General features: G+C 47.5%; 39 protein-coding genes (2 of these 39 cut by a window edge). 32 read left to right on the forward strand and 7 right to left on the reverse strand.

What is annotated here, in order from left to right:
- A protein-coding gene (locus AC50Y5_RS21320) for a hypothetical protein (protein ID WP_494863576.1) crosses the window boundary here: on the reverse strand, window positions 1-1,081 show its 5' portion. Its footprint begins 164 nt before the window's first position; 1,081 of the gene's 1,245 nt are visible here — the first part of the coding sequence; it begins with the start codon at window positions 1,079-1,081; its stop codon lies beyond the left edge, outside the window.
- Between the two features lie 195 nt (window positions 1,082-1,276).
- Here AC50Y5_RS21320 and AC50Y5_RS21325 point away from each other — a divergent pair, with 195 nt between their 5' ends.
- Entirely contained in the window at window positions 1,277-2,095 is an 819-nt protein-coding gene (locus AC50Y5_RS21325; protein ID WP_494863577.1) for a methyl-accepting chemotaxis protein, read from the forward strand.
- Between the two features lie 52 nt (window positions 2,096-2,147).
- Here AC50Y5_RS21325 and AC50Y5_RS21330 read toward each other — a convergent pair whose 3' ends face one another.
- Window positions 2,148-2,939 (reverse strand): nucleotidyltransferase domain-containing protein, encoded by a 792-nt coding sequence (locus AC50Y5_RS21330; RefSeq protein WP_494863579.1) that lies wholly within the window; start codon window positions 2,937-2,939, stop codon window positions 2,148-2,150.
- Between the two features lie 268 nt (window positions 2,940-3,207).
- Here AC50Y5_RS21330 and AC50Y5_RS21335 point away from each other — a divergent pair, with 268 nt between their 5' ends.
- Window positions 3,208-3,657 carry a hypothetical protein gene (locus AC50Y5_RS21335; protein ID WP_056032426.1) on the forward strand — a complete coding sequence of 150 codons (450 nt, stop codon included), beginning with the start codon at window positions 3,208-3,210 and terminating at the stop codon, window positions 3,655-3,657.
- A 310-nt stretch (window positions 3,658-3,967) separates the two neighbouring features.
- Window positions 3,968-5,212, forward strand: coding sequence for a macrolide family glycosyltransferase (locus tag AC50Y5_RS21340; protein ID WP_494863581.1), 1,245 nt, complete (start codon window positions 3,968-3,970; stop codon window positions 5,210-5,212).
- Window positions 5,213-5,568: 356 nt separating this feature from the next.
- Here AC50Y5_RS21340 and AC50Y5_RS21345 read toward each other — a convergent pair whose 3' ends face one another.
- Together AC50Y5_RS21345 and AC50Y5_RS21350 are read right to left on the reverse strand one after the other, a co-directional pair.
- Window positions 5,569-7,383: an ATP-dependent nuclease gene (locus tag AC50Y5_RS21345; RefSeq protein WP_494863583.1), complete on the reverse strand. Its 1,815-nt coding sequence runs from the start codon at window positions 7,381-7,383 to the stop codon at window positions 5,569-5,571.
- A 277-nt stretch (window positions 7,384-7,660) separates the two neighbouring features.
- On the reverse strand, window positions 7,661-8,761 hold the full coding sequence (locus AC50Y5_RS21350; RefSeq protein WP_494863585.1) for a DNA cytosine methyltransferase: 1,101 nt from the start codon (window positions 8,759-8,761) through the stop codon (window positions 7,661-7,663).
- Window positions 8,762-9,388: 627 nt separating this feature from the next.
- On the opposite strand from AC50Y5_RS21350, the gene AC50Y5_RS21355 reads away from it, so the two are divergent.
- The 13 genes from AC50Y5_RS21355 (at window position 9,389) to AC50Y5_RS21415 (ending at window position 27,986) form a co-directional block, all read left to right on the forward strand.
- Window positions 9,389-11,455, forward strand: coding sequence for a stalk domain-containing protein (locus tag AC50Y5_RS21355; RefSeq protein WP_494863587.1), 2,067 nt, complete (start codon window positions 9,389-9,391; stop codon window positions 11,453-11,455).
- Window positions 11,456-11,638: 183 nt separating this feature from the next.
- On the forward strand, window positions 11,639-12,550 hold the full coding sequence (locus AC50Y5_RS21360; RefSeq protein ID WP_494863589.1) for an Rpn family recombination-promoting nuclease/putative transposase: 912 nt from the start codon (window positions 11,639-11,641) through the stop codon (window positions 12,548-12,550).
- A 370-nt stretch (window positions 12,551-12,920) separates the two neighbouring features.
- Entirely contained in the window at window positions 12,921-13,679 is a 759-nt protein-coding gene (locus tag AC50Y5_RS21365) for a copper homeostasis protein CutC (RefSeq protein ID WP_494863591.1), read from the forward strand.
- 33 nt (window positions 13,680-13,712) lie between these two features.
- Window positions 13,713-14,747: an asparaginase gene (locus tag AC50Y5_RS21370; RefSeq protein WP_494863593.1), complete on the forward strand. Its 1,035-nt coding sequence runs from the start codon at window positions 13,713-13,715 to the stop codon at window positions 14,745-14,747.
- A complete protein-coding gene (locus AC50Y5_RS21375) occupies window positions 14,744-16,195 on the forward strand; it encodes an alpha-L-fucosidase (RefSeq protein ID WP_494863595.1) in 1,452 nt (483 codons plus the stop codon). Before AC50Y5_RS21370 ends, AC50Y5_RS21375 begins: the two co-directional genes overlap by 4 nt.
- On the forward strand, window positions 16,195-18,039 hold the full coding sequence (locus AC50Y5_RS21380) for a glycoside hydrolase family 35 protein (protein WP_494863597.1): 1,845 nt from the start codon (window positions 16,195-16,197) through the stop codon (window positions 18,037-18,039). Before AC50Y5_RS21375 ends, AC50Y5_RS21380 begins: the two co-directional genes overlap by 1 nt.
- Before the next feature lie 106 nt (window positions 18,040-18,145).
- Window positions 18,146-19,012 carry a sugar phosphate isomerase/epimerase family protein gene (locus AC50Y5_RS21385; protein ID WP_494863599.1) on the forward strand — a complete coding sequence of 289 codons (867 nt, stop codon included), beginning with the start codon at window positions 18,146-18,148 and terminating at the stop codon, window positions 19,010-19,012.
- A gap of 56 nt (window positions 19,013-19,068) precedes the next feature.
- Window positions 19,069-20,127, forward strand: coding sequence for a Gfo/Idh/MocA family protein (locus AC50Y5_RS21390; protein ID WP_494863601.1), 1,059 nt, complete (start codon window positions 19,069-19,071; stop codon window positions 20,125-20,127).
- 11 nt (window positions 20,128-20,138) lie between these two features.
- Complete coding sequence (locus AC50Y5_RS21395; RefSeq protein ID WP_494863603.1) at window positions 20,139-21,587, forward strand: alpha-L-fucosidase; 1,449 nt, start codon at window positions 20,139-20,141, stop codon at window positions 21,585-21,587.
- A gap of 397 nt (window positions 21,588-21,984) precedes the next feature.
- Window positions 21,985-22,914, forward strand: coding sequence for an ABC transporter permease (locus AC50Y5_RS21400; protein ID WP_494863881.1), 930 nt, complete (start codon window positions 21,985-21,987; stop codon window positions 22,912-22,914).
- A gap of 18 nt (window positions 22,915-22,932) precedes the next feature.
- Window positions 22,933-23,832: a carbohydrate ABC transporter permease gene (locus AC50Y5_RS21405; RefSeq protein WP_056032396.1), complete on the forward strand. Its 900-nt coding sequence runs from the start codon at window positions 22,933-22,935 to the stop codon at window positions 23,830-23,832.
- A gap of 147 nt (window positions 23,833-23,979) precedes the next feature.
- The gene (locus tag AC50Y5_RS21410) at window positions 23,980-25,617 is read left to right on the forward strand and encodes a type 2 periplasmic-binding domain-containing protein (RefSeq protein ID WP_494863606.1); all 1,638 of its coding nucleotides are present in this window, start codon (window positions 23,980-23,982) and stop codon (window positions 25,615-25,617) included.
- Between the two features lie 155 nt (window positions 25,618-25,772).
- Entirely contained in the window at window positions 25,773-27,986 is a 2,214-nt protein-coding gene (locus tag AC50Y5_RS21415; protein WP_494863608.1) for a helix-turn-helix domain-containing protein, read from the forward strand.
- Between the two features lie 138 nt (window positions 27,987-28,124).
- On the opposite strand, the gene AC50Y5_RS21420 is transcribed toward AC50Y5_RS21415, so the two are convergent.
- Window positions 28,125-29,165: a LacI family DNA-binding transcriptional regulator gene (locus tag AC50Y5_RS21420; protein WP_056032389.1), complete on the reverse strand. Its 1,041-nt coding sequence runs from the start codon at window positions 29,163-29,165 to the stop codon at window positions 28,125-28,127.
- Between the two features lie 155 nt (window positions 29,166-29,320).
- Between AC50Y5_RS21420 and AC50Y5_RS21425 the strand changes: the two genes are divergently transcribed.
- The 9 genes from AC50Y5_RS21425 to AC50Y5_RS21465 all read left to right on the forward strand — a co-directional run bounded on the left by AC50Y5_RS21425 (window position 29,321) and on the right by AC50Y5_RS21465 (window position 47,991).
- Window positions 29,321-32,533 (forward strand): glycoside hydrolase 5 family protein, encoded by a 3,213-nt coding sequence (locus AC50Y5_RS21425; protein ID WP_494863610.1) that lies wholly within the window; start codon window positions 29,321-29,323, stop codon window positions 32,531-32,533.
- 25 nt (window positions 32,534-32,558) lie between these two features.
- A complete protein-coding gene (locus AC50Y5_RS21430) occupies window positions 32,559-34,868 on the forward strand; it encodes a glycoside hydrolase family 3 N-terminal domain-containing protein (protein ID WP_494863612.1) in 2,310 nt (769 codons plus the stop codon).
- 2 nt (window positions 34,869-34,870) lie between these two features.
- Window positions 34,871-38,023 carry an alpha-mannosidase gene (locus tag AC50Y5_RS21435; RefSeq protein WP_494863614.1) on the forward strand — a complete coding sequence of 1,051 codons (3,153 nt, stop codon included), beginning with the start codon at window positions 34,871-34,873 and terminating at the stop codon, window positions 38,021-38,023.
- A gap of 20 nt (window positions 38,024-38,043) precedes the next feature.
- A complete protein-coding gene (locus AC50Y5_RS21440; RefSeq protein WP_494863616.1) occupies window positions 38,044-39,384 on the forward strand; it encodes a glycoside hydrolase family 125 protein in 1,341 nt (446 codons plus the stop codon).
- 3 nt (window positions 39,385-39,387) lie between these two features.
- On the forward strand, window positions 39,388-40,263 hold the full coding sequence (locus AC50Y5_RS21445) for a sugar phosphate isomerase/epimerase family protein (protein WP_494863618.1): 876 nt from the start codon (window positions 39,388-39,390) through the stop codon (window positions 40,261-40,263).
- 173 nt (window positions 40,264-40,436) lie between these two features.
- On the forward strand, window positions 40,437-43,235 hold the full coding sequence (locus AC50Y5_RS21450; RefSeq protein WP_494863619.1) for a glycoside hydrolase family 3 C-terminal domain-containing protein: 2,799 nt from the start codon (window positions 40,437-40,439) through the stop codon (window positions 43,233-43,235).
- A gap of 396 nt (window positions 43,236-43,631) precedes the next feature.
- Window positions 43,632-44,816, forward strand: coding sequence for a hypothetical protein (locus tag AC50Y5_RS21455; protein ID WP_494863621.1), 1,185 nt, complete (start codon window positions 43,632-43,634; stop codon window positions 44,814-44,816).
- A 231-nt stretch (window positions 44,817-45,047) separates the two neighbouring features.
- Window positions 45,048-46,859, forward strand: coding sequence for a sensor histidine kinase (locus tag AC50Y5_RS21460; RefSeq protein WP_056032306.1), 1,812 nt, complete (start codon window positions 45,048-45,050; stop codon window positions 46,857-46,859).
- A complete protein-coding gene (locus AC50Y5_RS21465; protein ID WP_494863628.1) occupies window positions 46,840-47,991 on the forward strand; it encodes a response regulator in 1,152 nt (383 codons plus the stop codon). The genes AC50Y5_RS21460 and AC50Y5_RS21465 overlap by 20 nt, the downstream gene beginning before the upstream one ends.
- A 53-nt stretch (window positions 47,992-48,044) precedes the next feature.
- Here the strand turns inward: AC50Y5_RS21465 and AC50Y5_RS21470 are convergent, their stop codons facing one another.
- Window positions 48,045-48,947 carry a class I SAM-dependent methyltransferase gene (locus tag AC50Y5_RS21470; RefSeq protein WP_056032300.1) on the reverse strand — a complete coding sequence of 301 codons (903 nt, stop codon included), beginning with the start codon at window positions 48,945-48,947 and terminating at the stop codon, window positions 48,045-48,047.
- Window positions 48,948-49,276: 329 nt separating this feature from the next.
- On the opposite strand from AC50Y5_RS21470, the gene AC50Y5_RS21475 reads away from it, so the two are divergent.
- The 6 genes from AC50Y5_RS21475 to AC50Y5_RS21500 all read left to right on the forward strand — a co-directional run bounded on the left by AC50Y5_RS21475 (window position 49,277) and on the right by AC50Y5_RS21500 (window position 55,625).
- Window positions 49,277-50,023, forward strand: a complete 747-nt coding sequence (locus tag AC50Y5_RS21475; RefSeq protein ID WP_056032297.1) for a hypothetical protein — start codon at window positions 49,277-49,279, stop codon at window positions 50,021-50,023.
- Window positions 50,024-50,036: 13 nt separating this feature from the next.
- Window positions 50,037-51,725 carry a vWA domain-containing protein gene (locus tag AC50Y5_RS21480; RefSeq protein WP_056032294.1) on the forward strand — a complete coding sequence of 563 codons (1,689 nt, stop codon included), beginning with the start codon at window positions 50,037-50,039 and terminating at the stop codon, window positions 51,723-51,725.
- A gap of 39 nt (window positions 51,726-51,764) precedes the next feature.
- Window positions 51,765-52,904 carry a toxic anion resistance protein gene (locus AC50Y5_RS21485; protein ID WP_056032291.1) on the forward strand — a complete coding sequence of 380 codons (1,140 nt, stop codon included), beginning with the start codon at window positions 51,765-51,767 and terminating at the stop codon, window positions 52,902-52,904.
- A 98-nt stretch (window positions 52,905-53,002) separates the two neighbouring features.
- Entirely contained in the window at window positions 53,003-53,794 is a 792-nt protein-coding gene (locus AC50Y5_RS21490; protein ID WP_056032289.1) for a hypothetical protein, read from the forward strand.
- Window positions 53,795-54,055: 261 nt separating this feature from the next.
- Complete coding sequence (locus tag AC50Y5_RS21495) at window positions 54,056-54,532, forward strand: HPP family protein (RefSeq protein ID WP_056032287.1); 477 nt, start codon at window positions 54,056-54,058, stop codon at window positions 54,530-54,532.
- Between the two features lie 235 nt (window positions 54,533-54,767).
- Window positions 54,768-55,625 (forward strand): class II fructose-bisphosphate aldolase, encoded by an 858-nt coding sequence (locus AC50Y5_RS21500; RefSeq protein ID WP_056032285.1) that lies wholly within the window; start codon window positions 54,768-54,770, stop codon window positions 55,623-55,625.
- Between the two features lie 84 nt (window positions 55,626-55,709).
- Here the strand turns inward: AC50Y5_RS21500 and AC50Y5_RS21505 are convergent, their stop codons facing one another.
- Entirely contained in the window at window positions 55,710-57,008 is a 1,299-nt protein-coding gene (locus tag AC50Y5_RS21505) for an alpha-glucosidase/alpha-galactosidase (RefSeq protein WP_056032283.1), read from the reverse strand.
- Between the two features lie 165 nt (window positions 57,009-57,173).
- On the opposite strand from AC50Y5_RS21505, the gene AC50Y5_RS21510 reads away from it, so the two are divergent.
- Window positions 57,174-57,671 carry the 5' portion of an AraC family transcriptional regulator gene (locus tag AC50Y5_RS21510; protein WP_056032282.1) on the forward strand. Its footprint extends 450 nt past the window's final position, so the window shows 498 of its 948 coding nt (coding positions 1-498); the start codon lies at window positions 57,174-57,176; the stop codon falls past the right edge of the window.

Below are 57,671 nucleotides of genomic sequence, written 5' to 3' on the forward strand. Positions count from 1 at the left end.
GCTTTTCAAAATCAAACCAAGAACCTTTGGACTCGACACCACCGAAGGCGATACTCTGGTTCCCTAGCAGCTGCAACGTGTATTGGTCAGGCAAGTCATCAAAGGTTCTCGTTGCGACAAGCTTATTGTTTGTATCGTATACGGTCAGCGTATTTTTATCCTGAACCAGATAGTGATTGCCTATGGACATGAACAATCTATCTTTACGATCAGACTCAGGTGTTGGCATGATGCGGCTCCATTTCTTTGTTCCATCAGGTGAATAGCCGTATAAGGTTTCAATTCCGGTCTTGGCATCTAATACCGGAACAAGAACAGTTCCACCACTGAGAACATCGAAGTCAGCATGTATATAGCTAAAATAATCCTGCGGGTATTTGGCAGTCGTGATTTTTTTGTTAGCCGAAATAGAATAGATATCTAAAATCGTTGCAGCCCCTACATAATTAACGGAGCCGACATAATTTCCTTGGATGTGGCGTATAACGCCATCGTATTCTCTATCAAGAAGTTGTTTGCCTTCCGTTGAATATAGAACTAAATGGCTCTTATCTTGAATCGTATCAATAGTAGCAATGCGTCCATCATCAAGCACGTACCAATTAAAACTATAAGCAAGGGTCTTCGACCATCGCTGCTTATTGTTTGAATCAAGCGCGACTAGCTTTCTGACATTTTTCTTTTCAATTTTTACCTGTTCTACATAATATAAGTTCCCATTACGGTCTATATCGAATGCATTGTACACGTGAGGCGAGTTGCGTATCCATTTTTGCTTTCCCGTCGTATCGTCAAAAGCCATCATCCTGTAAGTGGATTTGCTTTTTCCTCCGGGGCTATAATCCTGAAACATATATCCAGTACGAGAACCGTTTTGATTAGATACGATAGGAAAATATTTTTTACCTAGAAAGTAATAATTTCTGTCTAAAATAGTTGTTGATGTGTGATCTGGAACCGTTATGGTCCATCGTGGCTCGGGAAGCTCTGTAAAGTCAGCAGCAGATACAGGTTGCGATAAAAATGTTGTCAAAATCGCAATCAAAGAAAATAATTGAATACGTAAAGCAAACTTTCTCATTAAAGTAGAATCCTCCTAAATCGTATGTAATGTATTAGCTATGGTGATTATATCATATGGTTTGGGATATGATGTCTTGTCACAAACATTCCGTTCATGAATCTGACCATGAATAAATGGCGTATTTTTGTTTTCTGCGATATATTTAAAATGCTAAAGCTTCTATTATACAGACATGGATAGGGGAACACCAAAATGAACAGCATAGAATCTCTTGAAGCTTTGATTACCATGGTTCCTATCTTTAAAGCAGCAGTTCCTGCAGAATTATCGATTGCTATTTGTGATACAGAAAAATTTATTGCTTATTGGGCTGGCGAAAATATTGATTTGCACATACGTGTTGGTCAACCGCTGCATCACGAGGAACCGCTAATGCATGCGATTCGGAATAATGTAGCGTTAAGGGCAGAAGTTCCTGCCACCTTTTATGGTTTTGAATTTATTGGGACGGCAACACCACTCCACGACTCTAATGGAAATGTAATCGGCGGCATAGCTATTCAGCTTCGAAAACAGAGCGAATTAATAGCCATTGCGGACCAAATTTCGTCTTCACTATCGCAAGCTAACAATCAGCTCTCACAAGTTGCGGATAGCTCGGTAACACTGGCAGAGTCTGCCCAGCAGCTTCTATCACTCTCCCATCAGACGGTAGAACAAGTAGATGAAGCGGGTAAAGTTGTATCCATTGTCAGAAAAGTAGCGGACCAGACGAACTTATTAGGCATTAATGCGGCGATTGAAGCAGCACATGCAGGGGATCGAGGGAAAGGCTTTGGCATTGTAGCCAGTGAAATACGGAAATTGTCCAATGAGACGCTTACTTCTACAAACGCGATTCAGCATACTCTGAAAACATTTGAAGAGGCAATAAGCGGTATGCGTACCTCTATCGAAGGTATAACATCCATTGTTGATCAGCAGGCCGTATCATCCCGACAGGTTTTGGATTTTATTGAAGAGGTTCATCGCATGTCGGAGCAGCTTAATCAATTTGCAAAGAAGTTATAACCCATCATCATGAAAAAGAGCAGAGCACCGTACCAGGTGCTCTTTTTGTTTTCTAATGAACCGATGAAGCATATATCTTTTCAAGGTAAGCCATAGAAGCTTGCTCGGCTTCTTCTTTTAAAATGAGTGTATCCGATTGTTGACGCAAGTATTTATATAAATCGATTGTGCTTTTTAATGCATGGTAGCAGCTTTCAAATTGGTGCGAAGGAATCGTCTTTTTTAGCTGTTCTATTTCATTGATGCCATACTGTTCCAATTTTCTGACGCCTCTAGGAAGCTGCCCGTTTTTCATTAATACCAACGGGCCTAAGACAGCACCGCGAATAAAGGTTAGATGGTCGATCAGTTCAAACCATTCTCCTCTTCCCAGCTTCGTTGCGCCGTAATGAACCCACACCCAGAAACGGTCCTCTATCCATTGGGCATCCGGGTACGGATGAGAGGGAGAGGTTTTTTCAAAAATATGACTGATTTCCTGATCCTTTTCCCATAAAATAAGAGGGTTTTCGATTCGTATTTCAAGCTCTTCCAATGTAACGAATTTAAGATCGACATGCAGCGGTTCTGGTCCGTATAAGCAAATCACCACGCGAGGCTCGCCGACATGCTCACCTGTAAATCCAGACAGCAGCTTGCCCAAGCCTTCAGCAATGAGAAGCCGTTGATTCATCATTTGCTCCTGGTAGGCTGAGTCGTAAACGATGATTAGGTCTAAATCGCTATACTCATCCATCGTATTCGTCATCATGGAGCCGCCGGCAAGGAGACCGCGAACTCGTTGATCTTGACTGAGTTTTTCCTTTGCTTGATTGAGGAATCGTTCGTGCACAGGTAAAAACATAGCAAACACCCCTTATAATATGACCCATCAAAATGGGTATTACGCCAACTTATCATCTCGAATACCCTTTGTCAATTCATAGAGGTTGAGTGAGGGAGAGAGAAAAAAGTGGACAATTTGTATCCGTTTACATTATAATCAATTTAATTCCATATTTTGATGGGGGGTGGTTTGGGGCTTTTTCTGAGCAAGCGTTTCTAAGAACGGGGAAAAAGCTTGAAGCCTTATTGGCGTGCTAATCTATCAAAAGAAATGGAGGGAGAATGAAATGAAGAAAACATTGTATTCCGCTATTATGTTAACGCTGTTATCAGGATCGATTGCGGGTGCCGCCTGGGCGGATAATTACGAGTCGAATGACACTTTAAGCACAGCGTATAAAATTCCAACGCAAACGGTGGCTACTCCCTATGGCCCGTCTTACTGGGGGGGAAGCGCCTGGTCCTATTTATCATCCCCGACAGATGTGGACTACTTTACATTCAGAGGGCATGGCAAATCTGTCGTGCTGGGTTCTCCTTCCGGCTATGATTACGATTTATACGCCTATGACAGTGCAGGGAATTTGGTTGCTTCTTCTACGAATACGTCAGGAACGGATACGGTTCTTGTCGACTACGATAATGTATATTTTAAAGTAATAAGCAAAGATGGACGCTACAGCGACACGGCAGCTTACAGCGTAACCTTTTACAAAAGGGATGTTTGGGTACCGTGACCAGCCAGTCATTGTAAAATAACGGTAGACATTATGGACTTAATTGCTCCTGTCTCCACTAATAGAAACTCTACAGCCTCCATGAGGTTGTAGAGTTTTTATTATTTTAAGCAAATAGCCTGCATACTTTCATTGCGCCTGTTCCTTCGTAAAAACAAAAAACGACATACTATTTACAAAAATGGTATTAATGTATAAAATATCCATAGAAGCGAAGGCTTCAGTACGCGGCTTATCCCATATGGTCTGAAAGATTAGGATAGAATATCCCCACTATTAGTTGATTGGAATTTTATTGGAGGTGGAATACTTGGCACGTGTGTTAGTGGTAATGATGCCTGCAGAAGGGCATATCAATCCCTCATTGGGATTGATCAAGGAGCTGGTAGAGAACGGCGATGAAGTCGTCTATTGTTGTACGGAGAAATACCGGACGAAGATTGAACAGATCGGTGTGCAATTTAGGGCTTACTCATTCAACGAGGCAACCCTGATGAATAACCCTGATATGAAGCCGTTTGAAATCAAGCATCCCTATCAATTTATATATATGATTTTAAAACATATTATTCAGCGATTTATTCCGGATGTTCTGAGGCTGACTGAAAATGAAACCTATGATTATCTTATTTTTGACTCCTTAATGGGCTGGGGAGGACAAGTTTTAGGTGAAAAGCTGGGTATACCAACGGTTTGCTCGACGACTACCTTTGTTTTTGTAGAGCTGCTTGGATCGGGCAATAAACTGGACGATGACGATGAGGAGGTCAAGGAGCTTTATAACGGCATCATGGAATTGTCACAGCAATTAGCTGCACAGTTTAATGTGGCTGCCCCTTCCTTGGATGAACTTGCCGGACATCCAGGACAATTGAAGATTGTCTATACAAGCCGTTATTTTCAACCAATGGGTGACACGCTGGATGACAGCTTTGTGTTCACCGGCCCATCTATTATAACGCGCAAGGATGCGCCAGCCTTTGCCTATGAGCCGCTTCATGCTCCGTATAAACAGACGGTTTACATTTCGATGGGAACGATTTTAAATAAAGACCTTGATTTTTATAAGCTCTGCTTCACCGCCTTTCATGATTTGCCTGTACAGTTTATATTATCATCGGGGAAAGATACCGATTTAGAGCCAGTGGCTGATCTCATTCCTGATAATTTCATCATAAGGCCCTATGTTCCCCAGCTGGAAGTGCTGCAGCGTGTAGATGCTTTTCTGACACATGCGGGCATGAACAGTACGAGCGAAGCCTTGTATTATAATGTGCCATTGATTATGCTCCCGTTGACCTCGGATCAGCCTCGTGTGGCAAGCCGCGTGAAGGAGCTGGGAGCGGGAGTAATCGTGGATAAGAACAACCTCACGCCCGAAGTGCTGAGGAACGCTGTATTAGAGGTACTCGGCAATGCCTCCTACCGGGAGCAGGCTGGCGTGATTGGCGAAACGCTGCGCGAGGCTGGCGGGTATAAGCAGGCTGCTGCTGCCATTGGGAGCTTTTTGGACAATCGGCGGTTATCGGCAACGGCCAGCTCTTCGCTTGAATAAAGAAAGCTGCAAGCAGCTTTCTTGACGTCAGATAAGAGTGGCTACTTAGCGTAGACATTAGCAAGGGCATCGTTAAAAATAGAATTATTAACGTCTATCTGAGGAAATTTGCAAAGTTTTGTTTGCACAGTCATGGTTCGCCTCTATTATGGAAAGCCCGACCACATGCAGTCGGGCTTTTGTTAAGCCTTTCTTTTGTAAACAGTCGTAGACAATGTGAAAATATAAAGAATATTTACCGTTAAGGTTGTGGAGGAGATGTCTAAATTATAAAAATGAAACCATATACATGTATTCTATTAAATATTATCAAATATAGCGATGAAATTCAAAATGCCGATTTCCTTTTTTGTGCTTCATAATGCAGTTTTTGTGGCAGTCCCATTTATGGTATCAAGTATAGATTCTAAAGTTTGTATTATACTATTTTTTTCATCTGTATCCTTTAACATCCAGTTTTCGATTAACATATCTTCTAATGAATTCGAGTTATAGTTCCCAAATATAAACTTCGAACTTTCATATATTTTGGTTTTACAATTCACATTCGAAATAGTAGTTTTCCACTTGTTTTTGTCTGCAACAATTTTATTAATAAAGTCCTCATCCCAAATAATATCGTCCGGTGTCATCTGTGGAAAAAAATATACATGTTTATTAAAGTAATTGATATAATTCGTTTGGAGTATTAAATATTGATCTTCGCGCCCACCTAGCTCTGAATTTCCATCTACTTCGAAATTAACTTTTCCACCAGTTAGGTTTTTAATTACCTCGTCGAGAATAGCTTGATTTTGAGTTTCCTGTAACTGCATATTAGCTATTCTTTGAATTGGTTTGCTTGGACGTTGGTCTCCATCAAAAATTACAAATGTTCTGTTAAGGGACTCAGTAGAATACAATTTGATATAGTTGTTTTTAATAACAGAAGCACCACCTGGAGTAAAAAAAACCTGTATATTATTGAATTTACTATTACCTAAATGATCCATTGTTTTTTTAATTATTTTCTCTGCTAGCCGATCCTCAACTTGAATTCTGTAGTTAAATGAGTAAGAGTCACCTAATTTATAGAAGGCTTCATTATACCAACAATCATCTTGTACTATAGTTTTGTTACTATTTAGATCTTGATAGAATAACTTAACTGCTTCCTTCGGTAAATGCTCAACAAAGTTTGATGAATGTGTTGATATCACAATCTGATGTTTTTTCTCTAAAGCTATTTTTAAAAGTACTTTTTTTAAACGTTTTTGTGCACCGGGATGTAATGATACCTCAGGTTCATCAAGTAGAATCAAAGTCTCTTTTTCTGCTTTTAATAGTTCATGAACTAACTTTACTACGGCAATTTCTCCACTTCCAGCATGTGCTTCTGAATATTTAATACCATTTCGTTCCAGAAGAACGGACGTTCCCCAATTTCCGAATAATTTATGGGCAACAATTTTCCCACCTATATAGTCTTTTCCTAAAATATAAGAAATAACTTCTATCTCTTCTTTAGATAATTTAGAAACCTTTTTATTTTGGTCATTTACGCCTATTTTATATTGTTTATCTGTATCAAACACTTTTTTTAGTTTAATGGATTGATTTCTTAGGTAGTCTTGTTTAGTTTTAGAGGCTAGACCTCTTTTTAATTCTCCAAAATAAAAATATTGATCGAAAGCACTTAATTCTGAACGAAAATCTAAATAAAGTACCTTTTTGTCAATAGGTGTGAACCTTGACTTACTGTCAACTTGCATATTATATTTTTTTAGAGGCCTACTTGTTTCCCAATAATCGGGGTTATCATTCCTTTTAGCTCTGGTTTTTAATACTTCTTTTAGCGTTGTTTGATCATGAAATCCATAAAAGAAGCAATGTCTATTCTTTCCTATCTCATCAACTTCTTTTATAGGATCAATGCTTGTAGAAAACCAAAATTCGCCAGGAGAGTTTCCTCTAGGTGCACCGTATAAGGCTTGTAGAGTGGAGCTTTTTCCAGCACCATTCTCACCTACAAATACGGTTAATGGAAATTGAAATGTTATATGAGTATCATTATCAAGATTCTTAAAGAACGGAAATCTGATATACTCTATGAAATTTTTGAAAACTCCTTTTTTAAAAACCTCGAGATTTGTGTTTATTAAGTCTATAATATCACTATCTGTATTTTTCATAATACTTCCTCCCTAATTTACTTAATATCACAGTTCGACAAAGTTCGTAAATATCCTCTTGAAATTTTTAACTTCTTTTTTAGAAGTGCATATTTAATAATTAAACTTTTAATGGTATCGTAAAATACTACATATATTAGAGGTCGTATTTGTTTCTATTTAATTCTTGTATGATAATTTAAAATCTCTATGTTAGAGACGGGAATTTTAATGATTTGGGTTGTGTAATTAAAAACAAGGAAGGCAGAGTTTCAAACTCTGCCTTCCTTGTTTTTAATTACACATAATGTTTTGTTTCGGTTTCCCCTATTTGTGTAGACATATTACTAAGTTCTAACTCTGAAGTAAGGGTTGAAATAATACTTCTACCAATTGCTTCAGCTATTTGAGGTGGAACTGCGTTTCCTATTTGCTGCCTAACTTCAGTTCTATTCCCAAAAAATCTATAAGAGTCTGGAAATCCCTGTAATCTAGCGGCTTCTCTAGGTGTAATTGCTCTATTTTCAAATGGATGACCGTATCGCCCACGTGTGAAACTATCAAATCCGCCAGTTATTGTTGGAGCATACCCATCCCACTTAAGACGTCCAAAGACATCGGGCCAACCACCTTTAGAACTATCGACATTTTGATGGCATTTTAATCTCATTTCAAATGGTATATTTTTCCATCCTCCTCCTTGAGGGACATATGAAAAGCGTTTTATGTTCATATATGACACATTTGCCCTATAGTGGTTATGATAATCTGGATGTTCATACTTTGCTTCCAGAGGAGGCTCGGGTAACTCGCTCAGTACTTCACCTACCGTTTTCCATACATTGGTTGTAGGTGAGGGGATTTGGAAAGAGGAAAAAATATCTTTTCTTTTTCCGATGATGATAAATCTTTCTCTTGTTTGTGCTAGTCCATAATCAGCACTATTATAAAAATGCGGATAAAGTTCGTAGTTTATCAACTGTTCTTCTACTGCTTCTATAAATATTTTTCCGCGTTTATGACCTAACATAGAGACATTCTCGAGCATGAAAAACTTTGGGTTTAATTCTCTAACAAGTCTTGTGTACTCCAAAACTAAATGATTACGTTCATCTCCCAGATGTGCTCCTCTTTTTTGTTTAGAAAAGCCTTGGCAAGGAGGTCCACCTGCAAATAAATCTAAGTCACTTATATCTACTCCTATACGATCATTTAGCATCTTGCCAGTTAATTTAGTGACATCCGCTTCGAAACATTTATCAGAGAGATTCTCTTTATAGGTTAAAACTGCTTGTGAATTATAATCAAAAGCGGTTCCAATGACGAAGCCAGCATTGTGTAGTCCTAGTCCTAGTCCTCCTGCACCACAAAAAGATTCAATAACAATAGGTTTTCTCATGTTGAACCTCCATCAGAATTACATACAATTAATATAGCATACTTTCTAAGAAGGGGATAATATGCTAATAATGAAAGCTGTATAATTTCTGAATCAATTTTTAACACAATAAACCTTGTATAGAATCATTATACTTTTTTGGTGTTTATTGATTCATAATTAGATATATTTCTCTATTTTTTGGATTTCGATTTACTTAGGGAGAATATTATTTGATTTCGGTGGGGGATTCAGTTTGTAAGTCTTTTTATATAAAACAGAGCTAACATAGAATAACTATTTGTGTGTCCTTTATGCTCAAATTGTATTTAAAAATGAAAGAGATACAACTCTCGCATATCTCAACCTTGTGTCATAATTAATCCTCTTCTATAATCAACAGTGCATAGACACTAATAATCTCATTCATATATTCCAGCTATATTAAATAATATGATACGTATTCTACTTTTTAGTCTAACAATAGACTATTCAGATAATATAAATGTCACTACTACAAATCAGGGATATTTTACTATAAACACTCTGTTTTATATGGTAAAGTGAGTATCGGCTACCATTTCCACTTAAAGGAATAAGCTGCAGATTATGAACCCACCATGTCTTACGAAAACGGAGTGAGAGAGTATGAATTTTAAAAAAATGGTTTTGTTGTTTATGGTTTTTATTATGTTTACCGGAGGACTAGAGTCTTGGACAGGGACGGCGAGTGCCTATACTCCGTTTGAGTATCGGCAAAACGATTACCTCGTTAATATCCTGGAAGATGGAGACGGGCAAAATCGTGTGTTTAAATTCGAGACCCCCAATAAAATTACGGCTAGTAATACCGAGCTGCGTCTGATTATTAATGCTAGAGAAATTGAACCTGAGGAATATACGGTTGATTATGAGAGCTACACCATTACCCTTAATAAAGCACCTTATCCGGGATCAGAGCTTTCAATAAAATACGCAATCATACCGACGTATCAATGGGGAGAAGGGATTTCGGGCAAGTCTTATATCGGAAATGCTCTTTCCTATGGGGATGGTTCAACAAAGGTTTTTAAACTAACTACAAAATATATGATAAATTCGAGTAAAAAAGTTATTTTAAGAATAGGTGGAAGGCAGGTTCCTAACTCGGAGTTCACTTTTAATCATGAGAATTATACTATCACCCTACTAGAAAAACGCCGGGCGCCTTTAGCGGAAGAGGAAATATATTTTTATATTCCTAAAACTTCTATTACGGGTACCCAAACGTCCCCTGGTGGGACGGTAGAGGAACCGACATCGGGTGGAACAACAGAGCAGCCGGCTTCTGGAGGGACAACGGTGAGTCCTCCATCTGGAGAAACAGGGGAGAGTCCTGTCTCGGGTGGTACTGGATCTACAGGTACAGAGGCTGAACCAGAATTTCAACTGCTTGGGGGCGAAAGCTACCCTGGCTCTATTACGCTGAACAAAAATTATACGCTTACGGTTAAAATAACCATTCAGGCTAAACAACCAGCCTACACTTCCTATTTAATGGTCAAAAATGCAAGTGGTGAGGTCGTTAAGCGAATCAGAGTTAAAGCCGGCAGTACTTCAACCTATTCACTGAGGAAGATTGGACTGCCTTCAGGCGGATATTATGTTTATTTGAAAACCATTAATCAATCAGGTGGATTGGCAGCTTCTCTACCTATATTCGTTCCGATTAACAATGAAGCTAAACATATTAAAGTGTTTATTTCAGGATATATGCAAGCTTATGCACAAGCTCCAGTGAATACAAATGGGAATGTACTCGTTCCGTTCAGGTCCATTTTTGAATCGCTGGGGGCAAAAGTGGAATGGGACAGCACCACTCAAACCGTTACGGCAACGAAAGAAGGAAAAACCATCGTATTAACGATTGGCTCCAACATTGCCTATGTGAACGGTGTGGCTATAACTTTGAGCGCAGCACCGCAACTAATCAATGGAACCACAATGGTTCCTGTTCGATTCGTTAGCGAGGCACTAGGGGGATTGGTAGAGTGGAACGTGGCAGCTAATTCAGTTGTTGTATTTCAGAGTGAGCCGATTATCTCTACAACTGTAGAAAGTGAGAAGGAGGCGGAATCTGACGCGACTAGTTCTTCGCCTATTTTAACAAAAATATCGAAAGGCATTACCGCTCCTACGGATATTGTTTTTGTCATAGACGTTACAGGCAGTATGGGAGGGGTCATCGATTATATAAAAGAAACGGTTAAAAGTTTTGTGGATTCTGTTCCAGCCGGCTCCAATTTTGCAATTGTTGCTTATCGGGATATTAATTATGTTGATCAAAACAAAAATCTAGAATTTTATTCTTTTACCAACAATAAAAACGAGTTAAAGACTAATTTAGATCAATTAAAAGCTGCCGGAGGAGGGGACGAGCCTGAGTCGGGACTCGATGCTATTTATATGGCAATGAACAAGCTATCGGGCAGAACGAATGCCAAAAGGATCATCTTTATAACGGATGCCTCTGTTCACGATAAAGGCACCACGTCAGCAAAATCCAGCTTCACTCTTAAGCAGGTAATTGCCGAGCTGAAAACGAATAAGGTTGTCCTAGATGCAATAGCTCCAAAAAGCGGATCAGCCTATAAGCAAATTATTCAGCTTGTGAATAGTAATAAGGGCAAGCTGTACGATATCGATGATGCTAGTACTATACTGTTAAACAAATAAGTTTTATTCCATATTTGGGCTTGATGGTTGAGGCCAAACAAACAATTGTAGCGGCAAGAGGTGCGCAGCCTACTTGGAACTGCCATACTTGATGAGGCAGCGTGTAAGAGCTGTTCTACACCTTTTTGCAAGGTTCAAATAAACGGAAAAATGATATAATAATAACGAATGGAGCTGATGCCGATGGATTTGTTGGACCCGCGTGTGGATTTTGTATTCAAACGGATATTTGGAAGTGAAAACAATAAAGATGTGTTGTTAGCTTTTTTGAACAGTATATTTATTGAAGCTGGAGAAACTCCGCTGACTGAAATTATTCTTATGAATCCGTATACGGATAAAGACGATCCACTCGATAAACAGTCCATTTTTGATGTTTATGCAAAGACCTCGGAAGGCAAACTAATTGATATCGAGATGCAGCTTTTCAATAAGTACGACATAGAGAAACGAACCCTGTTTTATTGGAGCAAACGGTATGCGAGTCAACTCAGTGAGGGCGATAAATATCCGGAGCTTAAGAAATGCGTGACGATCAACATTTTAAACTATTCGTTCCTGAAGAACGATCAATACCATAATGTGTTTCATCTGCGTGAAGATAAGACAGGAATAGCCTTAATTGACGATATTGAGGTTCATTTCTTAGAACTGCCTAAGCTGAGTGAGCGAATCGTTCCATCAGAGGGCGGGTTGATTAATTGGCTGCTGTTTTTGAAAGGGGCCCATACATCACAATGGGAGGTGCTGAAAATGAATGAGCCGAGCTTGGAGAAGGCGATGGATACGCTGCAATATTTGAGCCAGGATTCAGAAGCCAGACGATTATACGAGGCCAGACAGAAGTATTTGCATGATGAAGCATCCATGATGGAAAGCGCGATGCAGGCGGGCATGAAGGCGGGCATGAAGGCAGGCATGGAGGAAGGTATGAAGGAAGGTATGAAGGCGGGTAAGGAGGCAGGCCTACAAGAGGGTATGAAGACGGGCATTAGGGAAGTGGCAGAAAATATGTTGCGCCTGAATCTGGACATTGCAACGATATCCAAAGCTACGGGTTTAACGGAGCAGGAGATTGCCAATTTAATAAAGTAAATAAAGATTGTTCTTGAAGGCTGTTTCCCTAGTTCTAGATTTTGAGCCTAATTCAACATGAAAAATGCAGTGCGCATCCTTTTGGGTGCGCACTATTTGTAGTTGCACATTCATATAAAAGGGGAATGAGCGGGTAGGGCCTCCCGCAAATTTAAACCGGGGTCCTCAAACAATTAATGACTTCTAATTGACGTTTACAGCGTAACCTATTAGACTGATGGTACATAACGATTATTATATTTTACATAACAAAAATAACAAGTATTTTGCGTTCAACAGCTATCACTAATTTAACCTATACGTGGATAGGGATCGAATTGCTTTTTGGAAGCTGGCTTTGGATAGATCTTGACCAAGGTGACTGGGGTGAGTGACCAGTGTGAAAAAGAAAGGCGGTGTTTTTATGACAAGTAGGCAGTCTTTATTAGAAGTAATTGCAGTGGATGAGGCAGACGCGAAAGCGGCAGAAGCGGGTGGTGCGGATCGCATCGAGCTGGTTTGCGCTATGTCGGAAGGCGGGCTCACGCCTAGCTTCGGTATTATCGAGCAAGTAGTTTCCAGTGTTTCGATTCCAGTGTACGTTATGATTCGGCCGCATAGCCGATCGTTCTGCTACAACGAGGACGACAGGAAGGCAATGAAAAGAGATATTCATATAGCTCGCGATCTAGGAGCATCCGGCATCGTTATAGGTGCTTTGACAGCTAAGGGCGAAGCGGATCTAGCGCTGCTGCAGGAGTGCTTGGCTGAAGCTCAAGAATTAGGCGTTACTTTTCACCGGGCGATTGATGAGAGTGCTAGCCTGACCCAAACGTTAGACGCCATAAGCGCTTTTTCCCAGATTGAACGGGTACTCACATCGGGTGGCAAGAGCACTGCCTTAGAGGCAATGAACGAATTAAAGGAACTATCCAAACGAGGTGGGGAACGCAACGTTGCAGTAATGGCCGGAGCAGGGTTGATCTTAGATAAAATCCATCCTTTCGTCCTGCATACAGGCGTTACGGAATTGCATTTTGGTTCAGGAGTGCGCCGCGATGGCAGCTTTCACTCACCTGTTGATTCGAATTTAGTAGCAAAAGCAAAGCAGCACCTTGTAAACGCAGCGAAAGAGCTTCACAACTTTTAATTCCCTAATCATAGAACAAGAGGTGATCCGGTTATGCAGATTATGGCACCGCATTTGGTAGAGGAATATAGAGGCGGCACGCTTGAAAATATTCATCACGGTCACATTTGCGGAATCGATGATCAGGGTAAGGTCATTTATCGTGTGGGCGACCCGGAATGGGTGTCCTATATGCGCTCTGCGGCCAAGCCTTTTCAGGCAATTCCAGCCTTTATACATGGCGTTCCTGATACTTACAGCTTGACGGAACCAGAAAAAACACTGATGACAGCCTCGCACCGTGCTGAGCCTTATCAGGTAGAAGCGCTGGAAGCGATGCTTTCCAAAATAGGAATAGAGGAACGTTGTCTGATTTGCTCCGAAACGTATCCTTTAAGCATGCAGGCCCGCGATGCGCTCCTGCTCCATAGTCAGCCGCCGCGTCGTCTGTATCACAATTGCTCAGGGAAGCATTTAGGCGTGCTCGCGTTATGCCAAGCAAAGGGATATCCACTAGAGGGATATGCGGACCCGGAGCACCCAGCGCAGAGAGAGATTTTACAGACAATCGCTGAATTCTCAGGGGCGAAAGTGGAAGAAATCCAGCTGGGCACGGATGGCTGCGGTTTTCCGGTGTTTGCGCTGCCCCTGCGGCAAATAGCGGCCATGTTCCTAAAGCTTGCTTGCCCGGATTTGCTGGAAGATCAGCGAACGCGAGAGGCAGCTGGGCAAGTAGGAAGGCTGATGAACGAAAATCATAATATGGTTTCGGCCCCTTGGTTCATATGCTCCAATCTGTTAAAGGATAGCAATATCGTGGCGAAGGGCGGTGCCAAAGGCATCTATGGGTTCGCGCTTCGCAAGGAAAGAGTGGCGTTCGCATTGAAGGTGCTGGACGGCTCTGAGGAGGAATGGGCGCTCATTATTGCTTCCATTTTGGAGCAGATAAATTATAGCAATCGCGTTACAATTGACTTAATGTACCAGCTTGCGTCGCGGGAGCTTAAAAACGACAGCGGCCTTCTAGTAGGCACCAATAAAGCGGTATTTCAACTGAATCGAGTCGAGAAAGGTAGGCGGTCCCAATGAACCAAGCGCAGTGGGTAGAATCGGCGGCAAGCGTGTCGCCGTCAGAACGTCAGCTTAAATGGCAGTCACTGGAGTTTTATGCGTTTATTCATTTTACGGTAAACACCTTTACGGATCAGGAATGGGGCCTCGGCAATGAGGACCCGGCGATTTTTGACCCGACGGAGCTTAATGCTGATCAATGGGTAGAGGCTTGCAAATCCGCTGGGATGCGGGGGTTAATTTTAACCTGCAAGCATCACGATGGTTTCTGCCTATGGCCTAGCAAGTATACGGATCATACGGTAGCGGCAAGTCCTTGGAAAAAGGGCTCTGGCGATTTAGTGCGGGAAGTAGCCGAGGCATGCCGAAAGGGCGGAATCCAGTTCGGTGTCTATTTGTCGCCATGGGACCGGCATGAAGCCTCCTATGGAGATTCGGAGCGTTATAATGAATTTTTCAAAAATCAGCTCAGAGAGCTGTTGACGAATTATGGAGATATTTTTTGCGTGTGGTTTGACGGTGCATGCGGGGAAGGGCCTAATGGCAAAAGGCAGGTGTATGATTGGGACGGCTACTATGCGGTCATTCGCGAGCTGCAGCCCAATGCTGTTATTTCTGTCTGCGGTCCCGATGTGCGCTGGTGCGGCAATGAAGCAGGGCATACAAGGGCTTCAGAATGGAGCGTCGTCCCGGCCCATTTGCAGGATAATGAAAAAATTCAAGAGCAATCGCAGCAAGCGGATGATCGCGAGTTTGCAACCCGAATCAATTCGCAGGAAAGTGATCTAGGCAGCAGAGAGATCGTCAAGCAGTACGACGAATTAATCTGGTACCCAGCGGAAGTGAATACATCGATTCGACCCGGCTGGTTTTACCATGAAGCTGAGGATGATCAGGTGAAATCGCTGGAAGAGCTTCTAGGCATTTATAATGGCTCGGTTGGCGGCAATGCGACCTTCCTGCTGAATCTTCCACCGGATAAGCGCGGTCTTGTTCATGAGCATGATATAGAGCGCTTACATCAGCTTGGCGACGCTTTGCGCAGCACCTTTGCGCATAATTTGGCAGCACAAGAGCAGGTGGAAATACGAGCATCGGAAACCAAGGACGACAATCATGCGGCATCACAGCTGTTGAACGATGATTCGGATACGTTCTGGTGTCCTCGCGAAGGGACGGAGCAAGCTTGGATAGAGCTGGATTTGCAGGAAGAGCAGCGCTTTGACCGAATCGTGCTCAAGGAGCATATTAAGACGGGACAACGAATTGAACGTTTTCAGGTGGAATACCTTGATGGGGAAGACTGGAAGCTTTTATATGAAGGAACGGTTGTTGGCTATAAGCGCATTTGCTGCTTCGAACCGATAATCGCGAGGAAAATTCGTCTCACCGTGCAACAATCGAGATGGTGTCCTACTTTGTCTGGGCTGGGTGTTCATTTGAGCAATCAAGGGGAGGCTGTTTAATGGCGATTTTTGAATGCAGGCAATCTCAGTTTTTTTATGATGAAAAACCGATACAGCTTTTATCAGGAGCTCTGCATTATTTTAGAATCGTCCCCGAATATTGGACCGACCGGCTGCAAAAGCTGAAAGCTTGCGGCTTCAATACCGTAGAAACCTATGTGCCGTGGAATTTTCATGAGCCCAAGCCAGGACAGTTCCGTTTTGATGGCATGGCGGATTTGGAGCGCTTTATTCAGACAGCAGGGGAGATGGGTTTGCTCGTAATTGTGCGAGCAAGCCCCTTCATTTGCGCGGAATGGGAGTTTGGCGGATTGCCTGCATGGCTGCTGGCGGATGACGAGGTTAAGCTTCGCTGCTATAACGAGAAATTTCTGGAGCGGGTGGACGCTTATTACGATGTGCTGCTGCCCAAATTACAGCCGCTCCTATGTACAAACGGCGGGCCAATTATTGCGCTGCAAATTGAAAATGAATACGGAAGCTATGGCAACGACGCCAGCTATTTGGAATATTTGCGTCAAGCTATGGTTCGTCGCGGGATGAATGTATTGCTGTTCACCTCTGATGGGCCTACTGACTCTTTGCTGCAAGGCGGATCGGTGGCGGGACAGCTTTCTACTGTGAATTTTGGCTCCGGCGTGAAGGGGGCCTTTTTGAAGTTGCGTGAATATCAGGCAGACCAGCCTGTCATGTGCATGGAATATTGGATTGGCTGGTTCGATCATTGGGGAGAGCAGCACCATACTAGAGATGCAGGCGATGTGGCGAGCGTATTCGAGGAAATGCTGGAGGAGAAGGCTTCGGTCAACTTCTACATGTTCCATGGCGGAACGAACTTCGGTTTCTATAATGGTGCGAACTGCCAGCAGAAGGATCAATATGAGCCGACGATTACGAGCTATGATTATGACTCGCTCTTAAGCGAATCGGGTGATCTGACAGATAAATTTTATGCGGTGCGAGCTGTCATCGACCGCTATATGAATCTTGGGGAGCTCAGGCTGCCAGAGCCTATTGGCAGAAGGGCATACGGTCAGGTGGAAATGATGGAGCAGGCAGCATTGTTCTCGCAGTTAGACCGGCTGTCTGCGCCGATTCGCCGAACGAATCCTGAACCGATGGAGAAGCTGGGTCAGGATTATGGCTTCATTTTATACCAGACAACGATATCGGGGCCGCGGGAGAAACAGGAGCTTGTCGTGCAGGAGGTACGCGATCGTGCGCTAGTATTTTTAGATGGAAAGCTGGAAGGTGTGCTGGAACGCGGCAATCATGAGCAGACGGTGTCGTTCGAGGTGCCAGCAGAAGGGGCCGAAATTGCGATTCTCGTTGAAAATATGGGGCGGATCAATTATGGCCCGTATCTCAGAGACCCGAAGGGCATTACGGAGGGCGTCCGCTTTGGCTTTCAATTTTTATATGACTGGACGATCCATTGTCTGCCGCTTGATGATTTATCGCCTTTGCAATTTGCGGCTGAGATCACCGATGCCTTCGCTAGCACTAATTTCAGCTCTAGTGACAACGCTAGTACCAGCACTAATACCAGCTATAATACCAGTAACAGCACTGCCGCTGCGCAGACGTCTCCTGCTTTTTACCGGGGCATTCTCCGCGTGGACGATGTGCAGGATACATTCCTGCGGCTGGAAGGCTGGACGAAGGGCGTTGCCTTCGTAAACGGGTTCAATCTGGGAAGATATTGGGACAAAGGGCCGCAGCAAACGCTGTATGTGCCAGCACCGCTTTTACGCCAGGGTGAAAATGTCATTGTTCTATTCGAGCTGCATGGAACGGCCAATCGGAGCGTAACGTTTGTAGATACCCCGGATTTGGGCGGCTAGACTGGAAAATAGAATAGTAGACGATTATTGCGAATTGTGTAATAACCGGGAAAAGGGTATACGTTGGTGTGAGGATACAAACATGCGGGAGAGGATGAGGGAAGAGATGAAGGTAGGACTCAGCACATACAGTCTTCAGCAAGCTTTGGACAAAAAAGAAATGACCGTACCGGATGCGATTCGCTTTATCGCCGAGCAAGGCGGGGAACATGTAGAAATCGTTCCTATTGGATACAGCCTGATCGACAATCCGGAGCTGGTTGAGCAAATTGTACAGACGGCCAAGGAAGTGGGCATCGATATTTCCAACTATGCCATAGGAGCCAATTTTGTTGCGCATGACAATCCTGAAGCGCTGGAGAGCGAAATTCAAGCTGTCAAGCAGCATGTTGATGTAGCGAGGGCGCTAGGCGTCACCAAAATGCGCCATGACGTCGCTTTCCGTCCCGCACATGAGGGAAGCGTAGCCCAGTTTGAAGCGGATCTGCCCCTTCTAGTAGAGGCATGCCGCACCATTGCTGATTATGCAGCAGGCTTCGGTATTACAACGAGTGTGGAAAACCACGGCTATTATGTGCAATCCAGCGAGCGAATTCGGCGTTTGCTGCATGAAACAGCGCGGGATAATTTCAAAACAACACTGGACATCGGCAATTTCCTCTGTGTGGACGAAGATGCTGTCAGCGCTGTGAAAAATAACATTCCTTATGCCTCCATGGTCCATGCCAAGGATTTTTACCTTAGACCCTCCTACCGCAATCCGGGAGCAGGCTGGTTTCAGACCGCGCATGGCAATTATTTGCGGGGGGCGATTGTGGGGCATGGAGATATCGATATGTTCGAAGTATTCCGCGTGCTGAAGCAGTCCGGCTATGACGGGTATATTTCCGTTGAATTTGAAGGCATGGAGGATTGCAGAACCGCTTCCAAAATAGCCATGGACAACGTACGCCGCTTCTGGCAAGAAGCGTAACCATCTAACTCATAAGCAAATGAATAGGCTAATAAGCAGATCATGGAGGGAAGAAAATGTCCAAATTAAAAGTTGCCGTCATCGGCGCGGGCTCTATATCCGATTGCCATTTGCAGGCGTATGCCAGCAATCCAGAAGTTGAAATCTACGCCATCTGCGACTTGAACGAAGGCCGGGCGCAGGAAATGGCGAAAAAATATAACGCGACTAAAGTGTTCACTGATTACAAAGAGCTGCTGGCACTGCCTGAAATCCACTCGATCAGCATTTGTACATGGAACAATTCCCATGCCGAAATTAGCATTGCTGCCCTGGATGCGGGTAAAAACGTATTGTGCGAAAAGCCGCTCTGCCAAACCGTCGAGGAAGCGCTCGAAGTGGAGAAGGCGGTGCATCGTAGTGGCAAGCTCCTGCAAGTAGGGTTTGTACGGCGCTATAGCGAAAATGCCCAAATTTTGAAAAAATTCATTGAAGAGGGCGAGCTCGGCGAAATCTATTATGCGAAAGCCTCCTGTTTAAGACGACTTGGCAACCCTGGCGGCTGGTTCTCGGATATCGAGCGCTCCGGTGGCGGCCCAGTCATTGATCTGGGTGTGCATATTATTGATATTTGCTGGTATTTAATGGGCAAGCCCAAGGTCAAGTCGGTATCGGCCAACCTCTCCAATCGCTTAGGAAACCGTTCTAACATCCGCAATCTGTCGTTCTATAAAGCCGCTGACTACGATGCGAAGGAGAATACGGTAGAGGATATGGCCAATGCGATGATTCGGTTTGAAAATGGCGCGAGCTTGCTGGTAGACGTCAGCTTCACGCTGCATGCCAAGCAGGACGAAATCTCCGTCAAGCTTTACGGAGACAAGGGCGGCGCGGAGCTTGAACCGGAAATTTCAATGATCGGTGAAAAATTCGATACGATCCTGAATATGACGCCGCAGGTGGATTTCAAATCCTTTGATTTCATGGGCTCCTTCAGCAATGAAATCAACCATTTTATCGACAGCACATTAGGACGCAAGGAGACGCTGAGCCCGGTAGAAGACGGCGTTGAAGTGATGAAGATTCTTTGTGCGATCTACGAGTCGGCTCGTCAAGGACGCGAAATTCAATTTTAGGAGCGATGGCGATGAGTGGGAGCGAACCAAAGGATATTTTGCTGGATCAGGAACTGAAACAGGAACTGGAACAAGAGCACGAGCAGGAAACGGACGTCGTTGAAGCTGGCGTCCACCATTTCAGCAAAGAGGACGAGTGGGTGAGGCCCGAGGAGCCGCTGCTGAATGAGCGATTGGAATGGTTCAAGGACCAGAAGCTTGGCCTAATGATGCATTGGGGTCCTTATTCACAGCTGGGGCTGGTGGAATCCTGGGCGCTGAGCGATGACGACGGAGATTGGTCCCGCCATGATGTGGATTGGACCGACGACATGGAGCACTTCAAGCGCGAATACTTTGATCTGAATAAAACGTTCAATCCGATTCGCTTTCAGCCCGAGGTATGGGCGGATTTGGCCGCCGACAACGGCTTTAAATATTTTCTGTTCACGACGAAGCATCATGACGGCTTCTGCATGTGGGATACGCATACGACGGATTATCGCATTACGGGAGCGGATACGCCGTTTCATAAGCATAAATACGCCGACATTTGCCGTACGCTGTTTGATGCCTTCCGGGCTAGGGGGCTGGGCATCTCGGCTTATTTTTCCAAAGCGGACTGGCATACGCCTTATTATTGGGCGCCGGGCATGGAGCGCGGACATCATATGTGGCGCGGGCCTTCCTATGATCCAGAGCAGTATCCATGGCTGTGGGAGAAGTTCGTAGAGTTTACGCATGAGCAGATTATGGAGCTGCTGACGAAATACGGCCGAATTGAATGTCTCTGGCTCGATGCAGGCTGGGTGCGGGAAGGCCGGAAGGGGCAGGATATCCGTCTGGGCGAGGTTGTGGAGCGGGCGCGCAAGACGCAGCCATGGCTTCTAGCTGCCGATCGTACGGTTGGCGGACCTTATGAGAACATTGTAACGCCGGAGCAGACGATTCCAGAGCAGCCGATGAATATTCCATGGGAAAGCTGCATCACGATTGGCAACTCCTTTGCGTATGCCTTCGATGATAAATATAAGACGGCTAGGCAGCTTGCCCATATTCTGCTGGAGGTTGTCGCCAAGGGTGGGAATTTGGCGCTGAACGTAGGGCCGCAGCCGGATGGCCGCCTGCCAGCAGGTGCGGTTAAGAGCATCAAGGAGCTTGGCGCTTGGCTGAATGTACATGGCGAGGGCATCTACGGAACGCGGATTTGCGGTCCTTATTTTACAGGAGATTGGGCATTTACCTGCAAGGATAATGTAACGTATGCCTTCCGCCTATACGCAAATGAAAATGAGGCGGTCGATCAGCAGCTCGTCATTCCATACTCAGGCCATGTGGAACGAATTGAGCTTGTTGGAGCGGATGATCAAGAAGTTATTGCGTTTACCCGAACGGAAGCCGGAGTGCCTGTAAAGCTGCCGCAAGCGTCCATTACAGAGCAGGCACCCATCACACAAACGTTCCGATTGTTAACATCGTAATAAGCATCATTCGAAATCCCGGGGGGAGAATCCGTGCCCCTCGGGATTTTTTTTGTGTGGCGTCCTCCTCCCCTCTGCCTGGCACCTCCGCTATCCATTGGCGAAAAAAGAGAGGAAAGCACCGTTTTTCCCTGATTTGACAAGGGTTTCTGGAATATGGAGAGGTGTGAGAAAAATGCAAATTGCGCAATTGGTCCAACTCAAGGTACGATCAATGCAAGAAAGCGCTACCTGATAGAATAGTTTACACAAATAACGCAATAACGAAGTCTGATCAAAAAAACAAGCTGTATAATGAAATTTACGTTAGGTATTATTACATTAAAATATAGAGGGAATGATGCAGATGAGTCAGAACTCGGGAACGATACCAGCGCGAACGAAGCCCCAAAAAAGCATGAATCAGAGTGAACGCAAAATAGAGCACCCCTTCCTTAAAAGTCTTAAAAGGCATTGGCAGCTGTATTTATTGGTGCTTCCTCCAGTGCTGTATCTATTTATCTTCAAGTACATGCCAATGGCTGGCGTACAAATTGCCTTCAAAAACTACAGCGTCGTTCAGGGCATTTGGGGAAGCCCATGGGTAGGGCTTAAACATTTTGAAACCTTCTTCAACTCTCCAAACTTCTGGCTGCTGCTCAAAAATACGATTGGTATCAGCCTTTACACGCTGATTGCGGGTTTTCCGATTCCGATCCTGCTTGCTTTGGCGCTCAATGAGCTGCGAACGGGCTATTTCAAAAAGACGGTGCAGATGGTCACCTACGCCCCGCATTTTATCTCAACGGTCGTTATGGTATCGATTATTATTTTGATGCTGTCGCCGCATGTCGGAGTCGTAGACCGGCTGTTTACCTTCCTTGGCATGACCATGACCAACTTTATGGGCATACCGGAATATTTTAAATCGATTTATGTATGGTCGGGTGTATGGCAGGGGATGGGCTATTCTTCGATTATTTATATTGCAGCGCTTGCCGGGGTTGACCCCTCGCTCTATGAAGCAGCTCGCATGGATGGGGCTTCCCGGCTCAAAAAAATATGGCATATCGACATTCCGAGCCTCATCCCCGTCACCGTCATCCTGCTGATTTTGAATCTCGGCAGCATTATGGGCGTTGGCTTTGAGAAAATTTATTTGATGCAAAATCCGCTCAATACGAGCGCTTCGGAAGTCATATCCACCTATGTGTACAAGGTCGGGTTGATTGGAGCGAATTTCAGCTTCTCCTCGGCGGTCGGATTATTTAATTCAATCATCAACCTGATTTTGCTTATTTTGGTCAATGCGGTTTCCCGGAAAGTCAGTAAGAACAGCTTATGGTAAAGGAGGAGGAGGCCATCTATGTTTAATCGGAATCGAATTAAAGACCCACTCGGCGACCGCGTGTTTATGGGCATCAATTATTTATTTCTCGTGCTGGTGCTGATCGTCGTCGCATACCCGCTGCTCTATATCGTCAGTTCCTCCTTCAGCTCCTCACGGGCGGTTACAGCCGGGCAAATATGGCTGCTGCCAGTCGATTTCAACATTAAGGCGTATGTGTCGATTTTTAAAAGCACGCAGCTGATGATGGGTTTTTATAATACGATCATCTACACGGTAGTCGGAACGGCGATCAATGTCATCCTGACGGTGATGCTGGCGTATCCGTTATCCCGCCGGACATTCTATGGCCGCGGCGCCATCATTATTTTTATGATGATTACGATGTTTTTCGATGGCGGCCTGATTCCGACGTACTTGCTGATGAAGGATCTTCACCTGCTCGATACCCGCTGGGCGATGTGGCTGCCGGGGGCGCTGGCGGTATTTCAAGTCATCGTCGCCAGAACCTTTTTCCAATCGTCGATTCCTGATGAATTGCGGGAGGCCGCTGAGGTCGATGGCTGCAAGGACATTCGTTATTTGGTCAGCGTTGTACTGCCCTTGTCGAAGCCGATTTTGGCGGTTATGACGCTCATGTATGCGGTAGGCCATTGGAATGCTTACTTTGATGCCCTCATTTATTTGCGATCTGAAAACTTGTTCCCGCTGCAATATGTGCTGCGCAATTTGCTCATTCTGAACGCGGCCGATCCGGCGATGCTCGCCAATACGAGCCAGCAGCTCCGCGATCAAGGGTTCGAGCAGGTGCTCAAATACGCCTTAATCGTTGTAGCGAGCATCCCGATTTTGATTATGTATCCATTCGTGCAACGCCATTTCGTCAAAGGGGTTATGGTTGGTTCCTTGAAAGGGTAGGGCATTTGCCATAACTACCATCTGGAAGCTTTTGTGGAAGGGGGCGAAGGTCTGGCGGGCTTCCGGGACAGGGTTCAATATAGGGCAGTCACAAAATAGTGCAGTAACAAACATTTAAATGGCGTTCATTAAAAGGAGGAGTCTGGTTTGAAAAAATCTTGGATTTCGATGTTGTTGCTTGTTTTTACTACGGTAGCCGTACTGTCGGCTTGCAGCTCCGCATCCAGCAATAATACACAGAGCGGCGGTGGCAGCGGAGAGAGCACAGGGCCTGTAACGATGACTTTTTTTGCTCCACAAGGCAAAGCGCCTATGGAAGATAATGAATTCACGAAGTTCATTGAAAACAAGTTTGACGTTAAGCTGAAATGGGATCTCGCTCCAACTGACGCGCTTCAGGACCGCAGGCAGCTGCTGCTGGCGAGCGGGGATTATCCCGAAGTATTCCTCCACGGCAAGTTTACAACCTCAGACCTTCAAACGTACGGTAGTCAAGGGATCTTCCTTGGGCTGAACGATTTAATTGCGCAGCATGCTCCGAATCTGACAAAGATTATGGAAGAAAAACCGTATTTCAAAGAGGCGATTACGGCTCCAGATGGCAACATTTATGCCCTGCCTATTTTTAATGAATGCTACCACTGTACGTATGCGCAAAAATATTGGATCAATACCGATTGGCTCGACAAGGTTGGGCTAGAAATGCCGACGACGACCGATGAGCTGTACACGGTACTTAAAGCTTTTAAAGAAAAAGACCCTAACGGCAATGGCAAAGCCGATGAAATTCCGCTTACAGGTGCTCCGAACAAATATGTATGGAACGGGAATATTGACGCTTATTTGATGAATAGCTTCATTTATAACGACAACGATAAATATTTAATCGTCAATGATGGCAAGGTTGATTTTGCCGCTAACCAAGAGGGCTGGAAGAAGGGTCTGGAATATATGCACAAGCTGTATTCGGATGGCTTGATCGACCCGGCTGCTTTTACGCAGAATGATCAAGCGGTAGGACAGCTCGGCAACAGGGAAGGCGACGAAGTGGTTGGTTCCATTACGACTGCGCTCGTAAGCTACCTGGTCAATACGTATGATAAGACGATTACGCGCCATCAGCACTGGGATATCGTGCCTCCGCTCAAGGGGCCGGATGGTGTGCAAACGACAGGAGCTACGCAAAGCGTAGGCGAATTCGAGTTTGCGATTACGAATAAAGCTTCGGAAGCGCAGCAAATCGCCGCGATTGAAATTATCGATTACATGTTCAGCGAAGAAGGCGCGCTTTATGCGGAATACGGCCCGACGGAGGGCAAGGGCTGGCAAATGGCAGGTGCCGATGAGAAAAATATTAATGGCGAGCCTGCCAAGTACAGCTACTACAACCTGCCTGAGCGTGATCCGAACGTCGTCGTTAACGAAAGCTGGTCGCAAATTGGCGCACATGATTTATCCAATACGTTCCGCAACTTGTTCGTAGAAGGGCAGGACCCTCTAGTGTCTGAAGGCTACGGCACTCGTCTGGCACAGGCGACGAATGTGTATGCGCCTTATGCGCCGAAGGAAGTATATCCATCGAACGTCTTTATTCGTCCAGAGGATACGGAAGCTGCTGCTCAGCTGACAACCGCAGTTAAAGATTATGTACAGACGAATATGGCGCAATTTATCCTGGGCAACAAGAGCATTGAGAAGGATTGGGACAGCTATGTCAAAGGCTTTGATGGACTGGGCCTGAGCAATTATTTGGCGATCTACCAGCGTGCGATTGAGAAAAAATAAAACAGCATAACCGTTTATTCTCGGGGGCTGCTCCTTGTTGTCAGACATGACTCGGAGCGGTCTTCTCCTATGACGGTCCCGCTTCATCCTATATAATAAATGAATATTTTGAAGGTTGTTGTCACGTGTATAAAAAGTGAGGGGGGACCTCGGAGATGAACAACAATTGGTTTAGACGTTTGCTGCTGTCCTATTTGCCAGTCTTTTTTATTGTGACGACGATATTGTTTATTATTTTCTTCCAGCTGTTCAATGAGCAAAATCGCAAAGAGGCTTTAAAGGCCAATGAATTTCTGGCGTCCCAAGTGATGCAGTATTTGGACAATTCGCTGCGCTCGATTGACTTTAAAGTGCTGCGGGAAATTTTGACGAATCCGGATTTGAAAAATTATTATACGGCTGCTGGCAGCAATGATGTGTACGCTGGTATTCAGGTTCTTGACGTTATTGATGAGCTGAAAATCAACTTCCCATTGATCGATTCCATCTATTTGGTTCGGTACAAGGACAATATCGTATTCAGCAACGGGAAGGCGGTACCGATTGAGGAGTTTCCAGATGCCTCTTTTATAGAAGAAAGCCGCAGCAACCCGACGCGAAAATGGGTGGATTTCAGAAATTTCAAGGCTCTTCCTTCGCAATCGGCGCAGCAGGTCGTAACGCTTGTTCGCGGCATGGAGGGCGGAACTGGCCTTGTGGTCGTCAATGTGGATTTGCAAACGCTGCGGAAGTCGATTATGCAAATGTATGATCCCGAATACACCTTCGTCAATGTGATCAGCAGCTCTGGCGGGAATTTGTGGGATGAGCAGACGCCTCAAGGCGCGGGCGCTAAGCCTGCCTCTGGCGAGGTTTTCTCAACGTTTACGTCCAGCTACAGCGGCTGGAAGGTAGAGACGGGCATTAATAACGGGAAAGTCGTTAAATTTGCGCTGCAATTTTATAATATATGGTTTGCTTTCGCGATCGCAGTTGTTCTAATCGGCGTCATTTGGGTTATTTACGTCACTCGGAGGAACTACAAGCCTATCCAGCAAATCGTGACGCTAATTCAGACAGTCGCCTCGCAAAAACAACCGGGAACGAGCTCTGCGAAAGAAAATGAGTTCCGGTTTATTCAAAACACGCTTGAGCGGATGATTGATCAAACGAAGCAATATCAAGAAAAATACGAAGAAAATCTGATTTTGCAAAAGAAATATTTTTTTCAGGAGCTGCTTGAAGGAACGCGCCGTTTCACGGGCAGCGAGCTGCAGGCTGAAATGGCGAAGTTTAAGCTCCCGGAGCTGGATAGCAGATGGATGGTTATGGTTGTGGAAATTGACCGTTATCCGCAATTTGCCGCTGATTATCATCAGCATGATCAGACGCTGCTCAAGTTCGTCCTTTCCACTGTGCTGCAAGAAAGTGCCCAGCAGGAAGGGGCAGACGTATGGGCGGAATGGATTTCAGAGCGCCGGCTGCATGCGATTCTTTGGCTTTCCGAAACAGCGTTGTCTGAACAGATTGAGCGCAAGGTGCTGTCCGGCTATTTGGAGAAGGTTGGGCAGTATTTGAACTTCACCGTTACGATTGGAACGGGAGGAGTTGCGAGTGATCTTCGAGGCTTGAGAGCATCGCTTAAGGATGCGTCCCATGCTCTGGGCTATAAAGCGGTGTTGGGCATGAACCGGGTGATCTCGCGCGGGGAAGTGCCGGATTCCAAAAATGATGTATATGAGTTTCTTAAGACAATTTCTCTGTTCGTGCAAGCGATGCGGCTGTCCGATGAAACGTGGGAAAAGCATTTTGAACGTTTGTTTGATCAAATCAGCGCCTCCGTATTGTCCCGTCAGGAAATGATGAACACGGTGCAGCTGCTGTTCCAGCATTATAATCGGGAATTCGCCGAGCTGCCTCGTGAATACCAAGACCTGTGGTCGGCTTCGTTCGACCGTCTTCTTCGCGGGCTGGAGGAATGGGAAGTGCTAGATGATCTGCGGCTGCTCTGCTGGGAGACGTTTCGGGAGCTGGCGGAGCAGATGCAGGCGATGCGCTGCAGCAAGAAGCATCGGACGCATATTTTAGAAATCCGCAAATACGTGGAGGAAAACTATAATAACCCCGAGCTTTCGCTGAATTATTTAAGCGATCTGTTTGATATTAACCCGAAATATTTAAGCAAGCTGTTCAAGGATGAAGTTGGCGAGAAGTTCGTCGATTTGCTCATCAGCCACCGTATAGAGCGGGCGAAGCAGCTTATGCTGGAGACGGACAGGGCGATTCAGGAAATTAGCGAGGAAGTGGGCTATACCAACTACAACTCCTTTAATCGGGCGTTCAAAAATGTAGTAGGCGTAGCGCCAAGCGATTACCGCAAGGCGATATGAACAGATAGCAGGGAGCGGCGCGGGCAGCCCACGCAAAAATAAACGGCGATCGTTCATTGTGAATACGCAAAAAAACGATCGCCGTTTGTCTTTTATAGGGGGAAAGCCGCTGTTCAAGCTTATACGGAAATACACTGCTTAAGCGGAGTCTCGCGGAATTAAGGTGGCGCTGAGATGCAGCCGCTCCATCGGTGTTCCTGGACGTTCAAGGCGGCGCGATAGCGCTTCGATCGCGCGGCTGCCGAGCGCCTCCTTGCTGAGGTTCACGGTAGTGAGTCGAGGTGACGTATGGGCCGCTGCCTCTACATTGTCGATACCCGACACGCGCGTCTCCTCGGGAATCGCTACTCCCATCCTCTGCAGCTGCTGCATCCATTGCATGGCAATGTCGTCATTAGCGCAAATCCAGGCATCTGGGCGCTGCTCCGGTGCCAGCTGGGCAAACCGTTCTGCGGCAGCAGCGAGCCATTCCTTCTCTTCATAGGCCAGCTCCCACTCCTGCAGCTTCGTATCCGGGCCGCCGTAGCGCTCCATTGCGGTCCTTACGCCGATTCGTCTTTCGGCAAAGCTGGCAGAACGGCCATCATCACCGAGAAAAATAAGACTTCTGCATTTCTGAGCGACCAGCAGATGATGGGCAATAAGAATTCCCGCTTCTATATTCGCATGATTGACCGAATCCACATCAAGCAAAGGCTCATTATGGTCGAGCAGCACCAATGGCTTGCCTGTACGAGCCATAAGCTGAAGGGCCGCATAAGGATATGCGCCCATGACGATGAGCCCAAGGCAGCTGTTCCAGTCCAAGTGCGGCGCGATAATTTCCTGCGGCGATAAATCGGATACGGCCGGGAACGAGACCGGCTGGGAGACGATGACATGAGGCCACCCTCGCTCGCTGCAGCCGGAAATGATTCCTTCGAGCACTCGCTGCCAATAAAAAGGATCGACTCGGTTGGAAGGATTCATGCAGATTAGGACAAAGGAAGAGGCAGCGTCGGGAGCGGGGGAAGGCGACTTCTGGGAAGGAAGCCCGTAGCCCAGCGTCTTGGCAAACTCTAAAACCCGCTCGCGTGTGGCCTGGCTGACACCAGATTTCCCGCTGAGCGCGCGGGATACTGCATATTTGGATAGGCCGAGCTGGTCGGCGATCATTTGGATCGATACTTTACGTGGCATGTTGTTCTCCTTAGGTGATAGGACTAACAAACGTCATGCTAAAATCACGCTAAATAACAGCGTTGACGTTTGTTGGCAAAAGTTATAGACTGGCTTTATCATAACGTTATTATATAATAACCTAACAAAAATAACAATATTTATTTGGAGGGCCCATGAAAATTTTAGTGTTTTACGATGAAGCATTTCCTTACGAGGGCGTGCGTCCCTCGCAGGAAGTAAGGAAGAAGCTTTCCGTATGGGCTGAAGTCGCCGATGCACATACGCTATCCGATCGTTTGGCAGAGGAGAAATGGGAAACGCTTATTCATTTGCACGGCCCGTATTTTCCAAAATCCGCATGGAGCGGCGTGAAAGCCCATCTGGACCGAGGAGGCGGCTTGCTTCATGCAGGCGGTGCCCCTTTTCGCAGGCCAGTTGTGAAAGTTGGGGCCGGCTGGAGAGTGGAGCGGGAGCAAACCGCGTATCATCAGCTCATGAATATCCATGACACACTGCCAGCATCCGTTCAGAAAGTAGTGCGGGCAGCCGCATCGGCCGAATTCCCGCTGCTTCTGGGGCGCGAAGCGCTTTTTGGCATTGAACCGACGTGGGGACTGACGCTGCATGCGACAAAATCAAGCGATATTCCCGCCGAGATGGGCTCGGGTGGCCCAATGGATGCTTTTATTTACCCGCTGCTTGTTGGCGTGGATCATGATGGGCGCGAAAGGGCTGCTCCGGTCGTTCTGCTGGAAAACATGAAGGGGAGTTTTGCAGGAGGCCGCTGGATATTGATTAATCAGACACTGGGGCAGTCATTTTGGGACGGTGCGGGTGCTGCTGACACAGCGGACACTACGGGCATTGCGGGTGCTGAGCTGCTTAAGGAGCTCGCTGAATATGTTGGACGCGGCGTCACAGAATTGTGGCTGAAGCTCAATTACGCCGCTTATGAGCCGGGTGAACAGCCTATTTTGACGCTTCAATTGCAGTCGTTGTCCCGTACCTGCTTAATGGAGCAAAACTGGACGTTCAAGCTGAAGGTAGAGCGTGAAGGACAGACCTCGGTCTGGGAAAGTGCGCTGCAAGCGGAGACGGGGCCGCAGCGCCGGGATTTGCAGCTGCTCCGCATTCCTGTGCCAGTACCAGCAGTGGCGGGCCTTCACTCGATCACCTGTGAAGTCCGCTCAGATGCAGGCGAAGTCCGGCTTATGAAGCAGGCGTATTGGGGAATGGACAGGGAATTGCTGAACAGCGGGGAGCTGCTTGCCTGCGGAAGAGACTATTTCTACCGCGGCGGACGCCCTGTGCCTATCGTCGGCATGACGTATATGGCTTCCGACGTGTCGCGCAAGTTTCTCCATTTGCCGAATGTGAGCCGCTGGGAGCGGGATATGGCAGAGATGCGAAGGGCTGGAGTCAATCTGATACGGACCGGCATTTGGACGGGCTACCGGAATATGATGTTCGCCGATGGGCATGTCGTCGAGGATGTGCTGCGGGCTATCGACGCTTTCCTGCTTACGGCAAAGCGGAATGAGCTGGAGGTCACCTTTACCTTCTTCTCGTTTGCGCCCGAGGCGTGGGAAGGAGTTAATCCGTATTTGGACCCGAGGGCTGTCGAGGCTCAAAAACGGTTCATCGCTTCCATCGTCTCCCGCCATCAAGCCACGACGCACGTCCATTGGGATCTGATCAATGAGCCTTCGTTATTCGATCCGGCTCGTGTGTTCGAGGGGCCTAGATCGCTTGCAGACCGCTATGAGCGGGCAGCGTTTTCCGAGTGGCTGGAGGAGCGCCACGGCGGCGACCTTGTCCGGCTTCAGGAACGATGGAATATGACTCCCGGAGAGCTGCCATCCTTTGAGGCGGCGATGCCGCCGGACCCGGGCGATATCCATTTTGACAGTGTGCTTTTGCCGAAAAAATGGGGGCCATGGCTGGACTATTCGCTGTTCACTATGGACATGCACAATCGCTGGGCGCTGGAGCTGGCCTCCACCATTCGCAGCTCCAATCCGCGCCAGCTTGTGACGGTTGGGCAGGATGAGGCGCTGGGCGGGCAGCGTCCTTCTCCCTTTTTCTACGGTTCCGTAGTCGATTATACGACGGTACATAGCTGGTGGCTGATGGATCAGCTGGTGTGGGACGGAATTTTCACCAAAACGCTGGATAAGCCAAACTTGACCCAAGAAACCGGCATTATGCATATTCAGCGCCCGGATGGCATGGCGAAACGCTCGGAGGAAGAGCTGCATCGCATTTTGGAGCGAAAATATGCCTACGCCTTCTCAACTGGAGGCGCCGGAGCGGTGCAATGGATATGGAATATTAATCCCTTTATGAACAATGCGAATGAATCGAATATCGGGGCCCTTCGGGCCGATGGCACCCAGAAACCTGAAACGGATGTGACGTACGATTTTGGTCGTTTTATGCAGGGCATTGGCGGACTGTTTGAGGGGCGGGTATTGGAGGACGTTGCGGTCGTATACCCGTATTCTAATGATTTTTCGAGCCGAAAGCTGGCTTTCGAGGCTACCTCGCAAGCGGTAAGGGTGCTCACCTTTGGCATGAACATACATCCTCGAGGCGTGGGCGAATACCAGCTGGAGGAGCTTGCGCGCCAGCCAGCTAAGCTCATTATCGTGCCGAGCGCCCATAACTTTAGCGACGAAGCGTTTGAGCAGCTCGTTAGTCTGGCGAGGAAAGGCAGCACCGTGCTATGGACGGGGCCGCTCCGCTTGGACGCTTATTGGGGCGCTGCCAATGAGCGGCTTCGGGCTGAGATTGGCGAGACGGTGCCCGGCAATGTGCGTCGTGAAGAGGCGCTGCTGCTAGGCGGCAAGCGGCACAGCGTATCGTTCGGCGGACGCAAAATCGGGCAGCTGGCTATCGATCGGCCGATTCCGCAGTCTGGCAGCAGTAGCAGCAATTCTAGCAATTCCAGCAGTGCAAACAGCGCCAGCAATACCAGGAATGCCATCAATGCCGGCCTAAGTCTGGTCAGCATGGCGCTCGGTGCAGGCAGCTTCATCTGGTGTCCGCTGCCGCTGGAGCTGAATGACAGATGGGAGCCGCTGCAAGCGCTGTATGAAGAGGCGCTGCGTGCTTCTGGCGCCGAGATGGAGCTGGAATGGCTAAGCGGCGGCGACGCTCCGGGCGTTTATGGCCGGAAGCTGCAATTTGATGAAGGCAATCTTTATATTTTTGTATCCGAATATAGCAGTGATATGGAACTGGAGATACGGGACCCGTTGACGGGCACTCAATATGCGTTTGTTTTGGAACAGGAACGGACGGTCATGTTTGCCGCTGACCATGAAGGACAGCTATTGTCGGTGTATCGCCCCGAGCAAGTGAGCATCAGAGCTTTCAAACGCTAAATCAACCCAGAAGGAGATTATGCACATGGACTATAAAGACGCTTCGCTTCCGATTCGGGAACGGGTTCAGGATTTGCTTGAACGTATGACGACAGAGGAGAAAATCGGCCAGCTTATCCAGCCTATGGGATGGAAAACCTACCTCAAGGAAGCGGACGGCACCGTGCAGGTGACGGAGCAGTTCAAGGAAGAGGTTGCGCGGGGCGGAGTAGGTTCTTTATACGGCGTTCTTCGCGCCGATCCTTGGACAGAGGTGACGCTGGAGACGGGACTTACACCAAGGCAAGGCGCGGTAGCGACTAATGAAATCCAGCGATACGTGATTGAAAACTCCCGCCTTGGCATTCCGATTTTGTTCGGGGAGGAGTGCTCTCATGGTCATATGGCAATTGGGGCAACGGTATTTCCCGTTCCGCTTACGGTCGGAAGCACCTGGAACAAGGATTTGTACCGGGAAATGTGCGAGGCGATTGCGGCAGAGACTCGAAGCCAGGGGGGCGCTGCGACGTATTCGCCTGTCCTTGATGTCGTGCGCGACCCGCGGTGGGGGCGGACGGAGGAATGTTTCGCGGAAGATCCCTATTTAATCGGCGAGCTGGCGGTCGAGGCGATTAAGGGGCTGCAAGGGGAACGGCTGGATACGGACAAAACGATTGTGGCGACGCTTAAGCATTTTGCCGCTTATGGCAGCTCCGAGGGCGGACGCAATGCGGCTCCCGTCCATATGGGGCTGCGTGAGCTTCATGAAATCGATTTGCTGCCGTTCAAAAAGGCGGTCGAAGCGGGTGCCTGCTCCGTCATGACGGCGTACAACGAAATTGACGGTGTGCCCTGCACCTCAAATTCCTATTTGCTGAACGACCTGCTGCGCGAGGAATGGGGGTTTGATGGTTTTGTCATTACCGATTTTGGCGCGATTCAAATGCTGGTCAGCGGCCACAATACGGCGGAGAACGGGGAGCAGGCAGTGGCGCAAAGCCTGAAAGCAGGCGTCGATATGGAGATGTCCGGCTATATGTATGGCAAGCATTTAGCGGGCGCGCTTGCGCAGGGGCTGATGACCGAGGATGAGCTGAATACAGCAGCAGGACGGGTGCTCGACATGAAATTCAGACTTGGCTTATTCGAACGGCCTTATGTTGATCCTGATTTTGCCCAGCAGGTTATTGGGTGCGAGGAGCATGTGGAGCTGGCGAGAAGAGTAGCTGCGGAGGGCATTATTTTGCTCAAAAATGAACAGGCCACGCTTCCGCTCAGCAAAGCAGGCACCAAAATAGCCGTTATCGGTCCGAATGCGAACCACGTCTACAATCAGCTCGGTGATTACACCTCGCCGCAGCCTAAGGGACAAATCGTCACCGTGCTTGAGGGTATCCGCCGCAAGCTCGGCGCGGATGCGGATGATCAGGTGCTGTATGCGCCTGGCTGCCGAATTAAGGGCGACGCCAAAGACGGCTTCGGCCATGCCCTCGCCTGCGCCGAGCAAGCGGATGCCATCGTTATGGTTATCGGCGGCTCCAGCGCCCGGGATTTCGGGGAAGGCACCATTGATTTGCGTACAGGTGCGTCCGTCGTTACGGATAACGCATGGAACGACATGGAGTGCGGTGAAGGCATCGACCGTTCGACGCTTAGTCTCATGGGGGTGCAGCTTGAACTGGTGCAGGAAATTTATAAGCTCGGCAAGCCGGTTATCATCGTCTACATCAACGGAAGGCCGATTGCCGAGCCTTGGATAGAAGAGCATGCTCATGCGATTTTGGAGGCGTGGTATCCGGGACAGGAGGGCGGCAATGCGATTGCGGACATTTTATTCGGCGACGTCAATCCTTCCGGGCGCCTTACCGTTTCCATTCCGAAGCATGTCGGCCAGCTGCCGGTTTATTATCATTCCAAGAGAACGCGCGGCAAACGTTATTTGGAGACGGATCTTGAGCCGCAGTATCCATTCGGGTTTGGGCTCAGCTATACGCAATTTGGCTACGATAACATACGGGTTGTGCCGGAGGTGATAGTTCCGGGCGGAGAAGCCGAGGTGCAAATCGAAGTGACGAACATTGGCGGTGTGGCTGGAGATGAGGTTGTGCAAATGTATGTCACCGACGTATCCGCATCGGTGACCCGTGCCGAAACCTCGCTCAAGGGCTTCCGCAAAATCCATTTGCAGCCGGGGGAGACGAAGCTGGTCACTTTCCCTGTAAATCAAGAGCATCTTGCATTGATTAACGCCCAGCTGGAGCCGGTTGTGGAACCGGGCGAATTCCGCTTAATGGTCGGCAGCAGCTCGAAGGATTGGCTGGCATGCAGCTTGCATGTTAAGCGCGAGGGGGAATAGCCATGATTCGAATTCAGCGGTTCATTCAGGATATGGCCGAGCGGCAGTGGCTGGATAAGGTGGAGCTTCCGCAGTGGCATATGCAAAAAGCGAAATATATCCGGCCCGGCGAATACGTGCTGGATGAGCAAAATGTCGGTGTGCAAAATGTGAATCCTCTTTACAGTACACATGGCACGACTTATTTTTTAACGAAAAAAGCAGATATACCGCAGGCTTGGCATCAAGACGCGGTTGGTCTCATTTTCGAAGCGGGCGGGGAGGGGCTGCTGAAGGTGAACGGGGCTCCTTATCATGGGCTCGACCGGAATCACTGGTATGTGCCGCTTCCGGTGGGCCGAGTAGGGAGTGCGCCGCTGCTGGAAATCGAATTGTACGATCCGATTCCTGAGCCGCATGATCCGCTGAATCGCCAGGCGGTCATTCAGCCGCCAATCGCTGGCATCCGCTCGGCGCTCGTCCGAGTGAATCAACCGCTGCAAAGCTTGATGTACAGCGTAACGGTGTTATCGGAGTCGTTGAACGCGCTGCCGGAGAGCGATATGAAGCGAAATCGTCTTGTGGGTGCGATACATCGCATCATGGATCGGATGTATGCCGAGCCGCAGCGCTGGGATGAGGCTGAGTGGGTGAACGGGCTGGAGCAGTTGCTTGCCCAGAAGGTGCAGGAAGAAGATTTGGAAGGCGGCCGCAGCGGCTTTATGCATTTGGTCGGCCAGTCGCATATCGACATTGCGTGGCTGTGGCCTGTCCGCGAAACGGTTCGCAAGTCCAGCCGCACGTTTTCGACGGTATGTACGCTGATGGATGAATACCCCGAGTTCATCTATTCGCAGAGCCAGCCGCAGCTGTATGCCTTTGTGAAGGAGCATTATCCCGAATTGTATGAGCGGATTAAGGCGCGGATCGCCGAAGGGCGCTGGGAGCTGGTCGGCGGCATGTGGGTCGAGCCGGATTTGAACATTCCGAGCGGCGAGTCGCTGGTGCGGCAAATTTTGTACGGTCAAAGCTTCTATAAGGAAGAGTTCGGCAAACGCTCCAACATCGAATGGCTTCCTGATACGTTTGGCTACTGCGCGTCGCTGCCGCAAATGCTGAAGCTGGCGGATATCCCGTATTTTATGACCACAAAGCTCAATTGGAATGACACGAACGCTTTCCCTTATGACTTGTTTGATTGGGTAGGCATCGACGGCACCTCTGTCATTGCCTATTTGAACCATGGGGTAAATGAGCATACCCGTCCCAAGGATGTCGATGAACATTGGAAGTCTTACAAACAGAAGCATTTGCATCCGCAGCAAATGCTGCTTTACGGGCATGGGGACGGTGGCGGCGGCGTAACGAACGAAATGGTCGAGTTTGCCGAGCGGTCTTCTTTTATGGTTGGGCAGCCTGTCAGCAGGTTCAGCACGGCCGGAGCCTTTTTCGAGGGAATCGGAAAAAGCGGGCAATCGCTGCCCAAATGGCATGGCGATTTGTATTTGGAGCTGCATCGCGGTACTTACACGACGCATGCAAGAAATAAGCGAAGCAACCGCAAGGCGGAGGTGCTGTACCGTGAAGCGGAGCTGTGGGCGCAGTTCGCTGGGCTATCTAGCACAGTGACGGAGGCACTCGATGAAGGCTGGAAGCTCATTTTGCTCAATCAATTCCATGATATTATCCCGGGAACATCTATTCCTGAAGCCTATGTGACGTCTACAGAGGAGTATGGGAAGGTGATGGAGATCGGAACGGCTGAGCTCAACCGCTCGCTTGAAGCCATTGCTGGCAGCATAGCTCCAGATGGTGAGGGGCTGCCCTACATCGTGTTCAACAGCCTGGGCTGGGAACGCGGAGAAGTAGTCAGCTTGACATGCAGCGCTGAAATGAGTGGCTTGTCTGTTGTTGATGTGAACGGGGAGCTTCTGGCTTGCGATGTCAAGCGGAGTGGGGATGTCCAGACGGTATCCGTGTACGTTCCGTCTATCCCGGCCTTCGGTTATACAACGCTATGGCTGCGTGCGTCAGCGCATGCAGATGATGCTAAGGATACGCAAGCAGATGAGGCCTTTCCTGCCGTTTGGGAGACGGATTTTTACACGCTAGCATTTAATGATGCAGGAGAAATCACCCGTTGGTATGACAAGTCTGTGCAGCGGGAGTGGCTGAAGCCGGGTGATAAAGCGAATGAGCTGCAATTTTTTCATGATAAACCGACCTATTGGGATGCATGGGATATCGATCCGCGCTTTGAAGCGCAGCGTGCCGGCACTGTGCAGCTGATCTGGAAAGAAGTTGTGCAGCGAGGGGGCACCAAGGATGTGCTTCGCTTCCACTGGAAGCTGAATGATTCGGAAATTAGCCAGGATATGATATTGTATCGCCATCAGCGCCGCGTTGATTTTCAGACGAAGGTGAATTGGACAGAGAGCCATAAATTGCTCAAGGTAGCGTTCCCGGTTGACCTTGTTGCTGCGAAAGCGACGTATGAAATTCCATTCGGTGCATTGGAGCGGCCAACGCATAACAATACGAGCTGGGAGCAGGCGCAATTTGAAGTGTGCGGACATCGCTGGGCCGATATTTCCGAGGGCAACGGCGGCTTGAGTGTGCTGAACGACTGCAAATATGGGTACGACATTAAGGGCCAGACGATTCGCTTATCGCTGCTGCGCGCGCCGAAATGGCCAGATGAACATGCGGACCAAGGCGAGCACGAGTTCACTTATTCTGTTTTGCCTCATCAAGCGGATTGGCGGGGCGCTCACGTAGCTCGCCGAGCAATGGAATTAAATCATCCGGTCATGACGGCAGCAGGGCAGCCGAACAGAGGAGGGCTTCCTGCACTCCCTGCGGTTCCAGCGCTTCCCGCATTTCCTGCACGGCATGCATGGCTGGGTTTTGAAAGCGAGCATGTTATTTTGGACACGATTAAAGCTTCCGAGGACGGGACTGGAACCGTGCTGCGGTTTTATGAATCATCAGGCGGTAGAGAGACGGTGCGTATCCAGTGGCCGGAGGAGAAAGTGAGGGCGTCTATCGTGAATTTGCTTGAGGATAAAATGGAGCAGCTGCCATGTGAGCGAGGGGCATTCGAGCTGGCCTTCAAGCCTTTTGAAATAAAAACGGTGAAGCTCATTTCATTGGAACGGGAACAGGATCAGGAGTAGGCGGAGGGGAGCTGTAGGTTATGGAACGATTTAAGCTGCCGAAGGTAAAGCTGCCGCAATTGGTGCTGCCAGAAGCCATAATGAAGGTGCTGGAGGAAGCGGAGGTCAAGCTGGCCCATCGCCCGAAGCTCCAGCAGCAATTTCGCAATTGTTTCCCCAATACGCTGGAAACGACTACGAAGTTGATGGACGACGGTACGACCTTCGTCATTACGGGCGATATTCCGGCGATGTGGCTGCGGGATTCAGTGGAGCAGTTCATTCATTACGTGCCTTTTGCCAAAGAGGATGCGGGATTGCAGCGGCTCATTTCGGGACTGATTAAGCGTCATATGACGTATATTGCGATTGATCCATACGCCAATGCTTTTAATGAAACGGCAAATCATTGGCATTGGGACGCGAATGACGATACGGAAATGTCCCCTTGGGTATGGGAGCGGAAATTCGAGCTGGATTCGCTATGCTTTTCGATACGCCTCTCCTATAGGTATTGGAAGGAAACAGGGCTCACTGATATTTTCGACGAGCAGTTCAAGCAAGCGCTGCGTTCTATTGTGAACGTATGGAAAACAGAGCAGCGCCATGCCGAGCAATCGGCATACCGGTTCAAACGCTCCAACTGCCCGGCCATAGACACGCTGCGCAATGATGGGCTCGGAATGCCTGTCAATTATACGGGCATGGTGTGGTCAGGCTTTCGTCCAAGCGACGACGCTTGCGAGCTGCATTACAATATTCCGGCGAATATGTTCGCCGCTGTCTCGCTCGCTCAAATGCAGGAAATGGCGAGATGGGTATTCCGCGACGAAGCGTTTGTGCGGGAAATGGCGATTTTGGAGGAAGAGATCCGTCATGGCATACAGCTTTATGGGATGTACAATCACCCGGTGTATGGCAGAATCTACGCTTATGAAACGGATGGCTTCGGCAATTACTGCCTATTGGATGATGCGGGTACGCCAAGCTTGCTCTCCATTCCGTACATTGGCTACACCGATGTTCATGATCCTATTTACCAAAACACAAGGCGCTTCATCCTGAGCCGAGAAAATCCTTATTATTATGAAGGAACAGCTGCTAAAGGAATTGGAAGCCCCCATACGCCGCCGGGATACATATGGCCTATGGCTTTATCGATGCAGGGGCTGACGGCCGCGAGCGATGAGGAAATGCTTGCTATCATTAAAGTGCTGGAAGCGACGGATGCTGATACGGGCTTTATGCATGAGGGCTTTCATGCCGACGATCCCCACCAATTTACCCGTCCATGGTTCGCATGGTCGAACAGCCTGTTCTCACAGCTTGTTTACAAGGCGATGGCAAAGGGGATTTTGGAACCGAAACAGGAGGAAAATTAATCGATGAAATTAACGAATAAAATAGGCGTAATCGTAGACAGCTTCGGGCTGGGCGTGCGAGAGGGATTGGTGAAAGCCAAGGAGGTCGGCGCGGAAGGCGTACAGATTTATGCGGTTAAGGGGGAAATGGACCCGGAAAATTTGTCGTCTGCGGCACGCAAGGAGTTAAGAAGCTACATAGAATCGCTCGGCTTGGAAATTTCTGCACTGGTCGGCGATTTAGGCGGTCATGGCTTCGGGGTCAAGGAGGATAATCGCTGGAAAGTGGAAAAATCGAAGCGTATCGTCGATTTGGCGCTGGACCTCGGCACGACGATTGTAACGACGCATATTGGCATCGCGCCGCACGATTCGTCCTCCGCTGCTTTTCATACGATGCATACCGCATGCGAGGAGCTAGGCCAATATGCCAAAAGCGTCGGAGCCTACTTCGCCATTGAAACCGGCCCTGAAACGGCGGCCGACTTAAAAGCGTTTCTCGACACCTTGTCGACGAACGGCGTATCGGTTAATTTTGACCCGGCAAATATGGTCATGGTGACGGGCGATGATCCGGTGCAAGGCGTTCATCTATTAAAGGATTATATTGTCCATACCCATGTGAAGGATGGCGTTCGCCTTAAGGAGGTTGATCCGAGAGACGTTTACGGAGCGGTCGGGTATGCGCCTATGGATCATGAGAAAATCGCAGAGATGGTTTCCTCTGGCTTGTTTTTCCGCGAAGTTCCGCTTGGAGAGGGCGGAGTCGATTTTAATCGCTATTTTCAGGCGCTGCATGACATTGGGTATACCGGTTATTTGACGATTGAGCGCGAGGTAGGGACGCAGCCGGAGCTTGATATTCGTAAAGCGGTTGATTTTATTCGCAAATACAGGTAGGGGAGGGAGACGAAAGAGATAATTGCTCAGTGAATGAATCCTGCTAGATGATAGCGGGATTTTTTTGCGTTTGAAGGATTGTTTTCATAAATAAGAGGTTTTGCTTTTATAGAAGGGATGCTTGTATAGTAAGAGGGTGGATATAGAGGTTGAGAGAAACAGGAGGAAATCAATTGAGTACACAAAGTATTGGAGTTCCATTAGAAGGTTTTGCAGAGTTTAGCCGAACGGTAGCCGCAGAGGGCGCCGTATTATTGAAAAATGAAGGACAGGTGCTTCCGTTTAAGGATGGCGACAACGTTGCTGTTTTTGGCAGAACCCAGGTTAACTATTATCGCAGCGGTACTGGTTCGGGCGGCAGCGTTCATGTTACTTATACAACAAATCTGCTAGGCGGGCTTCGCGGCAAGAAGAATGCTGCTGTCAATGAAGCGCTAGCCGCTGTTTATGAGAAATGGATTGAGGAAAATCCATTCGACAACGGCGGTGGCGGCTGGGCAGCTGAGCCATGGCATCAGAAGGAAATGCCTTTAACGGATGAACTGGTGTCGGAAGCAAGAAGGAAGTCGAACAAGGCAATCGTGGTCATCGGGCGTACCGCAGGGGAAGACCAAGACAATGCCGATGAAGCAGGAAGCTACCAATTAACGGTGGATGAGAAAGCGATGCTGAAGCAGGTGACGGCTTTTTTTGAACAAACCGTTGTTGTGCTCAATGTATCGAACATTATAGATATGAGCTGGCTGAACGATGAAAGCTACGTGCATCCTATTGCAGGTGTCATCTACTCCTGGCAGGGCGGCATGGAAGGCGGCAATGCGATTGCCGATGTTCTGGCTGGTGATGTAACGCCAAGCGGCAAATTGACGGATACAATCGCTTATTCCATCAATGATTATCCATCGACTCGCAATTACGGCAATGAATTTAAAAACGTTTATGAGGAAGATATCTATGTGGGATATCGTTATTTTGAGACGTTTTGTCCGGATAAGGTTCAGTTTGAGTTTGGCTATGGTATCTCGTATACTTCATTCGACATCAAGTCGGAGGATGCCAAGCTGACAACCAAAGTAGGAGAAAAATACGTTGAAATCGACGTCAACGTAACGAATACGGGAACTGCCTACGCGGGCAAAGAAGTGGTGCAGGTTTACTACGAAGCACCGCAAGGCAAGCTGGGCCAACCTGCTAAAGCGCTGGTCACATTCGGGAAAACTAAATCGCTTCAGCCGGGCGAATCGCAGCGCCTTACGGTGAGCTTCCCTGTTTCTGCTATGGCTTCCTATGATGACGCTGGTGTGACGGGAAATCCTTCCGCTTATGTGCTGGAAGCGGGCACTTACCGTTTTTATGTAGGAACGAGTGTGAAAAAGGTGGCAGAAGTAGCTGTCGAGGGTCAAAACGGCTACGTCGTGGAGGCTCTTCAAGTTGTAGATCAGCTGCAAGAAGCGATGGCGCCGACGGAAAGCTTTACGAGAATGAAGCCGGGCGCTCGCAAGCAAGACGGCACTTATGAGCTTAGCTCCGTAGAGGTGCCGCAGCGGAAGATTTCTATGGCGGAACGGATTGAGACCAATCTTCCTGCAACGCTAGCGCAGACGGGCAATCAGGGACATACGCTAAGAGATGTTTTTGAGGGTAAAGTCGGTATGGAAACGTTCATCGCGCAGCTTAGCGATCAGGATTTGGCGGCAATCGTCAGGGGCGAGGGCATGAGCAGCCCGCTCGTTACATCGGGAACGGCTTCGGCTTTCGGCGGAGTCAGCGACCAGCTGTTCAACTATGGCATTCCTGTTGCTTGTACAGCAGACGGCCCGTCTGGCATTCGGATGGATAGCGGTCAGAAGGCGACTCAGGTCGCAATCGGCACCTTGCTCGCGGCAACGTGGAATACGGAGTTGGTCGAAGAGCTGTATGTGATGGAAGGCCAGGAGCTATTAAGAAACAACATCGATACGCTGCTCGGGCCGGGTCTAAATATTCGCCGCAGTCCGCTTAATGGACGGAACTTTGAATATTTTTCGGAGGATCCATTGATTTCCGGGATGTTTGCGGCAGCATGTACGAAAGGAATTATGAAGGGCGGCTCTAACGCGACGCTGAAGCATTTTGCCTGCAACAATCAGGAAAAGCATCGCAGCAAGGTAGATGCGGTCGTCTCTGAACGCGCTCTTCGGGAGATTTATTTGAAAGGCTTTGAAATTGCTGTGAAGCAAGGCGGCGCGAATTCGATTATGACCTCCTACAATCCGATTAACGGACATTGGGCCGCTTCCAACTATGACCTGAATACGACGCTTCTTCGCGGCGAGTGGGGCTTTACAGGCATCGTGATGACGGATTGGTGGGCGATCATGAACGATGTCGTGAGTGGCGGCCCAGCGGATCGCAAACTAACGAACTGGATGGTTCGTGCGCAGAACGATCTGTATATGGTGGTGCCGAACTACGGTGCGGAAATCAATGGCTGGGATGACAATACGATCGAATCGCTTGAAAATGGCACGTTGACCCGCGGTGAATTGCAGCGCTCTGCCATAAATATTTGCACGTTCATCATGAACGCGCCGGTATTTTCGAGAAAACACGAAATCGTAGAGACGGTTGAAGCGTTCAAGGCAAATGCTTCGCTTGCAGCAGCAGCTTCCTCAGAGCAAGTGCAAGTACTTTCCCAAAATGCACAGGTGAAGCCTTCCGCGGCCGAATCGACCTATATGCAGGTGGATCAAGCTGGGCAATACCGGATCATTGTCAGCATTATGTCCCCAGAGACGGAGCTGGCTCAAAGTGCTTGTAATGTAACGCTGAACGATCAACTGATGACGACCATTCAAACGAATGGAACCGAAGGCAAATGGATCAAACAGAAGCTTGTGAAAGTCGAGCTCGAAGCCGGCTTCTATGAGCTGAAGCTGGAATTCATCAAGCCGGGCTTGCAGATAGAGTGGATTGAGTTTAAACAGGTGTAGAATAGAAATGAAAATGGATTTATTAAGTTTTAAGTGATTGTGATTAATAAACGCTTAGATAAGTTGTGGTATATAGTGAATTGCATTTTATTAGTGCGCTTCTATGACACTTATAAAACCCGAACTCATGAGTTCGGGTTTTATATATTTAAAAATGTTATTAAATAATTTAATAAATTTAATGTAGGTTACATATGTGATGTGTAATTCATTCTAATTTATTAACTGATGAAAAATTAGTGGGTATGTTCAAATCCTTTTAACGCCAATTATCATTTGATGCGGTACAGTTTTCCCTACAGGTTCAAGTAATGTAGGTAAGATTCAAGATGTGGAGTAAGATGGATTCGTATGATATAATCGCCAAAATGTACTAGTAGGAGTGACAAGTCTCTGTTGAATGATGAAGTATTAAATAAATGTCGTTTATTAGGTTTTTACACACCTCTATATATTTCTAGAGGTATAATGGCATACTATGCTGAGGATCCTACTCAAGACCTTGATCAAGGTCTTCAAGCAAAAGAAGGAATAGAAGTTATTTTGTTATCTATAGGTATCTCTATCGATATTAAAGAGTTTGCTAAAGCTATTAACTTTGATTTATTCTTATCATCACAGATTGAGTGCTGCTATTCTAACAATCCAGTGATGAAAAGTATTATTAAAAGATATGGAACCTCGTCAGTATATTCTAAAATGTATGAGTTCGTTCAGTCTACATTTATGGTTTCGCATTTTTCAGATATGGTTTCCAAGTCATTTTTATTCGGAAATAGTAATGATGTTCCTGAAGAGAGAAAGGATTTACTTTTATCAGAATATAATCATGGAATTGAAAGTATAATATATTATATAGAGATACTTGATAATGAATATAAATCACTAATAATGAAGTACTACCCCGATCTAATTGATAATTTGGATGTTTTATTCTCTGTGAGAAAAACTAAAGATTTGTGGGATAAAGAAAGTCTTATTACATTTAATGATCATGTAAATGAATTTTTGAATAAGATACTACCTGAGTATGGGGAAATCGAAGAAAGAGTAGAAAAGTATCGAGATTTATTGAAGCGATTGAGTAGTTGTAAGAGAGGGAAGAATGATTCAAGGATATATGAAGAATTGTGTCTAGATGCTCTAAATTTTTTATTTATTCCTCCATTTAAAAATGTTTTAACACAAGTTCGAAATGAGTCTGGTGACATAAGAAGAGATGCGGTTATTCCTAATAATCAAATCATGGGTTTCTGGCATTTAATTCGTACGGAGTTTAACTCTAAGCATATAATATGCGAATTTAAAAACTATAAAACTGTTGTGGGTCGCGAAGAGTTGAATCAATTGAGGCTATATCTTTCTAGACCAACTGTTGGTAGATTTGGACTATTATTCATAAGAAATAAGCCAAGTTTGAAGCTTATTGAAGCTCAACGAAGGGCCTATGAGGAGGCAGGGATTTTAATTTTAATTATTGATGATATTAATTTTGAAAAAATGTTGAAAATGAGAGCATATGCTGGATCAGCTGATGAAATTCTAGAGATGTTAAAAATGAATTTCGAACTTAGTTACTGAAATATATATCTTGATTTATGAGTATCTCTAGCTTCACATGTCAAGTGCAAACAATCAATAAAATAAAAATGTACATATGATTCTCTATTTTCAATAAATACCTGCCTTGTAAAGCCCCGACCAATCATGGTCGGGGCTTTACAAGGATTTTCAGCCATTTTGTCGAATGATAGACGAGAAGTTCGAAACAGCGAATGAAAGGTAGGTGCCGTCGTGGATACGAGGTTGTGGATGTCAGTATTGCTATGCTTTGCGACGGCGCTGATGCTGTTTGTGTTGTTCCTATCCTATCGCAAACGCCATTTGCAGGTGGCTAGGACGATGGTTTATATGATGGCAGCAGCATCCTGCTATGCGCTTGGCTATGCCTTCGAAATTTTGAGCGTTACCTTGGACGGCGTAAAATGGTCACTTCAGTTCGAATATTTAGGCATCCCCTTCGTCTCCACCTTCTGGCTGCTGATGGTGATCCAGTTTACCGGGCTTGCAGCCCCTTACCGAAAGTGGCTTGCGCTGCTGCTTTTTCTCATTCCGTCGGCCACATTTCTTCTGCATCTTACTAATGAGTGGCATCATCTTGTGTACGAAGGCTATTTTCCGAACCCGAACGATACCGTTCCGTTGTACAATACATTAAAAGGCCCGTGGTATACGGTGCATGGCGTTTATAATTATACGATTTTGCTGCTGGGCATTTTGCTGTTTATTCCGTTGTATATACGAGCGTTGCCCATTGTGCGGAAGCAGATTGTCCTCCTAACTCTCGGAGCGGCCGCGCCGATGCTGTTTAATATTGGCTATATGTTTAATACGATCATTGACTTTACACCGCTGGGGTTCGCTGTATCCGGCGTCATCTATGCTTGGGGGATTTTTCGGTTCGGACTGCTTCGTTTAACACCGCTTGCTTATGCCAAAATGTTTGATACCGTTCGCGACGGCGTCGTACTGCTGGATTATGACAATCAGATCGTGAACCACAATCGCGCGGCTGAAGAGGTATTTCCTGAGCTGATGCAAACTAGAAGCTTCCCTGCCCTCAGCAAGGACATACTAGCGACCAGTCCTGAACTGCTTCAGCGAATATCGGCAGCGGATTTTCAGGATGAGCGCTTTCCTCTCCAGCTGTTGCTTGGCGATCGGCAGATGTATTACATTTGCAGCTTAACTTATATTTACGACACGGGGACGACCCCGATTGGCAAAATGCTGATGTTCAGCGATATAACGGAGTTGAAGGAGAATGAGGAGCGTCTGCGAGAAAAATCGCAGCAGCTGTCCCAACTGAACGCCTTTAAAGATAAGCTGTTTACGGTCATGGCTCACGATATTCGCGACCCCATTGCCCTTCTCGTTAGCTTGACCGAGCTGCTGGGCGAGGAGCCTACGGATACCGATATTGCCAGCGCCGAGGTTTTTCAAGAGATTAGACGGCAGGTACGCGGCACCTTCCATCTCGTCGACAATTTGCTGGACTGGTATCGCAGTCAAAATGGCGAGGTTGCGTTCCGGCCGCAGGCCTGGAACCTGCAGCAGGTTATCCGCCAAGCTTTATCGCTGGCAGGGGCCAGAGCGGCGATGAAAAACATTCAAATTTCCGAGCTTGTCGATGGGAAGCTGACGGTGAATGCCGATAAGGAAATGCTGGATCTGATTTTTCGAAATTTGCTGTCTAATGCGATTAAATATACGGATATCAATGGGAAGATCGAGGTCAGCGCTTCTATTGAGCATGATGTGGTAACGGTATCCGTTAGCGACAACGGGAGCGGAATGGATGAGGAGACGGCGCGGCTGCTGCGTCAGGATGAGCTCTTTTTCAAGGAGCCTGGCTTTGCAAGTGGAGAGGACGGCAGCGAAATGAGATTTGGTCTCGTATTGACCCGGGAGTTTCTCCGCATGCATGGCGGCATGCTCCGGTTCGAAAGCTCGCCCGGGCAAGGAACGACTTTCCAGTTTACATTGCGAGGGGCCGTTAGCAGCGGGGCTGGAAGCGACAGCGAGGAAACGGTGGTGAACGTTTATGAAAGTCATCTTAATTGACGATGAGCCTGTCATGCATTTAATTATGCGGAAAATGCTGGCGAAATATGCGGAGCTGCAGGTTGTCGGGGCATTCGTGAATATGCATGCCGCGGGCGATTTTCTCGCTGAAAATACCGATGTCGAGCTGGCGTTCGTTGACATATCCGTGCCGGGCGACAGCGGGCTTGCGTTTGCTTCCAAGCTGGACAAGGCGGGCAGCAAAACACAAATTGTGTTCGTCACCTCGCATAAAGACTATGCGGTTGAGGCATTTGAGCTGTCAGTGCTTGATTATTTGGTGAAGCCCGTCACGCAGGAGCGGCTGGAGCGGACGATTCATCGCGCGCTTGAAAGCAGAAGGATGGTAGGGGATTCCCTTACAGCAAGCGCCCAAATTCAGAACGTGAACCGTGTCAGCATTACAGCTTTAGGCGACTTTTCCGTGCGAAATGAACGGGGACGCGTAAAATGGATTTCCAGCAAAAGCGCCGAGCTGTTTGCCTACCTGCTGCTGAACCGTGGTCAGCGAATTTCGCGTGCCAGGCTCGTTGCAGATATTTTTGCCGGGATGACGAGTGTAAATGCTGAAAAGTATTTGAATACGACGGTTTATCAGCTCCGCAAATCATTAGAGCCGTTAGCGCTTCGGGATGCTATTCGCTCGGAAAACGACGGCTACGCACTGGAACTAGCAGATGCCATAATTGATTTTGAAGAGTTCGAGCGTCATGCGGTAAAGTTTAAGCAGGTTGACGCCGCTACTGTGGAGGACGCGCTGAACGTGGAAAGGCTCTACACGGGGGAGCTGTTCGGCAGCAAAGCCTACGTCTGGGCTATACACGAGACAGAGCTGCTGGCAGAGCTTTACACCTCGTTCGTCAAAAATGTAGTGGAGACACTCTTCGTTCTCTCCAATACGGCCGCAGCATCGAAGCTGCTGCTAAAGCTTTATGCACAAAATCCCCTTGATGAATCCGTCCTGAGCTTGCTGCTCCGCAAGCATGCGCAGGACGGAAACAAGAAGGGGCTTACAGCCCAATACACCGACTATGTGAGATTGATCAAAAAAGAGCTCGGCATTCGTCCATCCAAAGCGTTGCTCCTTTTGTACGATTCTCTGGTCAGTGAATTATCTGATAACGCAAAATAATGAAAGGTATATAATGAAAGGTATGACCTCGGCCTACGTTGACGCACGCTGACCTATGCTCTAACAGTTTCCGGTCTTGTATACATATTCAGCTCCTGCAGCCGGATCAGCACCTTGCCATAACGTCCGCTCTGATGTATGACCACTTTGCCGTCAGGATAAGTACGATGCACATATTCGGTAACGGTTTGGCGGGTAGACTCATCAGGATTCAGATTATGGGTTTTCAGCGCTTGCATGACTTCCTCTATGGCCTCTTCATAAGTGGACTCGGTCGTTTTGGTTTCTTTCGTAATAATGGATTCAAACGAATAACCCTTCAAATAGAGCAGGTGGGTCAAGTAGGCCATATCCGAGCTTTCCGGATGAACCTCGCGGCCCGTCAGCAAAGGAAGAATGGCTTGGAGCAGGCTATGCTCTCTAGGCCCTGCACCTACACTAATGTAGCAATATTTGCGAGCGGTACTGAGCACCCGTTCCACGCTTTCCCAATCGACAATGACTGGGCACATGGACACAAATACGAGATCATAGGCGTTGTTCCAGCCCCTTGCGTCAATATCCAGCTCTTCAAACACATCATGTACTAGCTCTACTTGCCCCTGATCAAACCTTGCTGTATTCTCCCTGAACAGCTCGCTTAACGGAACATTAGGCTCCACAGCTGTCACGCGTGCTCCTCGGTCAACGAAGGGCACCGTAAAACCGCCCGAGGCAGCTCCGATATCGAGTACGGACAGCCCTTGGAAGTCCACACCTTGCCCTTCTATCCAGCGAATAATTCGCTCGCTTCTATGTCTTCCTTCTGCACTGAATACCTCTGCATTAAAGATCTTTGCTTTATGGTCAAAGGATGTACGGCCAATGCCGGCCTTCTTCATTTTATTGCCCGTCGCGTTCGGGTCCTCCGTCCAAGCTTTCTCCCACACAGCTGCATTAAACAAGTCATTGCTCATATCTCGTCATTCCTTCCTTAATTATAATATGGTTTTCATTTCGTAGACTTTAAAGACTCTGTATATCTACAATAACCTTTAACGGAACGAAAAGCAAATTCTCTTTTTTCGCCTCAAGCACAGTGACGTGTTTCAAGACATACTCAAAAATAAAATGGAACCGGACAAATAACGTGGAAGTACTTAGAGTATAAATAGAATCTAAAGCAAGATTAGCAACATTTAGGAGCTTGTTCGGTTATTCTCTGTTAAAATTAAATAGGCAGGCGAATGATGCTGCTGTTTTTTACAAATGGAGACAAGTTACCGCATTCGTGGAGGAATTATTTATGGGGAATAATTCGAAATATTTGAAGCTGCTCGGACTCATTGGCGGAGTTGTCGCCCTAAATATCGTTATTTTGTCACCGGGGCTTGTCGGGGTGGTTATAGGGGGTGAAAGTGTTCTTGCAACCGCTTCAGGCGTAACCTTATTGTTCAGCAGCTTTCTGGTTCTGACTTACGGAAGCTATACGCTGCTGCTCAAGCCGGCTTCGGTGCCGCAGCTCCGTTCGATTGCAACACGTGAGGATTTCATGGCGGCGCTTTCCTATTACAAAAATGTCAAAGTGCTGCACAAGGACATCGCCGTGGCCCTCGACCAACTGGAACGGATAGCGAAGAAGAGAGCGATCTTGTCCGATATTCTTGGTCAAAGATTTGAGCAGACGGAAATCAGCTACAAGAAATTCGACTCCGTCATCGTTGAGGTCGAGAAGCTTTTTTACTTGAATATTAAAGGGATGCTGAATAAGCTCGGCGTGTTCGATGCTGCTGAGTTTGCCTCCTTGGAACGGCAGCGGAGCACGGGGAAGTTCTCGAATAAGCTGATGCAGGAAAAAATAGAGCTTTACCAGCAATACCTGGACTACGTGTCCGGTTATCTGGGAGCGAATGAAGAGATTTTGCTGAAGCTGGACCGCTTGGCTCTCGAAATTTCACTGCTGGGGAGCACAGATTATCGGACGGTCGAGGAAATGCCCTGCATGAAGGAGATCGATGTATTAATAAAGCAAACCAAATTATATCAACAATGAGAAGGTGACGCAGATGGCGAGTAAAGGAAAAGCTTTTGTAGTTTTGGCACTTATTGCGATTGTTGTTTTTGCTCTCGTTTACTTTGGGATTAGCTTGACCTCGAACATAGGCAAGACGGATACGCAGATTTCGTCGGAAGATGCCAGCAAGCAGCTGAATAAGCTTTATCAAGGCATTTCAGTTACGACTGCGGAGCCGGTCAAAGGACAGATCGACCTTGATCCTGCCGATGTCGGCGACTCCTTGCCGGATATTTCGAAGTTCCCCGTATCGGTTGAAAATACGACAGACCAATTCGTCGAAATTTTTTCCTCCACCGAGAAATCAGGTACGGAAATGGATGGCTGGCTGAACGATGTCGCCACCGCTTTTAATCAAGCGAAGATTAAAGTGAATGGGAAAACGGCTTCGGTCAAAATCCGCAATATTGCTTCTGGCACTGCAACGGATTATATCCGTTCAGGCAAATATGTGCCGGATGCGTTCACCCCGTCCAACGAGCTGTGGGGCGAGATGGTCGCAGCGAGTGGCGTTCAAACGAAGCTCGTGTCTAAACGGCTCGTAGGCAATGTAGCGGGAATCGTATCCACTCAAGCGAAATATGATGAATTGATTGCCGAATATGGCTCGCTTAATGTGAAGACGCTGACCGATGCCATTGCAAGCAATCAGGTGGCGATGGGCTATACCGACCCTTTTGCCAGCTCAACGGGCCTCAACTTTTTAGTGACGTCCCTCGCGACGTTTGACAGCCAAGAGCTGCTGGGCGAGAAGGCGGTGCAAGGCTTTGAGAAGTTCCAGGCCAATGTTCCATTCCTTGCCTCGACTACACTGCAAATGCGTGAGGCTGCTAAGACGGGGATGCTAGATGCTTTTGTACTGGAATATCAAACCTATGTGAATGCGGCGGATTTCCAGAGCGGTTACGTGTTTACGCCTTTCGGCGTCAGACATGACAGCCCGCTGTATGCGCTCGGCAAGCTGCCGAAGGATAAGCAGGACATTATCCAGAAGTTCGCCGATTTTGTTACGCAGGATAAATACCAGAAGGCTGCTGAGGAAAAAGGCTTTAATGGCCTGAATGACTACAAGTCCGAGATGGAAGCTGTGAACGGCAAAACGCTGGCTTCCGCGCAGAAGCTTTGGAAGGAAAAGAAGGATGGAAGCAAGCCGATTGCCGCTGTTTTTGTAGCCGATATTTCGGGCAGCATGGGCGGCGAGCCGCTTAATCGCTTGAAGGAATCGCTGCTTAAGGGGCAGAAATTTTTGGGCAGAAACAACAGCATCGGGTTCGTTTCGTATTCCAGTGACGTGGCAATCAACCTGCCAATCGGAAAATACGACACCAACCATCAATCGATGTTTGTTGGCGCAATCAATAGCTTGCAGGCGAGCGGAGGAACGGCGACCTTCGACGGCATCGTCGTTGCCATGAAAATGCTGCAAGATGAGCTTGCTGCGAACCCGGATGTGAAGCCGCTCATTTTTGTGCTAAGCGATGGGGAGACGAATGAAGGGCATTCGCTGAAGGATATTAAAGGGCTTATCGAAACGTACAAAATTCCGATTTACACCATTGGTTACAACGCGAATATTAAGGCGCTGCAAAGCATTTCGAGCATTAACGAGGCGGCAAGCATTAACGCCGACACCGACGATGTCGTCTATAAAATTGGAAATCTGCTGAACGTTCAAATGTAATTTTACAGTACCGTTTTATGTTGAAGAGGAGGGGTAGCCATGTCATTTACGATGGAAGTGGTCAGTGAGGAGAAGCTGAAATCGGTCATTGAAGAGCAGGTAAAGCCTGAGCCTGAGGAAGTCACCCAGCTGCGGGAGCTGGCGACGAGCAATGTGTCGACGATTTTGGAGCTGGATTTGGATTCACTCGAAAAACGGAAGGCGATTTTGCAATCGATTGACCAGTTTGGCATTCAGTCGATGAGGTCTTCCTCGGAGAAAAATTCGCTGCTGCAGGTGGCGGTTGGCCATTTGTCTCAAACGGGCGATGAAGGCGGCCAAGTGGCGAAAGGTTTGACGGAGCTGCACATCCAGCTCAAGGATCTGGACCCGAGCGTCGTCGATTTTGCCAAAAGCGGCGTGCTCGGCATGTTTTTTAATCCGCTGCGGCGTTATTTTGCGAAATACCAGAAGGCGGATACGGTCATTTCGGGCATCATTTTATCGCTGGACAAAGGCAGTACGATACTTAAAAATGACAACACTACGCTGGAACTGGAACAGCACGCGCTTCGCGAGCTGACGAAGAAGCTGCAGAAGGAAATCCAGCTTGGCATGCTGATGGATGAAGGCATTGAAGCGCAGATTGCAGCAGCCAAGTCACGTCAGGAGTCGGAGGATAAAATCCGTTTCATAACCGAGGAGGTACTGTTCCCGCTTCGCCAGCGCGTCATGGATTTGCAGCAGATGCTCGTCGTGAACCAGCAGGGCATTATGGCGATTGAGGTTGTCATGCGCAACAACAAGGAGCTGATCCGCGGGGTAGATCGGGCGAGAAACGTCACCGTTTCGGCGCTGAAAATCTCCGTTACCGTAGCCAGCGCGCTCTACAACCAACGAATCGTCCTGCAAAAAATCGAGCTGCTGAATCAGACGACCGATAGCCTGATCAGCGGCACCTCCAAAATGCTGAAAAACCAAGGAGCCGCGATCCAAAAGCAATCGATGGAAGCGAATATCTCCGTCGATACGCTAAAGACGGCTTTCGCTGATGTGCTTTCGGCGATGGACTCGATCAGCACCTACAAGCAGGAGGCGCTGCCTAAAATGCGCCAAACGATCCAGCAGTTCAGAGAGCTGGCGGATACCGGCGAGGTGCAAATTCAGCGGCTGGAGAAGGGACAGAGGCTGGGATTGTAGAAGAGGATGGAGAGCAGGGGCAGTAAGTGTGAAGAGCCCCTGCTCTTTTTTTTCAAGTAATCATTTCCTGAACTATCATAAAGAATGGAGAATAAGCGATGATTAACTTATCCCTAGAGATTCAAAATGCCGACGGAGCGGTGCTTGAGACCCGTACGGACAGCGAACAGGTATATTTGGTGTACAAGCAAGCTTACGAGCCTGGAAATGTAATCGTTCTCAAAAGCTCGAGGGCCAATGTGCATCTGGTCATTCAGCTGGAGGATTCGATCAATCCGGCCTTCATTTATTTGAAGGGCGAGGAGTACCGCTACATCATTCCTTTTGATGAAAAAAGAGTATCTTACTCACCTAAATCGTTTACGGGCGACATCCATGTGCTGACTGCTCGCCTGGCAACCGACGAGGAAATAGGCGCTTACAAAAATGTAGCGAAAAATGAATATGACCAGCATGCCAACGACACTTGTTTCCCTCATGCTACCGCTAATGTCGAGACGCGGGGAGAGGCCGTATTTGCGGCACGGAACGCCATTAATGGGAATGCCGCGAATGACTCGCATGGCGAATGGCCTTATGAATCATGGGGAATTAACCAGAGAGCGGATGCGGCTATATCAATTGATTTCGGACGCACCGTAGTCGTAGACAAGGTCGTCTTAACGCTGCGAGCCGATTTTCCACATGATAATTATTGGGAAAATGTGACGCTGACGTTTTCGGATGGCAGCTCGCATCAGGCCAGCCTGATCAAAACCCATAAACCACAAACGATTCTGCTGGAATCCAGAGCGATTGACCATGTAACGCTAAGCGAATTGAAAAAATCATCCGATCCTTCACCTTTCCCGGCTTTAACGCAGTTTGAGGTGTTCGGAAGAGAAGCCTAAGAGCGGCATAGCTGGACGCCCGGTCTGGGTGCAAATACATGCATCGACCCGAGCGGATTAGGCGGATTCAGAAACAAAAAATCAGTTAGACGAGAAGAGTACCGTAAAGGTGCTCTTTTGTCGTTTGGCAGACGGTTCACAGCATTGACACCTCTTGAGAAACTTAATAGAATGAAGCAGGCACTACAAAACTGCCAGTATTCCATGCAGAACACTCAGCTAATCCGCTGGCAATTTTGACTGGAGGTTTATTGGTTTAAAATGAATCTAAAAATGATCGCAATCGGCGCCTACGTTATGCTTATTTATTGGCTTTCCTTGCATTTTACGTTTCTCGATACTTTATTTTTCCCTACTTTGGGGGCTTTCAGCTTCCTGTTCGTTTCCCGGTCATTCCGTTATACGGAGATCAGCAAAATTACATTAGGCGCGTTTATTTCGTCAATCGTCGGCACGCTGCTTTTCTTCATCTATCCAAGCGCGATTTCCTTATTCGTGAATGTGTTGATCACAATCTGGATGATTACCAAATTTAAATGGAATGCTCCGCCTATTGTAGCGGTGTCGCTCATACCGTTCTTTTCCCACTCGACGCATCTTTGGCTCATTCCGATATCCGTATGCGCGGCTCTGCTCGGCTTGATGCTGATTTTATTCCTTGCCGAATGGGCGGAGAAACGGCTAAGCCCATTGTTTTCCCTGACCAAAAGAAATGGTGTATCTGTTGAACCGGAATAATTCATTTATAAATTCTTATCAATTGTGTGAAAAGTATTCACTCGCAGGGCAGGTAGTTTTATAATATAATTTGTGATAACATATAGTATTAGATGAGGAATGTGAACAAGGATAAAATTATTCCGTTCATGCTTATAGATCTGTCGTTTATAAGCGTTGTTTTAAGCTGTAGATCAATGGGCATGATTGAAAGTTCTATTCATTAAATTGCAACTACACTGAAGGAGGATTTATCATGGCATTGGTTTCGATGAAAGACATGTTGAACAAAGGTTTAAAAGAAGGTTACGCGGTTGGTCAATTCAACATCAACAACCTGGAGTGGACGCAAGCAATTTTGGGCGCAGCTCAAGAAGAAAAATCCCCAGTTATTTTGGGCGTTTCTGAAGGCGCAGCACGTTACATGGGCGGTTTCAAGGTTGTTACTGCAATCGTTAAATCCCTAATCGAAGAAATGAAAATCACGGTTCCAGTTGCGATTCACTTGGACCACGGTTCCAGCTTCGAAAAATGTAAAGAAGCAATCGATGCAGGCTTCACTTCCGTTATGATCGATGCTTCCCATTCCCCATTCGAAGAAAACGTAAAAACAACGAAGCAAGTTGTTGAATATGCTCACGAGCGCGGCATTTCTGTTGAAGCTGAACTGGGAACAGTTGGCGGACAAGAGGATGACGTTATTGCTGATGGCGTTATCTACGCTGATCCACAAGAGTGTAAACAACTCGTTGAGCTTACAGGTATCGATTGCCTAGCTCCAGCACTTGGTTCCGTTCACGGTCCTTACAAAGGCGAACCAAACCTGGGCTTCAAAGAAATGGAAGAAATTTGCCAAACAATCAAGCTGCCATTGGTATTGCACGGTGGTACTGGTATCCCTACTGAGCAAATCAAAAAATCCATTTCCCTTGGAACAGCTAAAATCAACGTTAACACTGAAAACCAAATCGCGTTCACTAAAGTTGCTCGTGAAATCCTGACTTCGGATTCCGAAGTATTCGATCCACGTAAATTTTTGGCTCCAGGCCGTGAAGCGATCAAACAAACCGTTATGGGCAAAATTCGCGAGTTCGGTTCTTCCAACAAAGCGTAAGCCTATATATAAATGAAAAAGGGCTGGTCCGGCTGCTGCATGCAGTTGGACTAGCCCTTTTTTGCTGTATACCTTACTCTTTTCTTAACGATACGACGGAAGCCAGCTGCCATGCGCTTCAATCAGCTCATCGCAAAGCGAGACAATGTCGTCCATCGACAATTCCGCCGACGTATGCGGGTCCAGCAGAGCGGCGTGATAAATATGCTCGCGCTTCAATGTTTTGGCGGCTTCAATCGTGAGCAGCTGTGTATTAATATTCGTGCGGTTTAACGCGGCGAGCTGCGGTGGAAGGTCGCCAACAAAGGTTGGCGTCACGCCGGAACGGTCAACCAAGCAAGGCACCTCGACGCAGGCTTCCTTCGGCAGGTTCGTAATGAGGCCAGTGTTCATCACATTGCCGCCGATTTTATAAGGATTATTCGTTTCGATTGCTTCCATAATATGAGAAGCATATTCGCGGCTGCGCGTATGCTCAATCTTCTTATTGCCAAGCATCGAATCACGTCTTTCTTCCCAGCCTTTGATTTGCTCAATGCAGCGGCGCGGGTACTCATCAAGCGGAATATTGAAGCGTTCAATCAGCTCCGGATAGTTCCTTTTAATGAAGTACGGATGGTATTCTGCATTATGCTCGGAAGATTCCGTTACATAATAGCCGAATTTCAGCATGAGCTCGTAGCGTACCATATCGTGGTGCTGCTCCGCTTGTTTTTCCGCTGCGCGCCGTTTAATTTCCGGGTACAAATCGACGCCGTCCTTCGTTGCTTCAAGCAGCCACGCCATATGGTTAATGCCGGCGATCCTCGTTTTGACACCTGCCGTATCGATGCCCAGATGCTCGAATAGATGCGGTACACATATTTGTACGCTGTGACAGAGTCCTACAGCCTGCAAGCCGCCTTGCGATATGAGCACATTCGTCAGTACAGCCATTGGATTGGTGTAGTTGAGGAACAGGGCGTCTGGACAAACCTCCTGAATATCTGCTGCAAAATCAAGCACGACCGGAATCGTACGCAGATTGCGGAAAATGCCGCCGATGCCAACCGTATCGGCAATCGTCTGGCGCAAGCCGTATTTTTTCGGAATTTCGAAATCGGTTATGGTGCAAGGATCGTAACCGCCAACCTGAATGGCATTGACGACATATTTAGCGCCGCGAAGCGCCTCCTTGCGGTCGGTATACGCTTTAATGATGCAGCTGCTTCCGAGCGACTCCTTCATATTCTGCAGCAGCTGCTCGGATTCACGCAGCCGGCCGCCATCAATATCAAACAAAGCTAGCTCGAAGCCCTGCAGGGCTTCTGTAAGCATGACATCACCCAACACATTTTTCACAAAAACAGTACTGCCCGCACCAAGGAACGTTATTTTTGCCAATGAATTCGCCTCCGTTTATGAATAGCTTTGACTCCTTAACTATAGCCCCGAAGCGGAAGCAGGAACATGGAGTAATTCCTGTTAAACCTGTCATAATGCCTTTACATTGCATGATTTTATTCATCATATTATACTATTACCTGTCATAATGAGGGGGGATGTGGAATGCCTCTGACCGAAGTTAGGCATAATCGGGAGACGCCGCAGCGGCAGATGGAGCTGTTTTTGCGTTTTTTTGGCAAGGAAGAATGTGAGCCTAGACATAGCTGGGGCCCGGGCTTGCGCGACTTGTATATTATCCATTATGTGATCAGCGGCTCAGGTGAATTTAGTACCGGAGGAGAGACGTATCAGCTGACACAAGGTCAGGGCTTTCTCATAACGCCGGGCGCAATTGTCCATTATACAGCGGATGAGGCTGACCCTTGGGTCTACTCGTGGGTGGGCTTTGATGGGCTTCACGCAAGGGCGTTTATGCGGCGGGCGGGGCTCAGTGTATCGCAGCCGATATTTCGCGCCAAGAGGACAGGGGAAGGCCATAGCCGGGGCCAGAGCGAGAGCGAGAGTGAGAGCTGTGAGAGGAGAGGGGAGAGCAATAGAGAGAATAGTGATTGTGCCAATTGGTTTGACACTAGCCATCAGGAGCTTGTGAATGCCCATGAA

The sequence above is a fragment of the Paenibacillus sp. JT22N7 genome (genome assembly GCF_059383875.1).

Coding starts and splice junctions, on each gene's coding strand:
- AC50Y5_RS21325 (WP_494863577.1), top strand. CDS start 1,277: ATGAACAGCATAGAATCTCTTGAAGCTTTGATTACCATGGTTCCTATC.
- AC50Y5_RS21330 (WP_494863579.1), bottom strand. CDS start 2,939: ATGTTTTTACCTGTGCACGAACGATTCCTCAATCAAGCAAAGGAAAAA.
- AC50Y5_RS21335 (WP_056032426.1), top strand. CDS start 3,208: ATGAAGAAAACATTGTATTCCGCTATTATGTTAACGCTGTTATCAGGA.
- AC50Y5_RS21345 (WP_494863583.1), bottom strand. CDS start 7,383: ATGAAAAATACAGATAGTGATATTATAGACTTAATAAACACAAATCTC.
- AC50Y5_RS21350 (WP_494863585.1), bottom strand. CDS start 8,761: ATGAGAAAACCTATTGTTATTGAATCTTTTTGTGGTGCAGGAGGACTA.
- AC50Y5_RS21355 (WP_494863587.1), top strand. CDS start 9,389: ATGAATTTTAAAAAAATGGTTTTGTTGTTTATGGTTTTTATTATGTTT.
- AC50Y5_RS21360 (WP_494863589.1), top strand. CDS start 11,639: ATGGATTTGTTGGACCCGCGTGTGGATTTTGTATTCAAACGGATATTT.
- AC50Y5_RS21370 (WP_494863593.1), top strand. CDS start 13,713: ATGCAGATTATGGCACCGCATTTGGTAGAGGAATATAGAGGCGGCACG.
- AC50Y5_RS21375 (WP_494863595.1), top strand. CDS start 14,744: ATGAACCAAGCGCAGTGGGTAGAATCGGCGGCAAGCGTGTCGCCGTCA.
- AC50Y5_RS21380 (WP_494863597.1), top strand. CDS start 16,195: ATGGCGATTTTTGAATGCAGGCAATCTCAGTTTTTTTATGATGAAAAA.
- AC50Y5_RS21385 (WP_494863599.1), top strand. CDS start 18,146: ATGAAGGTAGGACTCAGCACATACAGTCTTCAGCAAGCTTTGGACAAA.
- AC50Y5_RS21390 (WP_494863601.1), top strand. CDS start 19,069: ATGTCCAAATTAAAAGTTGCCGTCATCGGCGCGGGCTCTATATCCGAT.
- AC50Y5_RS21395 (WP_494863603.1), top strand. CDS start 20,139: ATGAGTGGGAGCGAACCAAAGGATATTTTGCTGGATCAGGAACTGAAA.
- AC50Y5_RS21400 (WP_494863881.1), top strand. CDS start 21,985: ATGAATCAGAGTGAACGCAAAATAGAGCACCCCTTCCTTAAAAGTCTT.
- AC50Y5_RS21405 (WP_056032396.1), top strand. CDS start 22,933: ATGTTTAATCGGAATCGAATTAAAGACCCACTCGGCGACCGCGTGTTT.
- AC50Y5_RS21415 (WP_494863608.1), top strand. CDS start 25,773: ATGAACAACAATTGGTTTAGACGTTTGCTGCTGTCCTATTTGCCAGTC.
- AC50Y5_RS21420 (WP_056032389.1), bottom strand. CDS start 29,165: ATGCCACGTAAAGTATCGATCCAAATGATCGCCGACCAGCTCGGCCTA.
- AC50Y5_RS21425 (WP_494863610.1), top strand. CDS start 29,321: ATGAAAATTTTAGTGTTTTACGATGAAGCATTTCCTTACGAGGGCGTG.
- AC50Y5_RS21430 (WP_494863612.1), top strand. CDS start 32,559: ATGGACTATAAAGACGCTTCGCTTCCGATTCGGGAACGGGTTCAGGAT.
- AC50Y5_RS21435 (WP_494863614.1), top strand. CDS start 34,871: ATGATTCGAATTCAGCGGTTCATTCAGGATATGGCCGAGCGGCAGTGG.
- AC50Y5_RS21440 (WP_494863616.1), top strand. CDS start 38,044: ATGGAACGATTTAAGCTGCCGAAGGTAAAGCTGCCGCAATTGGTGCTG.
- AC50Y5_RS21445 (WP_494863618.1), top strand. CDS start 39,388: ATGAAATTAACGAATAAAATAGGCGTAATCGTAGACAGCTTCGGGCTG.
- AC50Y5_RS21460 (WP_056032306.1), top strand. CDS start 45,048: ATGTCAGTATTGCTATGCTTTGCGACGGCGCTGATGCTGTTTGTGTTG.
- AC50Y5_RS21465 (WP_494863628.1), top strand. CDS start 46,840: ATGAAAGTCATCTTAATTGACGATGAGCCTGTCATGCATTTAATTATG.
- AC50Y5_RS21470 (WP_056032300.1), bottom strand. CDS start 48,947: ATGAGCAATGACTTGTTTAATGCAGCTGTGTGGGAGAAAGCTTGGACG.
- AC50Y5_RS21475 (WP_056032297.1), top strand. CDS start 49,277: ATGGGGAATAATTCGAAATATTTGAAGCTGCTCGGACTCATTGGCGGA.
- AC50Y5_RS21480 (WP_056032294.1), top strand. CDS start 50,037: ATGGCGAGTAAAGGAAAAGCTTTTGTAGTTTTGGCACTTATTGCGATT.
- AC50Y5_RS21485 (WP_056032291.1), top strand. CDS start 51,765: ATGTCATTTACGATGGAAGTGGTCAGTGAGGAGAAGCTGAAATCGGTC.
- AC50Y5_RS21490 (WP_056032289.1), top strand. CDS start 53,003: ATGATTAACTTATCCCTAGAGATTCAAAATGCCGACGGAGCGGTGCTT.
- AC50Y5_RS21495 (WP_056032287.1), top strand. CDS start 54,056: ATGAATCTAAAAATGATCGCAATCGGCGCCTACGTTATGCTTATTTAT.
- AC50Y5_RS21500 (WP_056032285.1), top strand. CDS start 54,768: ATGGCATTGGTTTCGATGAAAGACATGTTGAACAAAGGTTTAAAAGAA.